Origin of the sequence: Nocardiopsis listeri NBRC 13360, from assembly GCF_001570765.1 — a bacterium.
Classification (GTDB): domain Bacteria; phylum Actinomycetota; class Actinomycetes; order Streptosporangiales; family Streptosporangiaceae; genus Nocardiopsis; species Nocardiopsis listeri.
In genome coordinates this window covers 1-56,710 of record NZ_BCSH01000020.1, presented here as the reverse complement: position 1 = coordinate 56,710, position 56,710 = coordinate 1, and the positions used below count along the sequence as shown (strand labels likewise).

Annotated in this window: 48 protein-coding genes and 4 pseudogenes (1 of these 52 cut by a window edge); 25 read left to right on the top strand and 27 right to left on the bottom strand. The window is 70.1% G+C overall.

Features of this window, described 5'->3' with window-relative positions; translation table 11 throughout:
• From NLI01S_RS07250 to NLI01S_RS07235, 4 genes are all read right to left on the bottom strand, one after another.
• Positions 1–1,056 carry the 5' portion of a tripartite tricarboxylate transporter permease gene (locus NLI01S_RS07250; protein WP_223809147.1) on the bottom strand. 531 nt of this gene lie to the left of the window's left edge, so only the first 1,056 of its 1,587 coding nucleotides appear in the window; its start codon is at positions 1,054–1,056; its stop codon lies off the left edge, out of view.
• Complete coding sequence (locus NLI01S_RS07245) at positions 1,053–1,556, bottom strand: tripartite tricarboxylate transporter TctB family protein (RefSeq protein WP_067601173.1); 504 nt, start codon at positions 1,554–1,556, stop codon at positions 1,053–1,055. Before NLI01S_RS07245 ends, NLI01S_RS07250 begins: the two co-directional genes overlap by 4 nt.
• 5 nt (positions 1,557–1,561) lie before the next feature.
• The gene (locus tag NLI01S_RS07240; RefSeq protein ID WP_067601170.1) at positions 1,562–2,533 is read right to left on the bottom strand and encodes a tripartite tricarboxylate transporter substrate binding protein; all 972 of its coding nucleotides are present in this window, start codon (positions 2,531–2,533) and stop codon (positions 1,562–1,564) included.
• Positions 2,534–2,623: 90 nt separating this feature from the next.
• Entirely contained in the window at positions 2,624–3,292 is a 669-nt protein-coding gene (locus NLI01S_RS07235) for a GntR family transcriptional regulator (RefSeq protein WP_067601167.1), read from the bottom strand.
• A gap of 457 nt (positions 3,293–3,749) precedes the next feature.
• On the opposite strand from NLI01S_RS07235, the gene NLI01S_RS07230 reads away from it, so the two are divergent.
• Both NLI01S_RS07230 and NLI01S_RS07225 read left to right on the top strand, forming a co-directional pair.
• A complete protein-coding gene (locus NLI01S_RS07230) occupies positions 3,750–5,408 on the top strand; it encodes an FAD-binding dehydrogenase (protein ID WP_067601164.1) in 1,659 nt (552 codons plus the stop codon).
• A gap of 171 nt (positions 5,409–5,579) precedes the next feature.
• On the top strand, positions 5,580–6,239 hold the full coding sequence (locus tag NLI01S_RS07225) for a Uma2 family endonuclease (RefSeq protein WP_190318385.1): 660 nt from the start codon (positions 5,580–5,582) through the stop codon (positions 6,237–6,239).
• A gap of 52 nt (positions 6,240–6,291) precedes the next feature.
• On the opposite strand, the gene NLI01S_RS07220 is transcribed toward NLI01S_RS07225, so the two are convergent.
• Positions 6,292–6,540: a hypothetical protein gene (locus NLI01S_RS07220; RefSeq protein WP_067601161.1), complete on the bottom strand. Its 249-nt coding sequence runs from the start codon at positions 6,538–6,540 to the stop codon at positions 6,292–6,294.
• 16 nt (positions 6,541–6,556) lie between these two features.
• Entirely contained in the window at positions 6,557–7,465 is a 909-nt protein-coding gene (locus NLI01S_RS07215) for an SPFH domain-containing protein (protein WP_067601159.1), read from the bottom strand.
• Between the two features lie 103 nt (positions 7,466–7,568).
• Here NLI01S_RS07215 and NLI01S_RS07210 point away from each other — a divergent pair, with 103 nt between their 5' ends.
• Both NLI01S_RS07210 and NLI01S_RS07205 read left to right on the top strand, forming a co-directional pair.
• Positions 7,569–8,066 carry a PH domain-containing protein gene (locus tag NLI01S_RS07210; protein ID WP_067601156.1) on the top strand — a complete coding sequence of 166 codons (498 nt, stop codon included), beginning with the start codon at positions 7,569–7,571 and terminating at the stop codon, positions 8,064–8,066.
• Positions 8,063–9,880 carry a PH domain-containing protein gene (locus NLI01S_RS07205; protein ID WP_067601153.1) on the top strand — a complete coding sequence of 606 codons (1,818 nt, stop codon included), beginning with the start codon at positions 8,063–8,065 and terminating at the stop codon, positions 9,878–9,880. Before NLI01S_RS07210 ends, NLI01S_RS07205 begins: the two co-directional genes overlap by 4 nt.
• Before the next feature lie 125 nt (positions 9,881–10,005).
• Here NLI01S_RS07205 and NLI01S_RS07200 read toward each other — a convergent pair whose 3' ends face one another.
• Positions 10,006–10,359 carry an STAS domain-containing protein gene (locus NLI01S_RS07200; protein ID WP_067601343.1) on the bottom strand — a complete coding sequence of 118 codons (354 nt, stop codon included), beginning with the start codon at positions 10,357–10,359 and terminating at the stop codon, positions 10,006–10,008.
• A gap of 461 nt (positions 10,360–10,820) precedes the next feature.
• Here NLI01S_RS07200 and NLI01S_RS07195 point away from each other — a divergent pair, with 461 nt between their 5' ends.
• Together NLI01S_RS07195 and NLI01S_RS07190 are read left to right on the top strand one after the other, a co-directional pair.
• Positions 10,821–11,357 (top strand): NUDIX hydrolase family protein, encoded by a 537-nt coding sequence (locus NLI01S_RS07195; RefSeq protein WP_067601151.1) that lies wholly within the window; start codon positions 10,821–10,823, stop codon positions 11,355–11,357.
• 189 nt (positions 11,358–11,546) lie between these two features.
• Positions 11,547–12,236: a nucleoside/nucleotide kinase family protein gene (locus NLI01S_RS07190; RefSeq protein ID WP_067601149.1), complete on the top strand. Its 690-nt coding sequence runs from the start codon at positions 11,547–11,549 to the stop codon at positions 12,234–12,236.
• Between the two features lie 12 nt (positions 12,237–12,248).
• On the opposite strand, the pseudogene NLI01S_RS07185 reads toward NLI01S_RS07190, so the two are convergent.
• Together NLI01S_RS07185 and NLI01S_RS26265 are read right to left on the bottom strand one after the other, a co-directional pair.
• Positions 12,249–13,160, bottom strand: a pseudogene (locus tag NLI01S_RS07185) (FAD-dependent oxidoreductase); the annotation flags it as partial.
• A gap of 12 nt (positions 13,161–13,172) precedes the next feature.
• Positions 13,173–13,478, bottom strand: coding sequence for a hypothetical protein (locus NLI01S_RS26265; RefSeq protein WP_223809146.1), 306 nt, complete (start codon positions 13,476–13,478; stop codon positions 13,173–13,175).
• A gap of 258 nt (positions 13,479–13,736) precedes the next feature.
• Here NLI01S_RS26265 and NLI01S_RS07180 point away from each other — a divergent pair, with 258 nt between their 5' ends.
• The 3 genes from NLI01S_RS07180 (at position 13,737) to NLI01S_RS07170 (ending at position 18,636) form a co-directional block, all read left to right on the top strand.
• The gene (locus tag NLI01S_RS07180; RefSeq protein ID WP_190318384.1) at positions 13,737–15,098 is read left to right on the top strand and encodes an MFS transporter; all 1,362 of its coding nucleotides are present in this window, start codon (positions 13,737–13,739) and stop codon (positions 15,096–15,098) included.
• Positions 15,099–15,272: 174 nt separating this feature from the next.
• Complete coding sequence (locus NLI01S_RS07175; RefSeq protein WP_067601147.1) at positions 15,273–16,625, top strand: FG-GAP repeat domain-containing protein; 1,353 nt, start codon at positions 15,273–15,275, stop codon at positions 16,623–16,625.
• Positions 16,626–16,863: 238 nt separating this feature from the next.
• Positions 16,864–18,636 (top strand): sensor histidine kinase, encoded by a 1,773-nt coding sequence (locus NLI01S_RS07170; RefSeq protein WP_067601146.1) that lies wholly within the window; start codon positions 16,864–16,866, stop codon positions 18,634–18,636.
• Between the two features lie 108 nt (positions 18,637–18,744).
• On the opposite strand, the gene NLI01S_RS07165 is transcribed toward NLI01S_RS07170, so the two are convergent.
• Positions 18,745–19,401, bottom strand: a complete 657-nt coding sequence (locus NLI01S_RS07165) for a response regulator (RefSeq protein WP_067601144.1) — start codon at positions 19,399–19,401, stop codon at positions 18,745–18,747.
• Positions 19,402–19,742: 341 nt separating this feature from the next.
• On the opposite strand from NLI01S_RS07165, the gene NLI01S_RS07160 reads away from it, so the two are divergent.
• Together NLI01S_RS07160 and NLI01S_RS07155 are read left to right on the top strand one after the other, a co-directional pair.
• Positions 19,743–20,312: a pyridoxamine 5'-phosphate oxidase family protein gene (locus tag NLI01S_RS07160; protein ID WP_067601142.1), complete on the top strand. Its 570-nt coding sequence runs from the start codon at positions 19,743–19,745 to the stop codon at positions 20,310–20,312.
• Between the two features lie 246 nt (positions 20,313–20,558).
• The gene (locus NLI01S_RS07155; RefSeq protein ID WP_190318383.1) at positions 20,559–22,817 is read left to right on the top strand and encodes a DUF6351 family protein; all 2,259 of its coding nucleotides are present in this window, start codon (positions 20,559–20,561) and stop codon (positions 22,815–22,817) included.
• A 55-nt stretch (positions 22,818–22,872) separates the two neighbouring features.
• On the opposite strand, the gene NLI01S_RS07150 is transcribed toward NLI01S_RS07155, so the two are convergent.
• The gene (locus tag NLI01S_RS07150) at positions 22,873–23,427 is read right to left on the bottom strand and encodes an ArsR/SmtB family transcription factor (RefSeq protein ID WP_067601139.1); all 555 of its coding nucleotides are present in this window, start codon (positions 23,425–23,427) and stop codon (positions 22,873–22,875) included.
• A gap of 75 nt (positions 23,428–23,502) precedes the next feature.
• On the opposite strand from NLI01S_RS07150, the gene NLI01S_RS07145 reads away from it, so the two are divergent.
• Complete coding sequence (locus NLI01S_RS07145; RefSeq protein ID WP_084392378.1) at positions 23,503–24,798, top strand: MFS transporter; 1,296 nt, start codon at positions 23,503–23,505, stop codon at positions 24,796–24,798.
• A 42-nt stretch (positions 24,799–24,840) separates the two neighbouring features.
• Positions 24,841–25,640, top strand: a pseudogene (locus NLI01S_RS26775) (phosphotransferase).
• A gap of 12 nt (positions 25,641–25,652) precedes the next feature.
• Here NLI01S_RS26775 and NLI01S_RS07135 read toward each other — a convergent pair.
• Positions 25,653–26,354, bottom strand: a complete 702-nt coding sequence (locus tag NLI01S_RS07135) for a class I SAM-dependent DNA methyltransferase (RefSeq protein WP_067601136.1) — start codon at positions 26,352–26,354, stop codon at positions 25,653–25,655.
• Between the two features lie 446 nt (positions 26,355–26,800).
• On the opposite strand from NLI01S_RS07135, the gene erm reads away from it, so the two are divergent.
• From erm to guaD, 3 genes are all read left to right on the top strand, one after another.
• Positions 26,801–27,580, top strand: a complete 780-nt coding sequence (gene erm, locus NLI01S_RS07130) for an ErmE/ErmH/ErmO/ErmR family 23S rRNA (adenine(2058)-N(6))-methyltransferase (RefSeq protein WP_067601133.1) — start codon at positions 26,801–26,803, stop codon at positions 27,578–27,580.
• 50 nt (positions 27,581–27,630) lie between these two features.
• Positions 27,631–28,218 carry a hypothetical protein gene (locus tag NLI01S_RS07125; protein WP_067601130.1) on the top strand — a complete coding sequence of 196 codons (588 nt, stop codon included), beginning with the start codon at positions 27,631–27,633 and terminating at the stop codon, positions 28,216–28,218.
• Positions 28,219–28,440: 222 nt separating this feature from the next.
• The gene (gene guaD, locus NLI01S_RS07120) at positions 28,441–29,742 is read left to right on the top strand and encodes a guanine deaminase (RefSeq protein WP_157090975.1); all 1,302 of its coding nucleotides are present in this window, start codon (positions 28,441–28,443) and stop codon (positions 29,740–29,742) included.
• A 13-nt stretch (positions 29,743–29,755) separates the two neighbouring features.
• On the opposite strand, the gene treZ is transcribed toward guaD, so the two are convergent.
• Positions 29,756–31,585 carry a malto-oligosyltrehalose trehalohydrolase gene (treZ, locus tag NLI01S_RS07115; RefSeq protein ID WP_067601124.1) on the bottom strand — a complete coding sequence of 610 codons (1,830 nt, stop codon included), beginning with the start codon at positions 31,583–31,585 and terminating at the stop codon, positions 29,756–29,758.
• 145 nt (positions 31,586–31,730) lie between these two features.
• On the opposite strand from treZ, the gene NLI01S_RS07110 reads away from it, so the two are divergent.
• Positions 31,731–32,312, top strand: a complete 582-nt coding sequence (locus tag NLI01S_RS07110; RefSeq protein ID WP_067601120.1) for an NADPH-dependent FMN reductase — start codon at positions 31,731–31,733, stop codon at positions 32,310–32,312.
• A gap of 10 nt (positions 32,313–32,322) precedes the next feature.
• On the opposite strand, the gene NLI01S_RS07105 is transcribed toward NLI01S_RS07110, so the two are convergent.
• Both NLI01S_RS07105 and treY read right to left on the bottom strand, forming a co-directional pair.
• The gene (locus NLI01S_RS07105) at positions 32,323–33,201 is read right to left on the bottom strand and encodes a putative RNA methyltransferase (protein ID WP_067601117.1); all 879 of its coding nucleotides are present in this window, start codon (positions 33,199–33,201) and stop codon (positions 32,323–32,325) included.
• Between the two features lie 8 nt (positions 33,202–33,209).
• The gene (treY, locus tag NLI01S_RS07100) at positions 33,210–35,588 is read right to left on the bottom strand and encodes a malto-oligosyltrehalose synthase (protein WP_371850603.1); all 2,379 of its coding nucleotides are present in this window, start codon (positions 35,586–35,588) and stop codon (positions 33,210–33,212) included.
• A gap of 319 nt (positions 35,589–35,907) precedes the next feature.
• Here treY and pstS point away from each other — a divergent pair, with 319 nt between their 5' ends.
• Entirely contained in the window at positions 35,908–37,059 is a 1,152-nt protein-coding gene (gene pstS / locus NLI01S_RS07095) for a phosphate ABC transporter substrate-binding protein PstS (RefSeq protein WP_067601114.1), read from the top strand.
• A 198-nt stretch (positions 37,060–37,257) separates the two neighbouring features.
• Here the strand turns inward: pstS and NLI01S_RS07090 are convergent, their stop codons facing one another.
• The 5 genes from NLI01S_RS07090 to NLI01S_RS07075 form a co-directional block, all read right to left on the bottom strand.
• Complete coding sequence (locus NLI01S_RS07090) at positions 37,258–38,946, bottom strand: glycosyltransferase (protein WP_067601111.1); 1,689 nt, start codon at positions 38,944–38,946, stop codon at positions 37,258–37,260.
• A 148-nt stretch (positions 38,947–39,094) separates the two neighbouring features.
• Entirely contained in the window at positions 39,095–39,262 is a 168-nt protein-coding gene (locus NLI01S_RS25965; protein WP_190318382.1) for a hypothetical protein, read from the bottom strand.
• Positions 39,263–39,340: 78 nt separating this feature from the next.
• Positions 39,341–40,342: a C40 family peptidase gene (locus NLI01S_RS07085; RefSeq protein WP_067601108.1), complete on the bottom strand. Its 1,002-nt coding sequence runs from the start codon at positions 40,340–40,342 to the stop codon at positions 39,341–39,343.
• Positions 40,343–40,840: 498 nt separating this feature from the next.
• Positions 40,841–42,739 (bottom strand): S9 family peptidase, encoded by a 1,899-nt coding sequence (locus NLI01S_RS07080; protein ID WP_067601105.1) that lies wholly within the window; start codon positions 42,737–42,739, stop codon positions 40,841–40,843.
• Positions 42,740–42,924: 185 nt separating this feature from the next.
• On the bottom strand, positions 42,925–43,383 hold the full coding sequence (locus NLI01S_RS07075; protein WP_067601102.1) for an Rv3235 family protein: 459 nt from the start codon (positions 43,381–43,383) through the stop codon (positions 42,925–42,927).
• Positions 43,384–43,537: 154 nt separating this feature from the next.
• On the opposite strand from NLI01S_RS07075, the gene NLI01S_RS07070 reads away from it, so the two are divergent.
• From NLI01S_RS07070 to NLI01S_RS07050, 5 genes are all read left to right on the top strand, one after another.
• The gene (locus NLI01S_RS07070; RefSeq protein WP_190318381.1) at positions 43,538–44,353 is read left to right on the top strand and encodes a glycerophosphodiester phosphodiesterase; all 816 of its coding nucleotides are present in this window, start codon (positions 43,538–43,540) and stop codon (positions 44,351–44,353) included.
• Between the two features lie 5 nt (positions 44,354–44,358).
• Positions 44,359–45,753 carry an MFS transporter gene (locus NLI01S_RS07065; protein ID WP_067601096.1) on the top strand — a complete coding sequence of 465 codons (1,395 nt, stop codon included), beginning with the start codon at positions 44,359–44,361 and terminating at the stop codon, positions 45,751–45,753.
• A gap of 90 nt (positions 45,754–45,843) precedes the next feature.
• Positions 45,844–48,918: a DEAD/DEAH box helicase gene (locus NLI01S_RS07060; RefSeq protein ID WP_067601332.1), complete on the top strand. Its 3,075-nt coding sequence runs from the start codon at positions 45,844–45,846 to the stop codon at positions 48,916–48,918.
• Complete coding sequence (locus tag NLI01S_RS07055) at positions 48,915–49,607, top strand: SWIM zinc finger family protein (RefSeq protein WP_067601093.1); 693 nt, start codon at positions 48,915–48,917, stop codon at positions 49,605–49,607. Before NLI01S_RS07060 ends, NLI01S_RS07055 begins: the two co-directional genes overlap by 4 nt.
• Before the next feature lie 107 nt (positions 49,608–49,714).
• Positions 49,715–50,551, top strand: coding sequence for an SAM-dependent methyltransferase (locus NLI01S_RS07050; protein WP_067601091.1), 837 nt, complete (start codon positions 49,715–49,717; stop codon positions 50,549–50,551).
• Between the two features lie 24 nt (positions 50,552–50,575).
• On the opposite strand, the gene NLI01S_RS07045 is transcribed toward NLI01S_RS07050, so the two are convergent.
• The 7 genes and pseudogenes from NLI01S_RS07045 to NLI01S_RS07020 form a co-directional block, all read right to left on the bottom strand.
• Positions 50,576–51,448 carry an isocitrate lyase/PEP mutase family protein gene (locus NLI01S_RS07045; protein ID WP_067601088.1) on the bottom strand — a complete coding sequence of 291 codons (873 nt, stop codon included), beginning with the start codon at positions 51,446–51,448 and terminating at the stop codon, positions 50,576–50,578.
• Complete coding sequence (locus NLI01S_RS07040; protein ID WP_190318380.1) at positions 51,420–51,689, bottom strand: carboxymuconolactone decarboxylase family protein; 270 nt, start codon at positions 51,687–51,689, stop codon at positions 51,420–51,422. Before NLI01S_RS07040 ends, NLI01S_RS07045 begins: the two co-directional genes overlap by 29 nt.
• 9 nt (positions 51,690–51,698) lie before the next feature.
• Positions 51,699–52,475, bottom strand: coding sequence for a 3-oxoadipate enol-lactonase (gene pcaD, locus NLI01S_RS07035; protein ID WP_067601083.1), 777 nt, complete (start codon positions 52,473–52,475; stop codon positions 51,699–51,701).
• A gap of 185 nt (positions 52,476–52,660) precedes the next feature.
• Positions 52,661–52,808, bottom strand: a pseudogene (locus tag NLI01S_RS26560) (dioxygenase family protein); the annotation flags it as partial.
• Positions 52,809–53,000 (bottom strand): annotated as a pseudogene (locus NLI01S_RS26555) (thiolase family protein); the annotation flags it as partial.
• Positions 53,001–53,060: 60 nt separating this feature from the next.
• A complete protein-coding gene (locus tag NLI01S_RS07025) occupies positions 53,061–53,822 on the bottom strand; it encodes a CoA-transferase subunit beta (protein WP_067601077.1) in 762 nt (253 codons plus the stop codon).
• A complete protein-coding gene (locus tag NLI01S_RS07020) occupies positions 53,819–54,664 on the bottom strand; it encodes a CoA transferase subunit A (protein ID WP_067601074.1) in 846 nt (281 codons plus the stop codon). Before NLI01S_RS07020 ends, NLI01S_RS07025 begins: the two co-directional genes overlap by 4 nt.
• A 183-nt stretch (positions 54,665–54,847) precedes the next feature.
• On the opposite strand from NLI01S_RS07020, the gene NLI01S_RS07015 reads away from it, so the two are divergent.
• A complete protein-coding gene (locus NLI01S_RS07015) occupies positions 54,848–55,651 on the top strand; it encodes an IclR family transcriptional regulator domain-containing protein (RefSeq protein ID WP_067601071.1) in 804 nt (267 codons plus the stop codon).
• Positions 55,652–55,834: 183 nt separating this feature from the next.
• The coding region (locus NLI01S_RS07010; protein WP_067601068.1) for an aldo/keto reductase at positions 55,835–56,710 on the top strand (876 nt) is incomplete at its 3' end.

The following is a 56,710-nucleotide window of genomic DNA, read 5'->3' as shown; positions in this document are numbered from 1 at the left end:
GTCGGGCTGGTTGGAGAACAGGGACGGGCCGGGTTGGATGCCCCAGACGACCATGGAGCCGATCATCACGGCCATCACGGAGTCGCCGGGCAGGCCCAGTGCCAGGGTCGTGGTGACCGAACCACCGAGTGTGGAGTTGGACGAGGTGTCCGCGGCGGTGATGCCCTCCAACGAGCCCTTGCCGAACTCCTCGGGTCGCTTGGACAGACGGCGCGCCTGGTCCCAGCCGAGGATGCCGGCGATGTCACCGCCGGTGGCGGGCACGATGCCGACCACGCCGCCCACACCGCTGCCGATGGCCAACGGCTTGAGCATGGTGCGCCAGTCCCGACGGGTGGGGAACCAGCGACCGAACTCCTTGATCGGTTCCACCCCCTTGCCCTTGCGGTGCACGAGGATCTGGTTCATCACCTCGGCGATGCCGAAGAGGCCGATGATCGCGGCGATGAAGGGGATGCCGTCGGACAGCTCGGACGCACCGAACGTGAACCTGGGTGTACCCGTGATGGGGTCCCGACCGACGGTGGCCAGGAGCAGACCGAAGCCGCCCGCGATGAGGCCCTTGACGATCCGCCCACCGGACACACCGATCATCATCGTCAGACCGAACACGACCAGCGCGAACATCTCGGCGGGGCCGAAGTTCAGGGCCAGCTTGGACAGCGGGATCGCGGCGACCATGAGCAGGACGATGCCGACGAGCGTCCCCCACGCCGAGGCGAACGCGGACGAGGTCAGCGCCAGTCCCGCCTTGCCCTGGCGGGCCATGGCGTAGCCGTCGAAGGTCGTGGCGATGGACGCCGGGGTGCCCGGGGTGTTGACGAGGATCGCCGGTACCCGGTCACCGAAGTTCGCCGACACGTAGATCGTCAGCAGGACCGCCAGCCCCGGAAGCGGGTCCAAAGAGAGCGTGAAACCGCTGGCCAGAGCGACGGCCATGGTGGCGGTCACACCGGGGAAGGCGCCGACGAGCATGCCCAGCAGGGCGCCCGCGGCGATGCACAGCAGGACCAGGGGGTCCAGGAGGGCGCTGAAGCCCTCGACGATCGGACTCATAGTGGCACTCTCAGGAGGACGCCGAACAGAAGGTAGAGAATCGCGGTCACGACGATCGGGAAGAGGAGCAGTGCCTTCCACCCGCGTCCGCCGCCCAACCAGGTCAGGGCGATGAACAGCAACGTCGTGGAGACACGGAAGTCGATGAAGTACCAAAGGACGCCGTAGCCCACGATCGAGGCCAGCATCGCGGTGAGCCGCCACGTCCCCTCGCGGGTGGCCTCCTCGGGCACGTCCTCCTCCACCGTGGTGGTCGGGCGCAACAGCGCCCCCACGGCCAGGCACACGCTCAGCACCAGGACGAGGACGGCCAGCAGCTCCGGCCACCATCTCGGGCTGAACTGGGTGAGGCGGGCCCCCTCCGGGACCTGGGAGGCCAAGGCGAAGGCGACCACGGCGAAGGCCGCGGCGGCCAGGGCGGGAAGCAGCTCCCGCAGTCCGCGTCCCGGACGCGCCGCGCTCGTGGCGGGCGCGTCCGGGTTCGTGGTCGTGTCACCCATGGGGCTCAGTCCTGGCCTTCGAGCAGCTCACCGAAGCGGGTGTACTCCGCGTCGACGAACTCGGCGAACTCGTCCGAGGGCACGTTGACCGGGATGTTGCCCGAGTCGGTGATGATCGTCTGGAACTCCTCGGAGGAGGCCCCCTCGGTGAACGCCTCCTCCAGCGTGGAGCGGACCCCGTCGGGCAGGCCGGCCGGCGCGCCGATGCCGCCCCAGCCACCGATCACGATGTCCACACCCTGCTCGGTGGCGGTCTGCACGTCGGGCAGCGACTCGGAGGGCTCGGCGTCGAAGACGGCCAGGACACGGAGCTGTTCGTCCGCGTGTGCCGGAGCGGTCTCGGAGATGCCGGCGACCACGGCGTCGACCTGACCACCGACGGCGGCCGTGACCGCGGGGGCACCACCGTCGAAGGGCACCGGCTGGAACTCGGTGTCGGTGACCCGGCCCAGCTCGGTGGTGGCGGCCTCCCAGATGGAACCGGCGCCCGAGTTGGACACCGAGATGGAACCGGGCTCGGAGCGAGCGGCCTCGACGAGGTCGTCCAGGGTCTCGTAGGGGCTGTCCTCGGGGACGGCGATGGTGGCGGGCACCGACACCATCTGACCGATGAGGTCGTAGTCGACCGGGTCGACCTTGTAGCCCTGGTAGCCGAGCATGACGCTCTCGACCGGCAGGTAGCCGATGGTGTAGCCGTCGGCGGACTGTCCGGCGAGGTTCTCCAGGCCCACGGACCCGGCGCCGCCGCTGCGGTTCTCCACGACGATGCCCTGCCCCAGGGCGTCCTCCATTTCGGAGGCCAGGGTGCGGGCCGCCAGGTCGGAGGCGCCTCCGGCGTCGTAGGGCACGACGAGGGTGAGTTCCTGGCTGGGGTAGTCCGAGGCGTCCTCGCTGACACCGCCCCGGTCGGCGCAGCCGGCGGTGAGAGCGGTGACCGCCAGTGCGGCCGCGGACAGGCGGAAGATGGTGGAACGCATGGTGTTCTCCGTTTTCGGTGGAACCGGCTCCGTGGAAGGGTCGCGGGACATGAGCCGAGGGTCTGTGGGACGAGGTCGCGTCCCGTGGGGTCAGTCGGACGTGGGCTGTGTGTAAGGGGCCCTGAGCCGGAGCCTGGCGTTGTCCAGGTGACCGCGGAGCTCGTCGAAGACGGCGTCGGGCTCACCGGTCTCGATCAGGTCGGCGAGGACCTCGTGGGCGCGCACGGAGGGGCCCAGGTCCTCGTAGCGCTCGTTGGAGGCCAGCAGGAGTACCTCGATGGTGGGCCGGTACTGCGCCCACACGTCGGCGAGGCGCCGGTGACCGGCGACGTCGTAGAAGACCGAGTGGAAGTGCACGTCGGCGGCGGTGAAGGCGTCGGGATCCCGCTCCTCTCGGGCCTTGCGCATCCGATCCAGAGGAGCGCGCAGGCCGTCGGTGAGCCTGCCCCTGTCCTTGTTCAGCCCGATCTCCAAGGCGAGCCGTTCGAGGGATCCGCGCAACGAGAAGAGTTCGTCGATGTCGTCCCCGCCCAGTCCCACGACGGTGGCGCTGCGGCGGTTGGTGTCGATGAGTCCCTCGGAGGCGAGGATCTTGAGGGCGTCGCGGATGGGTCCGCGGCTCAGGTCGAACTGCTCGGCCAGGTGGCCTTCGACCAGTGACGCACCGGGGGCGTAGCGCCCGGTGATGATCAGGCGCCGGAGTTCTCCGGCGACCTTCTCGCCGAGTGCCCGTTGCTTGATGGGCAGGATCTCCGACATGTCGTCCTCTCGGTTAACCGTTAACTGTTAATGGTTAACCAGATTGGATCACCGTGTGACGTGTGTCAACTGTTGACCCATAGTGGGTTTCGTGCGACTCATGTCCGATTTCACGGGACCCCTTGCCCCAGCGGGGATCCACGCGCCCCACCGGTCAAAAAATAGGTTCGACACCTGACCTCGATCGACCCCGAAGGGCGACGACCCGGACACACACGGCGAGGGTCAGGTGTCCGAAGGGTGAACGTAAGGGGTGCGCGGGACGTCCTCACTGCCGGGCGCGCCCTCGGGTGTTCACCCTTCTCACGGATTCACGCCGCGCGCTCACGCCCGGTGACGGCCGGTTTGTCACACCCTGACAAAGGATGTGGTGCGCGGCGCACATGCCCCTTGCCGTTGGACCCGGGCCGGTGCACAGTCTTGACCACCACGTACCAGGACCGGCGAGGAGTCACCCATGAGCACCGACCAGACCGACGCGATCGTCGTCGGGGCAGGGCTGGCCGGACTGGCCGCGGCCGCCGAACTGGCCGACGCGGGCAAGCGGGTGATCCTGCTGGACCAGGAACCCGAACAGTCCCTGGGCGGCCAGGCGTTCTGGTCCTTCGGCGGACTGTTCTTCGTGGACTCCCCCGAACAGCGCCGCATGGGCGTGAAGGACTCCAAGGAACTCGCGCTCCAGGACTGGATGGGCACCGCCGACTTCGACCGACCCGAGGACGCCTGGCCGCGCAAGTGGGCCGAGGCCTACGTCGACTTCGCCGCCGGGGAGAAGTACTCGTGGCTGCGTCAACAGGGTCTGAGGATCTTCCCGGTCGTGGGCTGGGCCGAGCGCGGCGGGTACCTGGCCAACGGGCACGGCAACTCGGTGCCCCGATTCCACATCACCTGGGGCACCGGCCCCGGCGTGGTCGCCCCCTTCGAACGCCGGGTACGCGCCGCAGCCGAGAAGGGACTGGTGGAGCTGCGGTTCCGCCACCGGGTGGACGAACTGGTCGTGACCAACGGGACGGTCACCGGGGTACGCGGCACGGTGCTGGCCCCCAGCGACGTCGAGCGGGGACGGGCCAGTAGCCGGGACGCCGTGGGCGAGTTCGAGGTGGGCGCCCAGGCGATCGTCGTCACCGCCGGCGGGATCGGCGCCAACCACGACCTGGTCCGACGGAACTGGCCCGAGCGCCTGGGCAAGGCCCCCGAGCACATGCTCTCGGGGGTGCCCGCCCACGTGGACGGGCGGATGCTCGGCATCACCGAGCAGGCCGGCGGCGAGATCATCAACCGCGACCGGATGTGGCACTACACCGAGGGCATCCAGAACTGGGACCCGATCTGGGACAAGCACGGCATCCGCATCCTGCCCGGCCCGTCGTCACTGTGGTTGGACGCGACCGGCAAGCGACTGCCCGCGCCCTACCTCCCCGGGTTCGACACCCTGGGGACCCTGGACCACATCATGAAGAGCGGCCACGAGTACACGTGGTTCGTCCTCTCCCAGAAGATCATCGAGAAGGAGTTCGGCCTGTCGGGTTCGGAGCAGAACCCGGACCTGACCGGCAAGGACCTCAAGCTGGTGCTGCAACGGGTCCTGCCGGGCGCCCCGGGGCCGGTGGAGGCGTTCAAGAAGCATGGCGCCGATTTCGTGGTCGCCGACAGGCTTCCCGAGCTGATCCGCAAGATGAAGGCGGTCGCCGGTGACGAGGTTCTCGACGCCGACACGGTGACGCGCGAGGTGGTGGCCCGCGACCGCGAGATGGTCAACACCTTCACCAAGGACCTACAGGTCATGGCGATCCACGGCGCCCGCAACTACCGGGGTGACAAGCTCGCCCGGGTGGCGACCCCGCACCAGATCCTGGACCCCAAGGCGGGCCCGTTGATCGCCGTGCGATTGCACATCCTCACCCGCAAGACCCTGGGCGGCCTGCACACCGACCTGGACGCCCGCGTGCTGCGCGCCGACGGCACCCCGCTGCCGGGGGTGTACGCGGCCGGCGAGGTCGCCGGGTTCGGGGGTGGCGGCGTGCACGGATACCGGTCCCTGGAGGGCACCTTCCTGGGCGGCTGCATCTTCTCCGGTCGCACGGCGGGAAGGGCCGTCGCGGCAGCGCTCGGCTAGAAACGCGACCGAGAAGGAGGGTGGGACCGGCACAGGCCGGTCCCACCCTCCTTCTTTTTGGTCGGCGCCAAGAGCCGAATGATGTGGGTTCTTGTTCGCGAATTTCGCCATTTCCGACTCACGCTCCCCAGAACTCCGCGACGCTGGTCTCCATGCGACCAAGGAGGCAAGATGAGTGTCATGGCTATCGGCAAGACGGACCCGGGACCGGCACCGCTCACCGTGGAGGATATGCGGAAGATTCCGGACGACGGGCGGCGCTACGAGCTGGTCGACGGGAGGCTTGACGTGTCCCCCGCCCCCGTCAGCTTCCACACACTGGCCACCGCACGTCTCACCGCCCACCTCAGCAACTGCGCGCCGTCTGGGCTCCTGATCATGGACGGTCCAGGGGTGATTCTCAATGCGGAACGCACGCGTTACCGAGTCCCGGACTTGGCCGTGATTCGTAGCGAGGATTTCCAGATGCCCTACACGACCACACCTCCGCTGCTGGCGGTGGAGGTGGTCTCACCCGAGAGCGTGTTCCGGGACCACCACACGAAACGGCAGGAGTACGCCGCCTTCGGCATTCCTTCGTACTGGGTCCTCACTCCCGATCCCGACAAGCCGAGCATCATCGAATTCCGGTTGAAGGACGGTGAGTACACGGAGGTGGCCCCGGTGTTCGGTGAGGACGTCCTGGAGACCGAACTGCCCTTCCCGGTACGGGTCGTACCGCAGTGGCTCCTGCGCTTGGACGGTGACTGGCGTCGGCACATCGGCGGACCGAAGGAGGCGGAGGATGCGAAGACTGCGCAGGAAACGCAGAAGCCGGAGAACGGCGTGTAACCCCCACCACGACGGCACGAAGCCGGGTGTCCCCCTCGGGCACCCGGCTTCGTCATGTCCGCTCCGGCCCCTCCTCGGGCTCCGCTTCGGGTTCATCGGAGGTGGCCTCGGGCTTTCGTGGTCTGCCACGACGCGGGATCTCCCGCACTTCCTTGGGCATGCGGCCCGCGTCGTCCAACGCACGGCGTAGCAGGAACTCGATCTGGGCGTTGGTGCTGCGCAACTCATGCCCGGCCCAGCGCGCGAGCGCGTCGTGGACGGCGGGGTCGAGCCGCAGCAGCACTTTCTTGCGCTCGGACAAGGCACCTCACCCGGATCTACTGGTACAGGGTCCCGGCGTTGACGATGGGGCTGGCGGGACGGTCGGAGCACAGCACCACGAGCAGGTTGCTGACCATGGCGGCCTTGCGTTCCTCGTCCAGGTCCACCACGTTCTCGTCGGCCAGACGTTCCAAGGCGCGGTCCACGAGGCTGACGGCGCCCTCGACGATCTCGGCGCGGGCGGCGATCATCGCACCGGCCTGCTGACGCTGGAGCATGGCCTGGGCGATCTCGGGGGCGTAGGCCAGGTGGGTGAACCGGGACTCCACGATCTTCACACCCGCGGCGTCCACGCGTTCGGCGACCTCCTTGGACAGCTGCTCGGTGATGGCGTCGGCGCTGTCGCGCAGGGAGGTGCCGTTGCCCTCTCCGTAGGAGTCGTAGGGGTACTTGCCGGCGATGTGGCGCACGGCCGCCTCGGTCTGGGTGGAGACGAACTGGACGAAGTCGTCGACCTCGAACGAGGCGCGAGCGGTGTCCTCGACCTGCCAGACCACGACGGCGGCGATCTCGATGGGGCTGCCGGAGGCGTCGTTGACCTTCATGACGGAGGTCTCGTGGTTGCGAATGCGGGTGGAGATCGCGTTGCGCACGGTGAGCGGGTTGACCCAACGCAGACCGTCGGTGCGGATGGTGCCGATGTAGCGGCCGAAGAACTGCACGACCTGGGCCTCGTTGGGGGCGACCATGGTCAGCCCGAAGGACAGGACCGCGCCGACCAGCGCCAGCACCACGCCGATCGCGATGAGGAACACGGGCAGGTCCAGCAGTGGCAGCAGGGCGATGCCGACGCCGCCCAGGACAAGGACCATCGCGACCACGAACATGGGGATCCCGCCGTACCCGAAGGCGGCACGTTCGCGGTACTGGGGTTCGGGTCTGGTGACGCCGGGGGTCTCACTCATTTCGGTCCCTTCCTTAGGTGATGACTCGAGCATAGCATTGTGATATCACTTTTAATGGCAAGTCCGCCCCGGCGGCCCCCTACCGAGAGGAGACGTCGACGCCATGAGCAACGACGCTCTGCGCCTGCGACCGCCCAACCACCGAGTGGACCGTCGAGCGGTGGGCTGGTGGTCGACCCAGGCCCTGTCCGTGACGGTCGGCCTCACCGTCATCCCCGTCGTGCCCGCGCTGATCTGGGAACCCGTGCGGTTCTGGTTCCTCGTCGTGGCCGGGATCGTGGGCGGGGTCGGGTTGCTGATCACCGTGGTGATGCCGCGGTGGCGCTACCGCGTGCACCGTTGGGAGGTCACCGACACCGCCGTGTACACCTCCAGCGGTTGGCTGTGGCAGGAGTGGCGGGTGGCGCCGATGTCGCGGATCCAGACCGTGGACACCGCGCGCGGGCCACTACAGAGAGCCTTCGGGTTGTCCAGCGTGACGGTGACGACGGCCTCCGCCGCCGGACCCATCGAGATCAGCGGACTCGACCACACCCTCGCCACCGAGGTGGCCGACCAGCTCACCGACAACACCGAAGCGGTCCCGGGGGACGCCACATGACCTCTCACGAGGATCACCGACCCGAAGAAACCGTCCCCGACGTCGCACGCCCCGAGACGGACCCGAACCCGGCGGACGGGCACGTACCGGAACCGAACCCGCCAGGGCGGGACTTCCCCGCCGAGACCGACGAACCGAGCGGCGACTGGCCGGGGCTGAGCCCCCTGTCGGTGTGGGCCGACACGGCGATCGTGGCGCTGTTCATGGTTCCCTCCGCCATCGTCGCCACCGTCGTCCTGGTCGTGGTCGACCAGCCCCTGTGGGCACTGCTGCCCTTGCCGGCCACCGGCGCTTTCATCGCCCTGATGACCTATCTGGACATGCTGCGGCTGCGCGCGGTGCGCTACCGGGTCACCGCCGACCGCATGGAGATGCGTTCGGGCATCATCGCCAAGGCCTACCGCTCCATCCCGCGTGAACGTGTGCGCAGCGTGGACGTGGCCGCCCCGATCCACGTGCGGATCTTCGGGCTGTGCACGGTGACCGTGGGCACCGGTGAGAAGGTGGGATCCGGCGCCGACCAGCTGAAACTGGAGTTCGTCACCGCCGAGCAGGGCGAGCGATTGCGACGTGAGCTGTTGCGGCGGGCCGGGACCGACGACGCCTCCCGGGCATCGACCGAGGGGGAGGACGGCTCGGTCGACGAGGACGGCGTCGAGCTGGCCCGACTGAACCCGCGCTGGTTCGCCTACGCGCCCGCCACCACCGCCACCTTCGGAATCGGGCTCGGTGTCATCGCCGCCCTCATCGGTGCCAACGCCCAGTCGGGCGGGCACGGTTGGGCGTGGATCTCCGAACGGGCGGGGCTGCCCGGTTCACAGCAGATGGCCGACTTCGTGATGTCCCGGCTGCTGCTCGTGATCCCCCTGTTCCTGGTGGGGCTCCTGCTGTCCGGTGTGGTCGTCCTGCTGTTGGCCGCGCTGGAGACCTGGTGGAACTACCGCCTGACCCGGGAACCCGACGGCACGGTTCGGTTGCGCCGGGGCCTGCTGACCAGCGTCTCCCTGTCGGTGGAGGGCCGCCGCCTGAACGGTGTGGTCCTGCACGAACCCTTCGTGCTGCGTTCGGTGCGCGGGGCGAGCGTTCAGGCGGTCGCGACCGGGTTGGAGAGTGGCGACGACAAGAAGACCAGCGCCAAGAGCAGGTTGTCCCCGGCCATGCCCCGCTCCCGTGCGCGCGCCCTGGGCGCGGCGTTGATGCGCCAGGAGCAGTCCCCGTTGGACGTTCCGTTGGCAACGCACCCCAGGGCCGCGTTGCGCCGTCGATTCACCCGGGCGACCTTCGTGACCTTGGCGGGGGTGGCGTTGGCCGGTGGTCTGGCGTGGCTGCACATGGTGGCCACCGAGAGTTGGTGGGAGGTGGCGCGCACGATCGAGGAGACCATCGTGCCGATCCCGCTGGTCGTCGAGAGCGTGGAGGCCACCCCCGGGTGGGGCTGGTTCGCGCTCGCGGTCGTGCTGGGCGTACTGGCGTTCTGGTACGCGGTGGGTTCCTACCGAGGGCTGGGGCACGGCCTGCACCCGAAGTACCTGGTACTGCGCAAGGGCATGGGGGTGCGAAACACCGTCACCCTGGAACGGTCGGCGGTGATCGGTTGGCGGATCACCCGCTCGCCCTTCCAGCGCAGGTTGGGGCTGGCCGACGTGGCGGCGACCACCGCCGCGGGTGAGGGCATGTACTCCGCCCTGGACGTGGGGCTGGGCCAGGGGTTGGCCTGGGCGGACGAAGCGGTTCCGGAACTGCTCGCGCCCTTCCTGGAACGTCCCGAGATCACCGGCGAGGCCGAGGGATCACGCCCCACGGTGCTTCCCTGACAGGACTGCGGTGTCCAACACCGGGGCCGAGTGTCCGAGCAAGGTAGGTGGAGCCCCGATGTGGGGCGCCCGGTTTCCCCACCGGCGCACCACATCGGGTCACTTCGTTCACCGGGCCGCACGGGTCAGGAGACGGGGTTGTCCCTGAAGGGCGGGCCGTCGGCGCGCAGCCCGCTGGTGTGGGTCAGCGCCATCTCCACGATCGGATAGACGTCGAACAGGCGCCGCATGCCCAGGGCCTCCAGGACCCGTTCGGCGATGGACGACGGTTCGGCCAGGACCATGTGCGCGCCCCGCGCCTGGAGGACTCGATGGACGGCGACCAGGGCGCGCACGCCGCTGGCGTCGAAGAACCCGAGCCCGGACATGTCCACGACCAGGCAGTCGCAACGGGAGTCCTGCACCGCGTCGAAGAGACGTTCACGCAGCCGGTCGGCGGTGGCCAGGTCCACTTCTCCGTGGACGCGCACCACCGTCACCCCCGTACAGGAGATACGTTCCCGGGCCGAGAACGGTACATCCTTCGCCACTCGGGCCACCTCTCACCGGACGTAACCTTTCCACTACGCAACCGCGTACGAGATCGTAACCTCTACAGAGAGGTTGCGGGAGGCTTTTGATGAGAAAAACCCCCGAAATCTCGCCGATGTGGCTCCGCGGATGGTTCGGTCTCACCTCACCGCGCGTTCTCCCGTCCCTCCCGGCCCGGGTCACGCTCCACAGAGCCCGCACAGATCTCTCTCGGACACTCCCGAAGACGGACCCGCACCGTGCTTTCTCGACTCCCGTGCGGTAAAAGCGGTACTTGGACGCCCATGTGACGGCCGGTGCTCCCGAACCCCTCGGGGCAAGGGAGGATGACCGCATCGAGGGACAAGACCAGAGCGAAGGGAGGGAGCGGCCCATCGACCGTCCCGAGCGGACGACGGCCGCGTACCCCATGACCGAAACCGCCGACACCCAGCCCGGTTGGTTCTCCTCCGAGGAGTTGGAGGATGTCCGTGGCCGCATGCCCGTGCTCTACGTCCAGGCGGTGCCCGTCCGAGTCGATGAGAGCGGCGAGGTGACACATGTGGGTCTGCTCATGCGGGCCGGCGCCGACGGAAGCTTCAACCGCTCGGTGGTCTCGGGCCGGGTGCTCTACCACGAACGGGTGCGCGACGCGCTCCTGCGCCACCTGGAGAAGGACCTGGGCCCGGTGGCCCTGCCCCGCATCCCCAGTTCCCCGCAGCCGTTCACGGTCGCCGAGTACTTCCCCACCCCCGGCATCACACCGTTCCACGACCCCCGCCAGCACGCGGTGGCCATGGCCTACGTCGTTCCGGTGAGCGGTGACTGCCAGCCCCGCCAGGACGCCCTGGACCTGGTGTGGTTCACCCCGGACGAGGCCACCGGGCCTCAGGTGCGCGAGGAGATGCAGGGTGGCCAGGGTGTCCTGGTGCGTCAGGCCCTGGCCTTCGTCGGGCACGCCCCCTGAGGCTTCGCGGGGCCGCCGAGCGCCGGCGGCCCCGCCCCTCCTCGGCCCCGTCGGGGACCGCCCGGTGCAGTGACTCATCGATCCATCGGTGCCCTTGGGCGACCTCTTCCACCCCGATCATCGAAGCGTGCCCGCCCGATCTGCGGGACGATCGGGTGTGGGGCCCCGGTTCGGCATAGGCTGGAGTCCATGCTCGACTCCCTCGTGGCCGACGTCCTCGCCATGGTTCCCCCCGACGACGGGGAGAACACCCGCCGTACCGTGCTCGGGTTGGCCGGTGCCCCGGCCGCCGGCAAGTCCACCCTGGCCCGTTACCTGGTGCACGCGGTGAACGAGACCCTGGGCGCGGACACCGCCGGCTACCTGCCCATGGACGGCTACCACCTGTCCAACGCCCAGCTCGAACGGTTGGGCAGGAGCGACCGCAAGGGCGCCCCCGACACCTTCGACGTCCACGGCTACCTGGCGATGCTGCGCCGGTTGCCGGTGGAGACCGACCACCCGGTCTACGTGCCCGACTACGACCGTCGACTGCACGAACCCGTCGCCGCGCGCCACGTGATCGAACCGCACACCCGTCTGGTGGTGACCGAGGGCAACTACCTGGCCTCCGACCACGCCCCCTGGGACCAGGTGCGGGGATTGATGGTCGAACTCTGGTACGTGGAGGCCACCGACCTGGTGCGCGAACGTCGACTGAACCGGCGACAGCGGGCGGGCGGCGCCGGAGCGAACGCCGCCCGGGAATGGGTGGAACGCAGCGATCGGCCCAACGGTGAACTGGTGAAGCGTTTCCGGGACAACTGCACCAGGGTGGTCCGGGTCAGCGGGGTGCCGCGGATCCGTTCGGGGAAGACCCTCCCGAACCGCCGCCGCTGACCCCGCGCCCCGTCAAGCGGTCAGGGCTCCGGCCCGCGCGTGGGGGCGTCGGGAACGGTGACCCGACCAGCGCGCCAGCCTCAGGTACAGGTCGGGGCGAGCCTGTCCGCCTCTCAGCCCGCCGTAGGCAGCGGCCACGATGAACTCCTTGTACAGGGCGGCGGGGCGGCCGGTGAGCACGAAGCGCGTGGGGGTGTCGTCGCCGCGCACGAACTGGACGAGTCCGTCGCCCCGGCCCAGACTCACGCACTGGAACAGGTAGCCGAGGCCCGGCCCTCGGTGGGTACGTCCGACGCCGGTGTCGCTCCCGTCGAGGGCGTCGGCGACCGTGTCGGCGGCGTTCCACCCCATGGGCAGGCCCATGGCGCAGGACATGCGCAGCTCCCGGCCGTCCACCGCACGGACGTGCGCGGCGTCGCCCACCACGAGGACCTCCGGGTGGGACACCGAGCGTTGGCCGGCGTCGACCAGGGCGCGCCCGCCGTCGTCGACGCTCGATCCGGCCGTCGCCAGGGGGCCACGGACACCGAACCCGGCGTTCCACACCACCACGTCGGCGTCCACGCGCCCACCGTCGTCCAGGTCGAGCCCGGCTGTGTCCACCCTGCTCACCTCGGTGTGTTCGCGCACGGCCACTCCAAGGCGGTCCAGGGACCGTCGCATGTGGTCGCGGCCTCGGTCACCGCCCCCGGCGCCGACCCGGCCGCGGGTGATGAGTTCGACCCGCAGGTCGGGGTGGCTCTCGGCGAATTCGGTGGCCACCTCCACACCGGTCAGGCCACCACCGACCACGGCCAGGGTGTGCGGCGGGTTCTCGCGGACGTGGTCGGCCAAGCGTCGTGCGGCGGTGACCGAGGCGACGTTGTGGGTGTGCTCGGCCACCCCGGGTACGGGCGCGGGCGCGGCGTCGCTGCCCAGGGCGTAGACGAGCGTGTCTTAGCGCAGCTCGCGCGGGCCCTCTTCGGTGTGGACCGCGACGGTGCGGGCGTCGACGTCCAGGTCCTGGACCCTGCCGAGGACCAGGTCGATCCCGGTGCCGTCGAGGGTTTCGGTGAGGGGATGGATCCCCACGTTCTGCCCGGCGGCGATCTGGTGCAGGCGGACGCGTTCGACGAAGTCGGGGGCGGTGTTGACCAGGGTGACGCGCAGGTCGAGGGAGCGTTCGCGGGAGTGGTGGGCGGCGCGGCCGGCGGCGGCGAGTCCGGAGTAGCCGGCGCCGAGCACCAGGAGTTCGTGTGCCATGGGGATCCTCCTCGGCTTGGGGAGCTGCTTTCCATCCACATGACGAGACGGGGAGCGGTGGGCGTGACATCATGCCGAGTGGCCCTGATCACCCAGGACGCCAAAAGCCCGAGGTGGCGGGGATCGTCGCGTTCAGGCCGCACGCCCCGAAGTGGACACCGACCCCCACGTGTCCACATGGCGAGACAAATGTTCCACATAGTGTCCACGGGGACTAATATCCAGCCATCAACCCGCACTGACCTGGAAAGAAGTCACATGACGGACGTCTCCGCAGGGAAACCGTCGCCGCAGCGGCCACCGGCCGAGTCGGCGCAACCCCCGACCAACCCCAAGCGGAAGGTCCTCACGGCGAGCCTCGTGGGCACGTCCATCGAGTTCTACGACTTCTACGTCTACGCGACCGCCGCGGTCCTGGTCTTCCCCTACCTGTTCTTCCCCGAGGGCGACATGATGGCGGCCCGCCTACAGTCGCTGGCGACCTTCGCCATCGCCTTCGTGGCCCGCCCCATCGGCTCCTGGCTCTTCGGTCACTTCGGCGACCGCGTCGGCCGCAAGACCACCCTCGTGGCGTCCCTGCTGACCATGGGCATCGCCACCGTGGCGATCGGTCTACTGCCCACCTACGCGCAGATCGGTGTGGCCGCGCCCCTGCTGCTGGCGCTGTGCCGGTTCGGTCAGGGGCTGGGACTGGGCGGCGAGTGGGGCGGCGCGGCGCTGTTGGCCACCGAGAACGCTCCCGCCGGCAAACGCGGCTTCTACGGCACGTTCCCGCAGATGGGCGCGCCGATCGGGTTCTTCCTGGCCAACGGGGTCTTCCTCATCCTGAGCCAGACCATGAGCGACGAGACGTTCCTGGCCTACGGCTGGCGGATCCCCTTCCTGATCTCCACCGTGTTGATCGTCATCGGCCTGTGGGTGCGCCTGACCCTGCACGAGACCCCGGCCTTCGCCAAGATCGTCGCCTCCGGTGAGCGCGTCAAGACCCCCATCGTCGAGGTGTTCCGCAGCAACTGGCCGGCCGTCGTCATCGGAACGCTGATCATGCTGGCGACCTACGTGTTGTTCTACCTGATGACGGTGTTCTCGCTGGGCTTCGGCACCGACCCGGTCACCGGCCTGGGATACGAGCGTTCGCAGTTCCTGGTGTTCCTGCTCATCGGTGTGGTGTTCTTCGGGATCTTCACCCCGATCTCGGGGCTGCTGGCCGACCGCTTCGGCCGCAAGCCCACCCTGGTCACGGTCACCATCGCCATCATCGTGTTCGGTTTCGCCATGGGCCCGCTGCTGGGCAGCGGCAGCACCTTCGGCGTGATGGCCTTCCTGGTCATCGGCCTGTCCCTGATGGGTCTGACCTTCGGTCCCATGGCCGCGGTCCTGCCCGAGCTGTTCCCGACCAAGGTGCGCTACACCGGCGCCTCGGCCGCCTACAACCTGGCCAGCCTGCTGGGCGCCTCCTTCGCGCCCTACATCGCGACCTGGCTGGCCGGCACCTTCGGTCTGGCCTGGGTCGGCGGTTACCTGGTCCTGGTCGGGTGCATCACCCTGGGCGCCCTGCTGGTCGGCAGGGAGACCAGTGAGGCCGATCTGGACGAGATCTCCGCGAAGGTCACTCGTTAGGCCCCACTCTCACCTCCCCCGAAGCGGGTCGGACGGCATCGCCGCCCGGCCCGCTTCTTCGTCGCTCCGGGCCGATTCGACCCCGAACCCGCGTCCACAAGTACTGTTCCGTCAACGGTTGTCGACGCCCGGGCGTCGAACCCACGAATCCGTCCACACCGCCGGAAGAGCCCCATGAAGCACCGAACCCCCCTCCTGCCACCGTTCCTGGTCGTCCTGATGTTCACCGCCGTCGGTTGCGGCAACACCACCACCGACCTGTCCGACGCCGTCCCCACCAGGAACGAGAACGAACCCCCCGTCATCGACGACACCAACGGCCTCCCCGTCCTGCCCGTCCACGGATACCGGGGTGGTGAGTTCACCGGCGAACCGTACGTCGGGGTGCTGCCCGGTGGTGAGGGCGGCCTCGACCCCGACCGCTCCGTGGTCCTGACCCGATCCGACCTGGAGCTGTCCGGGGAACAGGAACACCTGATGGTCATGGACGCCGGCGACCTGGACGGCGATGGTCACACCGACCTCATCGTCGACGCCCAGGACGGCGGATACATCGTGTGGGGCGGTCCGCAGGGCCCCGTCGGTCCGGCCGTCCCCCTGCCCTGGCTCTCGGTGGACCACCCAGATGGCATGGGCGCGATCTCCCTGGCGGTGGGCGACATGAACGGGGACGGCGACACCGACGTCGCGGTCCTGGACAGCCTCATGGGCACCCCCACCTACGAATGGGAGAGCACCTTCCACCACGGCCCCTTCGACCGTGAGGGCACTCCAGCCGCCACCGAGGACCTGCCGCTGCCCGACGACGCGGACGACGCGACGGTCAGGGCGTTCGACGCCGACGGCGACGCCTACGAGGACCTACTGCTGGTCCGCGGAGCCGACGAGTCGCCCGTATCCCACGTGGTGCTGCGTTCGGGCCCGGAGGGACCCGCCCAGGAGATCGTGGGCGACACCGCGCCCGGTCACGAACACGTGGCCGGCGACGTCGACGGCGATGGCTCGACCGACCTGCTCGTCGGGGTGAGCGGCATCCCCAACAACGAACCCGGGCACGACGACGAGCTGCACCCCGGATACGTGGACACCTACCTCGCCGGCGAGGGCTACCTGGACGCCGAACCGGTGCGCGTCGATCGTGACACCGAGGGTGTGCCCGGCGCGGCCGAGGACGGCGACGGGTTCGGCAACGGCCTGTTGGTGGGCGACGTCGACGGCGACGGTATCGATGACGTGGTCGCCATGACCGGACCGTACTTCGACCGCTCCACGGCCACCCTGCTCCTGGGCGGGGCCGAGGGGCTGACCGGCGAGGGCGGGGTCACCGTGCCGGTGCCCTCCTCCGACTTGGGAAACATGCACCACCACGCGTTGGCCGACTACAACGGCGACGGGCACGCCGATCTGGTACTGAGCACCGCCGAGCGGTCCATCTATCGAGAGGCCGACGCGTACGCGGTGTTCCTGGGCGGGCCCGACGGGTTCGCCGACGAACCGGACACGGTCTTCACCAACGAGGGACTCTAGGGCGAACTCGGTGACCCGCCCACCGAGAGCGCCGCGACCACCGTGAACGATGGTCCTAAGGCCCCTTTCCGAGAGGGCCTTCGGCACTTGTGTCGGGCGGAGTGGCAGCTCGGGAAAGTGGCTGGTCAGGACAGGTGACTTGACACACGTCGCAGTTCGTGGGGGCGAGTCGAACCCGCACAGAACGCCCATAGACTCGGTTATGGAACCTTGGACAGCGGCCGGAAAAGAGTCCCCCATGAGCGAGACGGTCGGCGATCACTTCGATCCTCACGAACACGACCGGCTGTCCCTGCCCCAGGTTCGGCTGGACGACCTGCTCGACGAGGTCCGGTCCCGGTTGACCGAGATCTCCCGCAAGCAGGAGCGCATCCACACCCTCCTGGAAGCGGTCATCTCCATCGGCGAGGGTCTCGAACTGGATCCCCTCCTGCTGCGGATCACCGAGACGGCCACCCGACTGGTCAACGCCCGCTACGGTGCGCTGGGGGTGATCGGGCCCGACGGGAACATGAGTCGGTTCATCCCGGTGGGCCTGGAACCCCACGAGATCTCCTGCATCGACCACTGGCCCAGGGGCGAGGGCATCCTCGGGTTGCTCATCAAGGAACCCGAGCCGTTGCGACTCAAAGAAGTGAGCGACCACCCCGAGTCGCGAGGGTTCCCCGAGGGCCACCCGCCGATGCACACCTTCCTGGGGGTGCCGATCCGCATCCGCGACAAGGTGTTCGGCAACCTCTACATGACCGACAAGCACGACGGTACGGAGTTCACCGGCGACGACGAACTCCTGATGCGCGCCCTGGCGACGGCCGCTGGCACCGCGATCGAGAACGCCCAGTTGTTCGCTCAGACGCAGAGCCGTGAGACCTGGTTGGACGCCTCCGGGCAGATCACCACCCGGTTGCTGTCCGGGGCCGCACCCGAGGAGGTACTGCGCCTGGTGGCGCGTCGAGCCCGGGTGATGGCGCACTCCGACATCGCGATCATCGCCATGCCCGGTGAGGACCCCCAGACCCTCACGGTGCGGGTGTGGGACGGTCCCGAGGACCAGTGCGAGTCCCTGGCGGCGGGTGCGCGTGGGGCGACCCTGACCCGGGCCGAGGACACCCTGCTGGGCCGGGTCTACCTGAGCGGCACCCCGCTACAGACGGACGTGTCCGAGTTCGAGCACCTCGGGGTCGGCTTCCTCACCCGGATGGGGGTCGGTCCCGTACTGGTGCTGCCGTTCGGTCCGCCCGACGGGGCCCGTGGCGTGCTGGTGCTGGCCCGGGACCGCGGCCGGGAGGACTTCCAGAGCAGCTGGTTGAACATGTTGTCGTCGTTCGCGAACCAGGCGGCGGTCGCCCTGGAGTTGGCCGAGGCCCGCCTGGACTCGGAACGATTGAGCGTGCTGGAGGATCGGGACCGGATCGCCCGCGACCTGCACGACACCGTCATCCAGCGGCTGTACGCCACCGCCATCACGTTGATGGGCACGGTGCGACGGATCGACGACGCGACCTCCTCCAAGCGGGTGCAGGGCGCGGTGGACGACCTGGACGACACCATCCGGCAGATCCGGTCGACCATCTTCGCCCTTCAGAGTTCGGGTGAGGACGACTCCTCGTGGTTGCGTTCGCGGGTGCTGGAGTTGGTCAACACCTCCGCTGAGACGTTGGGGTTCGCGCCCAGACTGCTCACCCAGGGCCCGGTGGACAACGCCGTGGACGAGCGGGTGGGCGAGCACCTGGTGCCGGTGCTGCGTGAGCTGCTGTCCAACGTGGCCCGGCACTCGGGGGCGACCACGGTGGACGTGGAGCTGTCGGTGGACAACGGTGAGGTCGTGTTGCGGGTGTCCGACAACGGCCGTGGTGTCCCCGAGGGAGTGGCGCGCAGCGGGTTGCGCAACCTGGCCTCGCGCGCCGAGGAGCTGGGCGGTGCGATGGCGGTGGCCTCCGGCCCCGGCGAGGGAACGGTGGTGGAGTGGTCCGCGCCCGTCCAGCGTGAGGAACAGACCTTGGAGGGTTGATCGGATCCGAGGCGTGTCGACCCCCGATGCCTCGACAGCCCCTGAGAGCGCGCAAGGAGCCGGGCCGCCCGTAGGGGACGGCCCGGCTCCTTGTTCGTTCCGCGTGGGTCAGGCGCTCTGGTCCATGGACAGACGCACCGCGTAGGCCGCCGCCTGGGTACGGCGGGCCATGCCGAGCTTGGCCAGGACGCGGGACACGTAGTTCTTCACGGTCTTCTCCGCCAGGTACATCCTGGCACCGATCTCCCGGTTGGTGAGTCCCTCACCGATGAGCTCCAGGACACGGCGTTCCTGTTCGGTGAGCTCGCTGAGCGGGTCCTTGCGGCCGGCCTCGTCACGCAATCGCTTGAGCATGCGCGCGGTCGACTCCGGGTCCAGCAGGGACCGCCCCTGTGCGACCGTGCGGACGGCGCCGACGAGGTCGGTTCCGTGGATCTGTTTGAGGATGTAGCCGGCGGCGCCCGCCATGACCGCCCCGTAGAGGGCCTCATCGTCGGAGTAGGAGGTGAGCATGAGCATGTGGGTGTCGGGGAGCATCGACCGGATCTCCCGGCAGACGGTGACACCGTCCCCGTCGGGGAGTCGAACGTCGAGTACGACCACGTCGGGTCGGAGCGCGGGCACCCTTGCCAGGGCCTGCGCGGCGGTGCCGGCCTCGCCGACCACCTCGATGCCCTCCTCGTCGTCGAGGAGTGACCCCACGCCTCTCCGGACGATCTCGTGGTCGTCGACCAGGAACACCCGGATCGATCTGTCGCCGCCCATCAGGTGCGCACCTCCATAGCACTGGTGACCTGAGGCGGCAGCGCCGCCTTGGGTTGTGGGCCTTCGCCGCCCGTTGTGGCGCACCGTCGGGCGGTTCCGAGCCGTGTGTTCGCCCTCGGTCCGAAGGCTCGGACCAGGTGTTACCACCCTATCCGGGTGTGTTCGCCACCAGAGGGGGCGAACGTCCCTTCCCGTTTGAGTCCTGTGTCCCGACGGGTAATGCGCGAACGAGGACCTTCGCCGTGGATCAGGGGGATCCCGGCCCCTTTTCCGGTGTTCGTGGACGAACGACGATGAAGAGGGCGGGTATACGGAAGGCACCTGATTTCGGGGGGCTCGTGATGGTGGGAACAAGCGATGCCGGCGCGGCCGAGGACGGGCGGGGTTCGGTCACGGGGCCCGGATCGCCACCGGAACAGCGCACGGCGTCGGAGGGGTTCGCGGGCACCGAACGTCTGCGGGAGGGCGAGCGGCGGTCGTTGGGCGCGGACCTGTCCACCGGCGGTCAGGGCTCGTTCACCGTCCTGGAGCGTCAGGCCTGTCTGAACCTGTTGGCCACGCGGGACATCGGGCGAGTGGCCTTCACCATCGACGGGGACGCCGCACCGACGGTGCTGCCCATCAACTATTCGCTGATCAACGACACGATCGTGTTCCGCTCGACGTTGGCCGGCACCATCATGCGTTACGCGCGGGGGTACGCGGCCTTCCAGGTCGACCACCTCGACGAGGAACGTCGTGAGGGGTGGAGCGTGCTGTGTTCGGGGCGTTGCCGTTGGGTTCGTGACGATGGGGAGCTGGAACGCATTCCGCAGGGCCGTATGCCGCAGCCATGGGCGGCCGGTCCGCGGGACCAGGTCCTGAAGATCGTCCCGGCCCGGATCAGCGGGCGGGAGATCCACCGGTCCTGATCCTGCGAACACGCGCGTGGGCCGGGTGTCCGGATCCGGACGGATCCGAACACCCGGTCTTTTTGTTCGCTCCGCCGCCTTTGCGGGTATCGATGGCGGCATGGGAATGCAAAGCCGGTTCCTGACGCGGTGCGTCCCCCGTCCTCGGGGGCGCGGTGCGGAGAGCATGCCGGCATGTGCCATCGACCGGTTCGTTCCTCTTCGGCCCCCGACCCTCGCCGCCCCTCCGTGTCCGGGAAGGCCGTGATGAGGTCGACCTGGCGGCGTTTGGCCCTGGGCGCGGGTGCGGCCGGTGTCGCGACGTTGTTCTCCGTCTCGGGCGCCGTGGTGCCCGAACACGCCACCGCGCTGAACACTCCCCCTTCGGCGGCGCCGTTGGAGCCCCCTTCGCGGACCGCCGAGGACGGGCTCGCCGTCGAGGTGCTGTCCTCTCGGCCCGACACCGTCATGGGCGATACGGCGCTGGTCCGGGTGACGCCGCCCCGCCCCTACCAACCCCACCAGGTGCGGCTGGAATCGGGTGGCGAGGACGTCACCGATGCGCTGCGGCGGGTGCGTCTACCCGGGGTGGGCCCGGTGCTGGAGGGGACGGTCTCGAACCTGTCCGAGGGGACCAACTCACTGGTGGCCTCGATCGAGGCCGCGGAGGAGGAGACGACCCGGGAGGGCGGCTCCGCGCCCGAACCGGTGGAGCTGATCGTGACCGCCCACCCGTCGTCGGGGCCGGTGTTCTCCGGGCCGCACCAGGAACCGTTCGTGTGTCGGACCGAGGACTTCGACCTGGCCTGGGGCGGGACGCTGGGCGCCGCCCTGGACGAGGACTGCTCGGCCACCACCCGCGTGGGGTACGTGTACCGATCCACCGACGAGGAGTTCAAGGCGTTGTCGGACCGGGACCGGCTGCCCACCGACGTGGCCACCACGACCACCTCCACCGGGGCGGAGGTGCCCTACACCGTGCGGGTGGAGACCGGAACCGCCAACCGTTCGGTGTACGAGACGGCCCTGCTGCACGATCCCCGCGACCCCGAACCCGACCCGTGGACCTCCCCCGAGGGTTGGAACCGGCGCCTGGTGTACAAGTTCGGCGGTGGCTGCCCGGGCGGTTGGTACACGCAGGGCGACCACACCGCCGGGGTGGTGGACCACGGCATGCTCGCCCAGGGGTACGCGGTGGCCTCGGCGTCCTTGAACGTGTTCGGCAACAACTGCAACGACCTCCTCGCCGCCGAGACCATGGCGGCCACCAAGGAACGTTTCACCCTCGCCTACGGCTCCCCCGACCACACCCTGGGCTGGGGGTCCTCCGGGGGTTCGTACCAGGCCCACCAGATCGCCGACAACCAGCCCGGGCTGCTGGACGGGATCCTGGTCTCGCAGAGCTACCCGGACGTGGGTTTGGCGACCACTCCGGCGGCGACCGACGCCCTGTTGCTGCGTTCCTACGCCGAAAGGCACCCCGAGGCGCTCACTCCCGAGCAGGTGGGCGAGGTCTCCGGGTTCGGTGGCCCCGAGGGCGTGACGGCGATGGCCGGCGCGGCGTCGCGGATCGATCCGCGGGGCGTGTGCCCGGACGCACTGCCCGAATCCGAGCGCTACCACCCCGAGGACAACCCCGACGGGGCGCGCTGCGACCTGTACTCGCACACCGTCAACGTCTACGGGACCGATCCCGGCACCGGGCTGCCCCGGCGGCCGTTGGACAACGTCGGTGTCCAGTACGGTCTGTCTGCGCTGATGGCCGGGGACATCGACGTGGACGCGTTCTTGCACCTGAACGAGCACATCGGTGGACTCGACGCGGACGGCCAGGTGGTGGCCGAACGTACCGAGGGCGACCCGGAGGCCATCGCGGCGGCCTACGACAGCGGCCGGTTGTTGCACGGGGGCGGCGGGCTGGCCGACGTCCCCGTGGTGGACCACCGCCCCTACCAGGACGACACACCGGGCGGTGACATCCACATGCGCTACCACTCCTTCTCCACCCGGGAGCGGTTGGTCCAGGCCAACGGCACCGACGCCAACCACGTGATGCTGGTCGAGCCCTACCGGTCGGGGGTCTTCGACTCATCGAGCCCGGTCGCCGGGCGCGCACTGAGGGAGCTGGACTCCTGGGTGAGCGCGGCCGCCGACGACGCGCGGGTGCGCCCGCGCTCCACCCCGATCGAGCGGGTGGAGCGCACCCGCCCGGACTGGTTGACCGATTCCTGTTGGATCGGGGGCGAGCGTGTGGTCGCGCCCCAACTGCCCCTGCCGGCCGGTCAGGGCGACCGGTGCGCGGACGCCTTCCCCGTGCACGGTTCGCCGCGGACGGTGGCGGGCGGCCCGCTCGCCTCGGACGTGGTCAAGTGCCGGCTCACCCCCTTCGACGAGAGTGAGCATCCGGTGGAGTTCGACGACGAACAGGCCGAACGAGCCCGGGAGGTCTTCGCGGAAGGGGTGTGCGACTGGTCGCGTCCGGGGGTGGATCAGCGACCGCCGAAGGGGCCCTGGCAGTTCTTCTGAGCGTGGCCACGAGACCGTGCCCGGAGCCGACGAGGCCGAACGGTTGACCGCGGGGTCAGTCCGCGGGGCGGTGTAGGACGAAGATGCCGCCGTAGGCGGGCTGGTCGAGGCGTTCCTCGTCGGTGGCCACGTATTCGTCCAGAATGGCCAGGATTCGCCGGTCCAGTTCCTGGAGTTGATCCTCGCTCAGGTGCAGGACGAAACGGGCGTAGGTGCGCAGCGACTCGGGTCCGGCCTGGGCGAGTTCGTCTTGGAAGGCCTGGACCGGCGCGGCCCGCGCGATCGGTTCCTCGTCCGCGAGCGGACCGTCCAGCCACCAGGTCACGGCGGTGGCACGGTAGGGCTTCTCCAGGGCTCCCCCACTGCCGGTGCGGACCGGGGCGGCCGTCAGGAGCCCCGCCTCCAGCAACTGCCGGACGTGGTAGAGGACCGTGCCGGGTGAGGTCTCCAGGCGGTCGGCGAGCTCCTTGTTGGTGAGTTCGCGCAATCGGCACTCGCGGAGGATGCGCAGGCGCAGGGGGTGCCCGAGGGCCTTGGCCTCCTGGGCGGTGGCGGGGCGGCGCTTGCCCGGCTCGAACGCGGCGGGCGGGGCCGGCTCCGACTCACTCATGTGGGCAACGCTATCGGGTCGATAGATTGAAGCCAATCGATTGAGGTTTATCAATCGATCTGTCATCGTCGATCCATGGCCGAGAACGACGGGCACACGCCCTCCACCCCTCCGTCCGGCACCACCACGACCGCCCCTGGACCACTGGGCGCCCCCTACTGGCGGCTATGGACCTCCTCAGGACTGTCCAACCTCGCCGACGGCGCCCTCAAGGCCGCCCTGCCCCTGGTGGGCCTGCGCCTGACCGACTCACCCCTACTGTTCGCCGGAGTGGCCACCGCGCTGAGCCTGCCCTGGTTGCTCTTCGCGTTACCCTCCGGTGCCCTGGCCGACCGGCTAGACCGCCGAGTGGCCATGGTCGGCGCCAACGTCGTGCGCGCCGCCCTCCTCGTGCTGCTGGTGCTCTCCCTGTCCCTGGGGTTCGGTTCGATCTGGCTGCTGTACGCGTTCGCCTTCGCCATCGGGGTCACCGAGACCCTCTACGACACCTCCGCCCAGTCGATCCTTCCGCAGATCGTCCCCCGGAGCAGTCTGTCCCGGGCCAACGGCCGCCTGTACGCGGCGGAACTGACCGGGCAGGAGTTCATCGGCCCGCCACTCGGCAGCGCCCTGGTTGCGGTCGGTGTCGCCTTGGCCTTCCTCACCCCGGCGGCGCTGTGGGCCGCCGCCGTGGGCATGTTGCTGCTGGTCAAGGGCCGATTCCGGGTGAAGAGGACCGGGCCGGCCACCACTATGCGCGCCGAGATCGCCGAAGGGGTGCGGTTCCTCTGGGGCGATCGACTGCTGCGCCGGTTCGCCCTCATGGTCGGGGCGTCCAACTTCGCCACCCAGGCGGCCTTCGCGGTGTTCGTGCTCTACGCGGTGGGCCCCGGTTCGTACCTGGGGTTGCACGAGGCCGCGTTCGGCCTGCTGCTGATCTCCACCGCCGTGGGCAGCCTGATCGGGTCCTTCCTGGTCGAGTGGGCCGAACGGTGGTGCGGGCGCACCTGGGCGCTACGCCTCTCCGTCGTCGGGTTCGCCCTGCTGCTCGGGGTACCCGGGCTGAGCACGAACCTGTGGGTGGTGACGGCGGGCCTGTGCGCGGGCGGTGTCGCCATCATGACCTGGAACGTGATCGTGGTGTCGCTGCGCCAGCGGTTGACCCCCGACCACCTTCTCGGCCGGGTGAACAGCGTCTTCCGGCTGCTGGCCTGGGGCACCATGCCACTGGGCGCGGCCACCGGCGGGGTACTCGCCTCCCTCATGGGGCTCAGGCCGATGTACCTGCTGCTGGGCGGGTCGATGTTGCTGCTGTTACTACCGTTGATCCGGCTGAGCGACACGCGCTTCGACGCCGCCGAAGCCGAGGCCCTCGCCCGGGAAGCCCGCTGAATTCGATGGACCATGGGCGCTCGCCCGGCCAGGATGGGGCGCATGAGTTCCACCGAACCCGCCCCGGACGACGTCGAGGTGTTGGAGGGCGGCAACGTCGCCGAGAGCGTGCTGCGCGTGGGCGCCACGGTACGCAAACCGTGGCTGCCCTCATCCCCCGCCGTCACCGAACTCCTGCGCCACCTGGACCGGCACGGCTATCCGGCCGCACCCGCCACGTACGGGCGGCACCCCGAGGGTTCCCAGTGCCTGGAGTACGTGCCCGGGACCCTGGCCGACCGGATGCCGCCGATGTCCTTGGCCGGGCTGCGTCGGGTGGGCGCGCTGATCCGGCGCCTGCACGACCTGACCACCGCCTTCACCCGCGAGGCGAACCCGTGTGGGGATCGGTCTTCCCGCCGGAGGAGGGCGAGGTCATCTGCCACTACGACCTGGCCCCCTGGAACCTGGTCGTCGGTGGGCGAGGCACCGAAGACGCGGAACCACGCTGGTGCTTCATCGACTGGGACGGCGCCGCCCCCGGCACCCGGATGGGCGACCTGGGCTACGCGGCGCACGGGTTCGCTCCCCTGCACGCCGGCGGTGATCCCGAGGTCGACGGCCGGCGGCTGTGGGCGCTGGCCGACGGCTACGGCTGCGACCTCCAACAGCGCGCGGCGCTGCCCTGGGCCGCGCTGCGCAGGGTGCGCGGCATGTTCGAGTTGTTGGAGGAGGGCGCGCGGACCGGGGCACAACCCTGGGCGCGGTTGCACGCCGAGGGCCACGCCGACCACTGGGGACCGGCCGCCGACCACATCGAACGCCACGCGGACCTATGGGCGCGGATGCTCACCGTACCCTGACCAGGCCTTCCCTCAATCGGGGCGGGTCCAGACGAAGGCGGCCGAGATGGGGTGCCCGCGAAACCTCTCCCACTTGGGTTTGGCCACCACCCAGCCCTCGTCCACCACGGCTTCCTCCAGCGCCGCCAATCGCCACCCGGCGGCCAGTGCGGCGCCTACGTGGTCGCCGACGTGGTGGACGTACGTGGTGATGGCGACGTCCTCACCGGAGGCGTCGGTGAAGTGGGTGGGCATGCCGGAGACCATCATGAACTGCGGATGGTAGGCGACCAGGACGAAGTGCCCGCCGGGTCGGGTGAGTCGCCACGCCTCGGCGTAGAGCGGGTCGAGCCCGGGCAGGTGCTCGTCGATGAGCGAGGCGATGGTCAGGTCGTAGGAGCCGCCGGGCAGTCCGGTGGCGCGCACGTCGCCTCGGACGAGGGTGGCGTGGGCGCCACGCTTCTCGGCCAGCGCGAGCATCCCGGCGCTCAGGTCCACACCGTCCACGCGTGGAATCCCCCGTTCTCGGAGCCAGCCCCCGGTGCGCCCGGTCCCGCACCCCAGGTCGGCGGCGCGGTCGACCGTGCTCCAGTCGGGGGCGGTGAGCCCGTCGAGCAGGTCCAGGTCCATCGCGTCCAGGACGGAGTCCTCGTAGGTGGTGGACCAGCCGTCGTATCCGGTGGCCACGTCCACGGTGCGGTAGTGGCGGGTGTCGAAGGTGGAGAAGTCGGCCATGGCGGTGAGTATCCCGTGTTCGGTCCGGGTGGGCCACCCGTTTTCTCCAGGGTAGGGTCCTCGCGGAAAATGCGTTGCCCGTACCGATGGCCCTCCCCTACCGTGAGCGGCATGGCAGCATTCCACGCGATCTTCCAGGGTCCGCAGGCCTGGCCCGCGGTCGCCTACGCACGACTCCGGTCCGCTCGGTCGGACCGGTAGCCGAACCCCTCTGAGCGCACCGCCGTTCCCGCGTCCTCATCGGCGCGACGTCGGCGGTGCCGGGTTCGTTCCTCGTCGCACCCGCGTCTTCGCCGGTCCGGTCTCAGCCGACGCCCCTTTTCCTTTTCGGGCGCTCGGCCGGCGGACCCTGTCCTTTTTCTGACGCGCCCTGGCCGGGCGCGGGTCCCGTCGTGCCGTTCGCGCCCTCGTCGGCCACCCCCGGTGGCGGAACGGACCACGCACTCATGGCACGCGCCAGGAACAACGACCGTCGACGTCTGTCCCAGAACTTCCTCGCCGATCCGGCGACCGCCCGTTGGGTGGTGCGCACCGCACGGGTCGAGCCCGAGGACCTGGTGGTGGAGGTGGGGCCGGGCGACGGCGCCCTCACCCGCTTCCTCGTCCGGGACGCGCGGTGGGTGATCGCCCACGAACTCGACCCGCGTCTGGCCGACAGGTTGGCCGAACGCTACCGGGAGCGCGCACCCGGGTTGCGGGTGGTGCGCGGGGACTTCACCTTCTCGCGTCCGCCGCGCACCCCCTTCGTGGTGGTGGGCAACATCCCGTACTCGCGGACCTCCGACATCGTCCGTTGGTGTCTGGGGGCCCGCCACCTGACCTCGGCCACGCTCGTCACCCAGTTGGAGTACGCCCGCAAACGCACCGGCGCCTACGGGCGGTGGAGCAAGGTGACCGTGCGCAGCTGGCCGGAGTGGTCGTGGACTCTGGCCGGGCGGATCGACCGGTGCCGGTTCCGTCCGGTTCCCCGGGTGGACTCGGGTGTGCTGGTGCTGCGCGCCCGGGAGGAACCGTTGTTGCCCCGGGAGTCCCTGGACGAGTACCGGTGTCTGGTGGAACTCGGTTTCGGTGGGGTGGGCGGTTCGCTTTCGGCGTCCCTGCGCCGCGCGTACCCGACGCGGAAGGTGGCGCGGGCACTGGACGCGGCGCGGGTCGCGACCGGCGCACCGGTGGGGTCGGTGACGCCCGGACAGTGGGTGACGTTGACGCGTGTTCTGACCGATTGAGGCCCCGGTCGGGCAGGGGGTCGCGCGCCGAGCTCACCTAACGTGGGCTTATGCGACGAATCACGCCTTACGCACTGTTGTTGCCGTTGGTCCTCGCCGCTACCGCGTGCGCCTCCCCCGAGGAGGTGGCCGTGGAGGACCCGGTGGAGACCTCCGCCACGAGCGAGGAGACCGCCGGGTCCGACCCGACCGAGGAGGCCGACGAGGGGGCGGGCGGCGCCCCGGGCACTTCGGACCAGAGCGGTGCTCCCGATGACGGGGACACGCTCGATTTCGGGGAACCGGCCGCATTCTCGCACCCGGTGGGCGCCTACGAGGAGGAGTTCCAGGATGGCGTCGAGGAGGACGTGGTCTACACCGTGGACGACGTCACCACCGACGGCGCCGGGAACGCCGACTTCACCCTGACCGTGGAGGTGCCCGAACTGGGCCGGGTGTTCGGTCTGGGCAACATGTCGGTGGAGTGCTTCTTCGACGAGGCCGACACCCCCGCCACGAGCGACGATCCGGTCGTCGAGGCCGAGGCGGGCGCCCACTCCATGGACATGCGGTGCGAAGCGCCGCAGAGCGCGCGGAACCTGACAGTGGTGATGACCAACGCCGAGGACGAGGCCGCCTGGACCGGCCCGTTGGAGTGACCGCTCCCGCTGGACCGGGACCACACCCCACCATCGCCGTCGCCGACAGGTGCGCCGCCGTGCTCGAGGACGGGCGCCCGGATACGCTCGCGGAAGGTGGAGTCCACCACCTTCCGTGAGCACCGTCCGCCCACCAGCAAGGACGTGACCCCTTGTTCCCCGCATCGCCTTCCACCTCGGGTGAGGTCCTGGCCGTACGCGGCGACCTCCTCTACTTCACCGGTGACCCCTTTCCGTCTTCCGGTGCGGGAATGCCTCGTCCACCAGGTCGACGGGGTGATCGTCGTCGAGGACGGGCTGATCCGGGATGTCGGACCGGCCGCCGACGTCCTGCCCCGGCTCCCCGAGGGCACACGGGTGGACCACCATCCGGGCTGTCTGGTCGGTCCCGGCTTCATCGACTCCCACGCGCACTACGCGCAGACCGACATGATCGCCACCCACGGCGGCCGGCTCATCGACTGGCTGCGCGACCACGTCTACGCCGCCGAGGAGCGGATGGCCGAGCCCGCTCACGCCACCGCGATGGCCCGCCGGTTCCTCTCGGAGCTGCTGCGCAACGGCACCACCACGGCGCTGACCTTCGCGACCGTGCACCGCCACTCGGTGGACGCCCTGTTCGGTGCGGCCTCCACCCTCGATATGCGGGTGATCGCCGGCAAGGTCCTCATGGACCGCAACGCGCCCGAGGCCCTGCGCGACACGGTCGAGAGCGGCTACCGGGACTCCCGGGACCTGATCGGCGCCTGGCACGGGAAGGGGCGGAACATGTACGCGATCACCCCGCGCTTCGCCCCCACCAGCGGTGACGAACAGCTGGCGGCCGCCGGTGAGCTGTGGCGCGAGTTCCCCGACGTGCACGTGCACAGTCATCTGTCCGAGAACCGGGACGAGGTGGCGTGGGTGCGCGAGCTGTTCCCCGAGCGTTCCGGTTACCTGGACGTGTACCACCATCATGGCCTGACCGGGCGACGCGCCGTGTACGCGCACGGTGTGCACCTGGGCGAGGACGAACTTCGGCTCTGCCACGACACCGGTACCGCCATCGCGCACTGTCCCACCTCCAACAACTTCCTGGGCAGTGGTCTGTTCCCGCTGCACGAGGCGCTGGACCCCGAGCGTCCCGTGCGTGTGGGGCTCGGCACCGACGTGGGAGCGGGGACCACGTTCTCGCTGCCCGCCACCATGGGTGAGGCCTACAAGGTGGCGCAGCTGCGCGGCCACAGCCTGGATCCCCTGCGTTCGCTGTACCTGGCCACCTTGGGCGGCGCCGTCGCTCTGGACATCGACCACTACGTCGGCACCCTCACCCCAGGTCACGAGGCCGACCTGGTGGTGCTCGACCCGCACGCCACCCCACTGCTGTCCCGGCGTGCGAACACGGCCGAGTCGATCTCCGAGCTGGTCTTCGCGCTGTCGATCCTGGGCGATGACCGGGTGGTGCGCCGCACCTACGTAGCGGGCCGCCCTGTCGGTCCCGACGACGTTTCGGCGTTCGGCTTCGCCCCGGCCGGGAGGAGCTGAGTCCGGGGAAGGATCACACTCCTAGGACGGCGAAGGTCTCCCCCGGCACGTCGACGCGGGTGCCCTCGATCCGGGGGTCTCCGGTGGCCAGCAACGGCGCCCCGGGTGGGGCGTCCAACTCGACCACGGCTGTGTCGGCGGACAGGTTGCACACCAGCCGCAGGCGACCACGGTGCAGGACGAGCACCCGACCGTCCTCGCTCGCGGTGACCTCGAAGCGGTCCAGGCGCGGGTCGCACAGTTCGGGTGCGGCGCGGCGCAGGGCGATGAGCGCCCGGTAGGTCTCCAGGACCCACGCCCCGGGTTCGCGCTCGGGCTCGGACCAGTCCAGGACGGCGCCCTCGCGGGTGGTCGGGTCCATGGGGTCGGGGATGTCCTCCTCGGCCCAGCCCAAGGCGGCGAACTCACGGCGGCGCCCGGCTCGTACCCCCTCGATCAGGGCCGGGTCGGTGAAGGAGGCGAAGAACGGCCAGGGGGTGGTGGCGCCCCATTCCTCGCCCATGAAGATCATCGGTGTGTAGGGCGAGCACAGCACCAGCGCGGCGCCGCAGGTCAGCAGGCCCGGGGAGAGGTGTTCGCCCTTGCGGTCGCCACGGGCGCGGTTGCCGATCTGGTCGTGGGTGGACAGGTAGCCCAGGAACCGGTTGCCCGGGACGCGGTGGGTGTCGACCGGCGCGCCGTGGCTTCGTCCTCGGAACGAAGAGGGACCACCGTCGTGCCGGAACACGTGCCGCAGCACGTCGGCGAGGACCCGGGGGCCGGCGAAGTCGGCGTAGTAACCGTGGGTCTCTCCTGTCAGCGCCACGTGCAGGGCGTGGTGCAGGTCGTCGGACCACTGGGCGCTCATGCCCAGGCCGCCGGCCTCGCGGGGCAGGACGGTGCGCGGGTCGTTGCGGTCGGACTCGGCGATCAGGGACAAGGGGCGGCTCAGGCCGGCGGCCAGGGCGTCGACGGCGTCGGAGAGTTCGACCAGGATCGGCACGGCGCGGTCGTCACGCATGGCGTGCACGGCGTCCAGGCGCAGCCCGTCCAGGTGGTAGTGGCGCAGCCAGTCCAGGGCGCCCTGGACGACCAGGTCGCGGACGGGGTCGGAGTGGGGGCCGTCCAGGTTGAGGGAGGGCCCCCAGGCGTTCTCGCCGAGGAAGTAGGGGCCGAAGCGCGGCAGGTAGGCGCCGGAGGGGCCCAGGTGGTTGTAGACCACGTCGAGCAGCACGGCGAGGCCGCGCCGGTGGCAGGCGTCGACGAACCCCTTGAGGGCGTCGGGTCCACCGTAGGGCTGGTGGACCGCGGACCACAGAACCCCGTCGTAGCCCCAGCCGTGGGTGCCGTCGAAGGCGTTGAGCGGCATGAGTTCGACGTGGGTGACACCGAGCTCCACCAGGTGGTCGAGGCGGTCGACGGCACTGGTGAGAGTGCCGTCAGGGGTGAAGGTGCCCACGTGGAGTTCGTAGATCACGGCCCCGGCGAGGGGGCGACCGGTCCAGGCTTCGTCGGTCCAGACATGGGCATCGTGGTCGTAGACCCGACTGGGGGCGTGGACGCCCTCGGGTTGCCACAGCGAGCGCGGGTCCGGCAGGGCCCGTTCGTCCTCGTCCAGCAGGTAGGCGTAGTCGGAGCCGGAACCGGCCCCGGCGACCACGGCGTGCCACCATCCGTGGTCGTCGCGGTCCATGGGGTGGTCGATGCCGTCGACGCGCACGCGCACCCGGTGGGCTTCGGGGGCCCAGACCGAGAAGTCTCCGTGGACGCCGCGTCCGGGGGTGGCGGGGTGGTTCGGTTCGTTCACGCAGGGTGACCTACCCAGGGACGATGAGCGTCGAACCGCCCCACGCGACGCCCTCATCGGACGGTTCGGTGCGTGAGTCCGAGCGGAATCCGGTGGAGCGCAGCGGTTCCTCCTTCGGGGGTGAGGACGGGCCCGATTCTGGCAGGGACCGGTTCCCGGAAACTGGGATGCCCGTACCGGGGCCACGTGAGACGGTGTGACGATGGACGAACGTCTGGTGTTGGGGATCTGCGGGAGCCTTCGGCGGGGTTCGCTCAACGCGGCCCTGTTGAGACTGGTGCCACGGGTGGGTACGGCCGTCACCGTGGTCGGCGAGGATCTGGCCGGTCGGCTGCCGTTGTTCAATCCCGACGTCGAGAACGACGAGGGTTCCTGGCCGGATTCGGTGCGCGAGTTGCGGGACCTGGCCGCGCGTGCCCAGGGTCTGGTGATCGCCACGCCCGAGTACGCACACGGCCCCGCCGGGGTGACCAAGAACGCCATCGACTGGTTGGTGGGCTCGGGTGGGCTGGTGGGCAAGCCGACCCTGTTGGTGAGCGCCTCCCCCGGTCAGGCCGGCGGTATGCGGGCCCACGCGCCGTTGATGCCGACGTTGACCCTGTTGGGCGCGGTGTTGGTCGACTGCGTGGTCGTCTCCCGGGCCGGGTCGCGCGTGGACGAACGAGGCGAGTACGACGACCCGGCGGTGGTGGAGCGGATGCGGTTGGCCGTGGCCGAACTGGAGGACGCGCTGTCCTACGCCGAGGGCAGGCGAGCGGGTCTGCCCTTGGGCGGGCTCATCTGACCGGTCCGACTCAGGCGCTCTGGGACAGAGGTCGGTAGGTGCCCATGCGGACGGAGGCGGTGACGCGCACCGGGTCGGGCAGGGCGGCCACGCGTTCGGCCAGCTCCTCGGGGGTGACGTGGCGGGCGCTGGGGCCCATTCCCACGACGGTGAGCACGTCCGGGTGCGGAAGGTCCATCTCGAAACGGACCGGTCGCGCCTGGACCGGCGTAAAGTGGGTGTGCAGGCTCTGGGCCAGGCGTTCGTCCTTGCGGGGATCCACCTCCAACAGCCCTAGGTCCGAACGCAGTTCGACCAGGTGGTCGGGTTCGGGGGTGACCACCAGCAGCGTCCCGGTGGGCGCCAGGACACGGTGGAATTCGGCGGCGTTGCGGGGGGCGAACACGTTCAGCAGGACGTCGGTGCTCCCGTCGGCCAGGGGCAGGACGCGCCAGGAGTCGGCGGTGACCGCCCCGGCGCGGGGGTGCGCCTTGGCGGCCTTGCGGGCGGCGAACTTGGACACGTCGGTGGTCAGCCCCACCGCCGTGGGCAGGGCCTCCAGGACCTGGGCGAGGTAGTGGCCGGTGCCACCGCCCACGTCCACGATCAGCGGGTCCACGCCGACGCCCGCCACGGCCTCGGCCAGGGCCCGCCCGATGGGGTCGTAGTGTCCGGCCGCCTGGAAGCGCAGCCGGTCGGCGACCATCTCCTTGCCGTCCCCCGTTCCGGGCGGGGTGGCGCCGGTGAGCAGCCCGGCGTAACCCTCGCGGGCGACGTTGAAGCCGTGCCGCGTGGGGCAGGTGAGCCCGCGAGGGTCCTGGGCGAGGACCTGCCCGCAGACGGGGCAGGCCAGGGCGTCCACCACGCGCCGTGGCATGCGCAGACGGGGACCGGTTCGAGTGTTCGTCATGATCGCGGTCAGCCTACCGGCGTTCGACCTCTGGCCAGCACCGCGACCGGGTATCGGTCCAGGACCTCGGCGAGGTGGGCGGTGGTGAGGCCGTCCACGCGGTCGGGCACGATGGGGCGGCCGGTCAGCAGGTCGACCCAGTCCCCCGGCCCCGAGGGCAAGGGCAGCACGGTGTCGGCCCAACCACCGGCGTCGGCCAGGGTCAGCGGCAGGCGGGTGGCGACCACCGCCAGCGCCGGGCCGCGGGAGCCGCGGGTGGTGCGGGCGAAGGCCAACGCGTGGTCGGCGGCCGGCCCCTCCGCGCTCAACGGCAGGTAGCCGGTGGGTCGCAGGTCACGGCGGGCCCTCAGACAGGTGCGGACCAAGTGGAGTTTGGCCGCGCCGTCGGCGTCCACGCGCGGACGCCACCCCGCCTCGATCCGGGCCAGTGGTTCGGCGCGCGCCTCGTGGTCGACCGGGCGCCGGTTGTCGGGATCGACCAGGGACAGGTCCCACAGTTCGGTGCCCTGGTAGACGTCGGGCACGCCGGGACCGAGCAGTTGGACGGCCTTTTGACCCAGGGAGTTGCTCCATCCCGGCGCCGTGATGGACTCGGCGAACGCCCGCACCTCGGCGTACAGATCGGTGTCGGCGCGCAGCCGGTCGGGCCAGGAACGGATCCGGTCCTCGAACTCGGGGTCCTGGTCGGTCCAGGAGGTGCCCAGGCGCGCCTCGCGGGCGGCCTTGAGCAGGTAGGCGGTCAGTCGCTCGTCGTCGATGGGCCAGGCGCCGAGGAGGGTCTGCCAGCCCAGCAGGTCCAGGGCGGGTTCGGGCAGGGGCGCGCGCGGACTCCACCGCCGCAGGGCGTCGGCGAAGTCGCCGGGGATCTCCGAGAGCACGGCCAGGCGGGCGCGCACGTCCTCGGAACGTTTGGTGTCGTGGGTGGACAGGGTGGTCATGGTGTGCGGTTCGGTGGCCTCTCGGCGCAGTTGCTCGGTGTGCAGGTCGGCCACGCTCGTCCCGAAGGCGGCCGGGTCGCCGCCGACCTCGTTGAGGGCCACGAACCGGGTGCCTCGGTAGAAGGCGGTGTTCTCGGTTCCCATGGCCACGACCATGCCGCTGGTCTGTTGGACGCGGCGGGCGAGCTCACCATGGGGATCGGAGCGCACGGTGCGGTCGATGCCCTTCAGAACCGGTTGCAGGTCGGGGCGGCGGTCGGCGGCGGCGCGTACGGCGCGCGCCCAGTCGTCCTCGCCTTCGGGCAGGTAGGAGCGGTAGACGTCGAAGGAGACCAGGAGTTCGGCCACCGCCTCCTCCGCTCGGCGGGGGTCGGTGCCTTCCGGAGGGACCAGGGCGGCGATGCGGCGCACCTCGGTGTGCAGGAGTTCTCCGGCCGCGTGGCCCCGGGCCCGGATGTCGATCTCGGCGACGTCGGTGGCCACCCCGTGGTCGCGCGCCAAGGTGGTCAGGATCGGTTCGGCTCCGGGGTCGACGAACGCCCCGCACACCTGGCGCAGGGCGTCGTAGCCGGTGGTTCCGGCGACCGGCCAGGAAGCGGGGAGGCTCTCCCCCGGGGCAAGGATCTTCTCCACCACGATCCAGCCGTCGAAGTGTTCGGCCAGGCGGCGCAGGTATCCGCCGGGGTCGCTGAGCCCGTCGACGTGGTCCACGCGCAGTCCGTCGACCAGGCCTTCGCGGCCCCAGCGCAGGATCTCGGCGTGGGTGGCGTCGAAGACCCCGGGGTCCTCCACCCGCACCGCGGCGAGGTGGTCGACGTCGAAGAAGCGCCGGTAGTTGAGTTCGCCGTCGCCGCGCCGCCAGGACACCAGCCGGTAGTGCTGGCGCAGGTGGACGTCGGCCACGTCATCGCCATGGGTGTGGGTGCCTTCGGCCAGGGGGAAGCGTTTGTCGAAGTAGACCAGGTGGCCGTCGGCGATGGTGAGTTCGCCCAGGGCGGCGCGTCCGTCGTCACCGTCGTCGCCCAGGACCGGGATCAGGACGGGACCGGAGTCGAAGTCGATGTCGAAGCATCGGGCGTAGACGGAATCGCGCCCGTTGGCGAGCACGTCCCACCACCACGGGTTCGCGTCGGGTCGGGCGACCGACATGTGGTTGGGGACGATGTCGACGACCACCGTCAGCCCCAGGGCGTGGGCCCTCTCGGCGAACGCCTCCAGCGCGGCCGATCCGCCCAGGGCCTCGGAGACCCGTGTGGGGTCGACCACGTCGTACCCGTGGTCGGATCCGGGGGTGGCGGCCAGCAGGGGTGAGAGGTAGACGGCGTCCACTCCCATCCGGTGCAGGTGGTCGAGCGATCCGATGGCCTCGTCCAGGGTCAGATCGGGGCCCAACTGCAGACGGTAGGTGGACGCGGGTGTGCCGTGGGACGTTCTGTCAGCGCTCATCATCCGATTCCGTGCCCCGGTCGTCGGCGTGTCATGCACACGGTTCCGGCCCTGGTGACGGGCCCGGACGGAACCCGCTTCCCGAGCACCTCCCGCTACCTTTCACCGGTCGAAAACCCCTAGTTCACCTCTTGTACACCTATAGTCTCCCGGGTCGCCACGGATACGTCCGGTTCCACACACACCCGCGTTGGGGAAGGCGGTCCGATCATGGTTGAATTCATCGGCGGTGTTCCATTACCAGCGACAACGCGCCGGATATCGGCGGCCGACGGTGAAGACGACGAGGACCACCGCCACCGACGAAGGGGATAGAAGCAGCGTGCTCCCGCCCAACAAGCGCACCCGCGCCCAGGACCGTCCCGGACGCCGGGCCAACGTCTACCGGGGCGCCGCCTCGGCCGTACTGGCCGGGTTGATGCTGGCGACCACCGCCTGCGGCGGCGACAACGCCGTCGAGGGTGCGGGGCCGGCGGTCCCCGACGACCTGGAGTGCTTCTCCGGCAGCCTGAACGGCGCCGGTTCCAGTGCCCAGGAGAACGCGATGACCACCTGGATCGCGGGTTTCCAGTCGGCCTGCGAGGACGCGCGCATCTACTACGACTCGATCGGTTCGGGTGGTGGGCGCAACCAGTTCATCGATGGCGCGGTGGACTTCGCCGGCACGGACGCGGCCATGGACCCCGACGAGAACACCGATGCCCTGGCGCGTTGCGGTGACTCCGACACCATCAACCTGCCCGCCTACGTGGTGGCCATCGCGGTGGTGTTCAACGTCGAGGGCATGGATTCGCTCAATCTGAGCCCGGACGTCCTGGCGAAGATCTTCAACCAGGACATCACGCACTGGAACGACCCGGAGATCGCCGAGGACAACCCGGACGCGGACCTGCCCGACCTGGCCATCACCCAGGTGAGCCGGGCCGACGACTCCGGCACCACGGAGAACTTCACCGAGTATCTGTCCGAGGCCGCTCCCGACTCCTGGCCGCACGAGCCCGGTGGCCAGTGGCCGCTGGCCCCACGCGAGTCCGCGCAGGGCAACAGCGGTATCGCCGACACCGTCTCGCGTGCCGAGGGCGCCATCGGGTACGTGGAGATGTCGCACCTGCACGGCCTGTCCGCCGCGAACATCGGTGTGGGCGACGAGTTCGTGGAGATCACTCCCGACGCGGCCGCCCAGGTCGTGGCCGACTCCCCTCGCCGCGAGGAGAACACCAGCGAGTACGACCTGGCGTTGGACCTGGACTACGGCACCACCGAGCCGGGGAGCTACCCGCTGGTCCTGGTCAGCTATGAGACCGCCTGCCTGGACTACCCGGACGAGGGTGCGGCCGAGCGGGTCAAGGCGTTTCTGAACTACGTGGTCAGCCCCGAGGGTCAGGAGGCGGCCTCCGCCGAGACCGACTCCACGCCGGTCAACGACAACCTGCGGGAGAGCCTGCTGGCCTCGATCGAGGCGATCAACTCCTGATCTCGGGGCACCCGTCCGCCACCTGCGGGGACCTTCGATAGGTATGGGAATCGCGGGCGCGTCACCACGGTGGCGCGCCCCTTTCACGTTCGTGATCCGATACCTTGTGCGCAGACCGCATTGCGCAGAGTCACAGATGGCGCGAAGTGACGGTATACGAAGGAGTCCGTCCCCGTTCGGGTGGGTGTCTTCCCCCATCTACCCGGCCGTGGGCGGACCTCCCGGGTCGGCGGACTCCTCGTCCTCGGGCATATCCCGACCACAGGCACGGCAGGCCCGATGCCACAGCGCCCGGATCCTTCGGCCCAGGCCGCGCGGCCGCACCGTGCCGTGCGGGGACCTCCCCCGCGGGTGACGGTCCTCGGCCGCCCCGTCCCCGACCTGTTCCTCCTCCGGGCCGCCCGCGACACCCGGGTCCTCCTCGTATCGGACCTCGGACGCCGGCACGGGCATCGGCGGCACCGAACGGTGCAGGGTCAGATCGGTCAGGGTGCCCTCGCCGCCGTGGATGCGGTAGCGCCCGTGCAGTTGGGCGACCACGTCGGTCAGTTCCTCGTCCTCTCGCCGCACCCGCATGGCCCGGGCCAGGGCACGGGTGCGCCACAACCGCACCCCCGCGTCCCGTGTGGGCGAGGAGGCCTGGAAGAGCTCGATGAGACCGGACCGGGAACGTTCGGCGCCGGCCAGCAACCGTGACAGGGTCAGCTCGCCCAACCCCCAGGCCACCGGCAGCTGGAGCAGGAACGGGGAGGGGAAGCCGGTGCGCGGGGCCACCGAGGCGAAGGTGATACGGGGTTCGCGCAGGTAGTTGGCCTGGATCAGGCGCAGGTCCAGACCCTGGTGTTCGAGGGTCGGCTCACGCACTCCCGCCCAGTCGGCGACCAGGGTGACCACCAGGTCGGCCTCTGTGCCACCCAGCAACCGGTCGATGCAGCCTCGAACCAGGTCGTAGGAGGCACCGGAGACATCGACCACGGCGTGCACCAGCGGGATACGGCGCCGTTCTACGGGCACCCGCTCGCGGTAGGCGTGCGGGTGCGGCATGAGCTCGGCCAGGACCTCGGTGCGGAAGCGCTCGGAGGGCAGGCGGGTGCGGGCGGTGACGGCCGGGCCCACGTGCCAGGCGGTGGCGGCGGGTTCGGGCACCATGACCGCGCCCGCCTGCCACAGGCGGTAGCCGAACTCGGTGTCCTGGCCCAGGTCGAGGTCGGGGTCCACACCACCGGCGGCCTCGTAGAGACTGCGTCGCAGAGCGGCCGCGGCACCGATGTGGGCGTGGAAGCCGAGGTGGTCGGCATCGCGCAGCCGGTCGCTGTGGTCCAGGAGTCGCTCGACCCACGCGTGGCGTCGGTCGTCGGTCAAGATCCGCTCCGGCCCACCCGAACGCAGGGCGTCCAGGAGGGATCCGACGCTGTCGGGTTCGGTGTCGCTGAAGCGGACTCGGCCCAGGGTGACGCACTCGGCGTGGGCGTGCAGCCAGCGGGCCTGCGCCTCGACGAAGTCGCGGGTGGCGACCATGTCGGCGTCCATCCACACGAGGATGTCGCCGGTGCTGGCGTGGGCCCCGTAGGCGCGGGCGTATCCGGCGCCCCAGCCGTGGTCGGGGGCGGGCACGATCCGGCAGCGGCGGGGACGGTGTTCGGGCAGGCGCAGGGGTGGTGAGGAGTGGTCGTCCACGACCACGACGTCCAGGAGGTGGTCGGGGTAGGTCTGAACGGACAGGGAGGCCAGGGCGAGGTCGAGTCGGTCCTGGCCACCGCGGGCGGGGATGACCACGCTCACCGTGAGTTCCGGTGTCCAGCGGCCTGTGGTGGGGGGTGTCAGCGCGTTCCAGTCGTTGCGGAAGACCCGGGCTCTGACACGTTCCACCCGGCCGCGGTGCGACACCCCGTCGACATGAGACCCTACGTGCTTATTCAGTGACACAGAGTCACTATAGCGATGATTCCTCACCGAGTGTGAGCGTCACGCTCGCCCGCTGTGTCGGTTTCTCGCCGTTTCCTCCGCCGCCCGGGAGAGGGGCGCACGGACGGGCTCAGCGACGGGAATCGGTCTGGAGCATCTTGATGCCCAGGAAGACCACACCGATGACCAGCGCGATCATCAACAACCACACCAGTAGTCCCACCAGTACCGACAGGATCCAGAAAACTCCGATCACCACCACCACACCCGCGGCGATCTGGAGGATGAGTCGTCCCATGCGGGGAAGAATACGCGACCCGTCGGAGCGGGGACACCCCGGCTCACCTCCCCACGCGGTGATGAGCCGGGACCCCCACTAGCCCGGCCGGACGGCGCCGGTGAAGACGCTGTCCCAGTAGGAGGCCAGGTCGATCTCCTCCAGCGGTTTGGACGGGTTGGAGCCGTGGACCATCATGCCGTTGCCGGAGTAGATGCCCACGTGGCTCGGTGCGGAGGCGCTGTAGAAGAACAGCAGATCGCCCGGTTGGAGCTGGTCGCGCGAGACCGAGGTGCCCGCGTTGACCTGGTCGTAGGTGGTGCGCGGCAGGCTCACGCCGGCCTGGGCCCAGGCGGCCTGGGTCAGCCCGGAGCAGTCGTAGCCGTCAGGTCCGGTGCCACCCCACACGTAGGGCTTGCCGATCTGGGCGCGGGCGAAGTCGAGGACGGCCTGCACGTCACTGGAGACCGCGGCCGTACCACCGGAGGAACCGGCGTCGGCGGTGGAGGCCTGCGACGCGGTCGGGTCGACCCCGCCCAGCCGTTCCAGGACCTCGGCCTGCTCGTCCAGGGCACTCTCGCCCTGGGTCATGGCCTCCTCTGCCGCGGTGAGGGCCTCGGCGGCCTCCTCCTCCGTGGCCTGGGCGGCGTTGTACAGCTCCTCGGAGTGGTCGACGTCGACCACGTAGTCGGACAGCATCTCCCGCTGGCCGGCGGAGATGAAGTCGACGTCGGCGATGTTCTGTAGCGCGCTGTCGGCGTCGCCACCGAAGAAGATGCCGAAGCCGCCGCCCGAGTCGTTGGTGTAGGAACTCTGCACGATGCGGGAGATGCGCTCGGAGCGGTCATCGAGGGCCTCTTGCGCCTCTTCGAGCTGCTCCTGCAGCTCCTCCAGCTCCTCCTCGGCGGCCGCGTGGTCCTCTTCGGCGGTGTTGTAGGCCTCGTTGAGGACCGACAGCTCTTCCTGGAGCTCTTCGTAACGCTCCCGGGCCTGCGACTCGGAGGGATCGGCCAGCGCCACACCGCTGGAGAGCACCACGGCGCCCAGCGCGACGAAGCCGACCGTGGTGAGACGGCGGGTGGGTTCGGGGTTGCGAGTCAAAACACCGACTGCCTTTCTCCCACACCCGTTTACCGACACAGGGCAGCCCGAAGGCACGCCGAGGTCGGCGTGGGGCTGCGAGTGAGGGGATCCGGCGGGCGGCGAAGAAGGGCCGCGAGGGGTCGCCGAGCGTGGTGACGGCCTCTGCTCCTGGGAAAAGGGCGGCTGTTGAGCGAGCTGAGCAGAGTGCAACGGCAGGCCGGAACACTGTCACCGGGCGGCGACGATTCGGGGCGAACCGACCTGAGGGAACACTAATTCATCCCCCGGGGTGGACGCGACCTTTTCGTGACCTTCCATTGGGACACCCACTGACCTGCGAGCGAGTGCCACTTGTCCGGGAATCCCCCAGCGAACGAGGATGAGGGCGCATTGTTCCCGAAGGATCGGGGTCAAAACCAGACCAAGCCCCCGCTTTACCGTGACGCGACTCACGCCGAACAGGGGAAGGGGGCCGAACACACGTGCGTGTCCGGCCCCCGACCCGAGGGGCGACCCCTACAGGTGGGTCCTCCACCAGTCCAGGACCGCCTCGAAGCGGGCCACCCTGTGGCTGGGCAGACCCGAACGCGACAGTTCGTGCCCCTCCCCCGGGAAGAGCAGCATCTGCGCCTCGTGCCCGCGCTTCCGGAGCGAGACGAACAACCGCTGGGCCTGTTCCAGCGGGCAGCGCCAGTCCTGTTCGGAGTGGATGATCAGGAACGGCTTGTCGATCTGATCGGCGTAGGTGAGCGGGCTCTCCTTGGGCCAGGAGTCCGGCGGCCCGTACAGCGGCTCGGGGAAGAACGCCCCGATGTCGGACGCACCCTGGAAGCTGTCGATGGCGTTGACGGCGCGCTCGCTGATCGCCGCCCGGAACCGCTCTCCGTGGTGCGCGGCCATCCACGTGGTCATGAACCCACCGTGCGAGCCCCCGTGCACGCCGACCCGAGAACCGTCCAGCCGCTCGTCCTCCAGCGCCGCGTCAAGGAAGGCCAGCAGGTCGGTGGCCGTCACCGACCCCACCGAACCGATGATCGCCCGCCCGTGTTCCTGTCCGTAACCGGACGAACCCCGCGGGTTGCAGTAGACGACCGCGTACCCGGCCTCGGTGTACACCTGCGTCTCGTCGAAGAGCTGCCACCCGTACTGGGCGAAGGGCCCGCCGTGGATCATCAGGATCACCGGGTGCGGGCCCTCGCCCCGGGGCGTGGACACCCAGCCGTGCACCGGGTGACCGTCGGGGGCGTGCGCGAGCAGTTCGGTTACCGGGAGCGGCTCCACACCCTCGAAGAACGAGGTCAGGGCGCGGGTTCCACCTTCCTCGACCACGTACAGCTCACCGCTGTCGTGTTCGCCCGCGGCCACCGCGACGGTGACCCCGCCGGCGTGGTCGAAGCCCTGTACCTCCACGCGACCGCCCAGCAGGGTGGTGCGCTCCCCCTCCGGGGTGACCCGGTACAGCTCCAAGGCCCCGCGGTTCTCCCCCGCCACCAGCACGCCCCCGTCCGTGGCCAGGGTTCCCAGGCCGTTGATACGCGGGCCTTCGGTGTCGGTCAGGCGCCGAGGCTCGCGGGAGCCGTCCAGTGGCATCGACCACAGACCATCGACCCGGCCCACGAAGTCGGTGCCTTCGTCGCCGAGTTCGTGGGCGACGAAGTACACCGTGGTGCCGTCCGAGGACAGGCCCACCGACGCCACTCCCAAGTCGCCTCGGGTGACACGGCGGAGTTCGGCGCCCTTCTCCGGCGCGCAGGCCCACACGTCCTCGTACAGGTCGTGCTCCCTGTTCTCGTGCAGGGACGCGTCGAAGACCAGCTCGGTACCGTCGGGCGTCCAGAGGGGACGGCCGTGGTCGGCTTCGGCGTCGGTCACCTGAACCGGTTCGCCCACCTCACCGCTGGGATCGATCGGGGCGCTGACGAAGATCTGCTGTCGCCGGTCGACGAGGAAGCCCAGATTGTCGACCCGGTACTTGAGGGTGCCGATCCGGCGCGGCGCCTCCTTGTCGGGGGTGCCGTCGACGTAGCGCCCCTCCTCGGGGATCCGGGCGGTGTAGGCCAGCCGGGTGGAGTCGGGGCTCCAGGAGAGGCCACCGGCGCCGAGCGGGTGGTCGGTGATCTTCCAGGCCTCGCCGCCATCGGCGGGCAGGACGTGGATCTGTGCCCTCTTGTTCTCGTCCGGGCGCAGGAAGGCGATCCAACGACCGTTCGGGGAGTAGCGGGGCGCACGGTCGCGGAGCCCGCGGGTGAGCCGACGCGGTCGCTCCGAACCGTCTGTGGCCACGCTCCACAGGGAACCGAGGTATGCGTCCTCCTCCAGGTCCGGGTGGACCAGGGCGAAGACGGCGCGGGAGCCGTCGGGTGCCAGGGACGGTGCGCTGATGCCGTGCAGGTGTGCGATGTCAGCGGGTTTCATTCGATGAGTGGCGGGCGCGGGGTGCCGCCCGCCGCCTCCTTCCCTTGGGTACTGGGAACCCGTCGGCCGGGCCGGCCCCCGGTCCGGGGGACGTTTCCCTGGGGACCTTATCCGCGCCCAGCATGGAAAATCCATGACTATTCCGGCTTTCCGGACGGATTCGGCGTGTGCTCCTCCCCGCACCGTCAGCGGCGTCGGTCGGTCTCCAACCTCGTGCAGACCCACCGCCCCTCCTCCTTGCGCAGCCGGAAGGCGAACACCCGCGCGCGGTCGCCACAGTCGATCACCGCGCTGGCCTCCATTCCGTCCACTCCCAGCCGCTGGTGGAAGACCCTGGTCAGACGCGGTGTCATCACACAGACGACGCTGCCCCGCAACCGGCGCAACTCCTCGCGCACCGGCACGGTCAGGTGCGCGCGCAGCACCTCGGGCGCACGGCGCCCCACGAGCACCTCGGCCATGTGCTGGGCGAGCCGGTGCACGTCGGTCGGTGTGCGGTGGCCCTCCAACAGCGGCGCGCCGCAACGACCCACCGACATGCGCCGCAGCGGAGTGCGCGCGGGGGTGCGCACCGGAGCCCACGGCGAGCGCCGACCCTCGCAGGAGACACGGTGGCAACGGTGGGTCCCACAGGAGTGCGACATGAACGGTTCCCTTCCTCGGGGGGACGAACTACCTACACCCCTTCAAGGAGCGGCCGAACCCGTGCCCGTGCCACCTGGCATTCCGGCTTTTCCCGTTCGGGCACCACCCGACCACCTCGAACGCCTCCGACACCACACCGGCATACTGGACGACGTGACACACGCCTACCTTTCCTCCCCAGTCCCCGTGGCCCTCGCGCACCGAGGCGGGTGGCTCACCGACGACCAGGGAGTGCGCCGCACCGAACTGGAGAACACGGCGGTGGCCTTCCAACACGCCGTCGACCTCGGCTACACGTACCTGGAGACGGACGTGCACGCCACCCGAGACGGTGTGCTCACGGCCTTCCACGACGACACCCTGGACCGCACCACGGACCGCACCGGCGCCATCTCCGCACTGCCCTACGCCGAGGTGGCCCGCGCCCGGGTGGCCGGCAAGGAACCCGTTCCCCTCCTTGAGGACCTGCTCGGCACCTGGCCCCAGGCCCGCTTCAACATCGACCTGAAGTCGGACGGCGCCGTCCTGCCCCTGCTGGAGGTGCTGCGCCGCACCAACGCCTGGGATCGGGTGTGCGTGGGCTCCTTCGACCAGGACCGCCTGGACCGGGCCCGACGGTTGTACGGTCCTCGCGTGGCCACCTCCTGCGGCCCCGTGGACGTGGCCCGCCTGCGCGTGGCCTCCCTGTCGATGCTGCTGCGTCCCATCGCCGGGCGCACCCCGGTGTGCGCCCAGATCCCGCTGGAGCGCAACGGGCTCCCGTTGCTGAGTCGGGACGTCATCCGCACCGCGCACCGGATCGGCATGCAGGTGCACGTGTGGACCATCAACGAACCCCAGGTGATGGAACGCCTCCTGGACGCCGGTGTCGACGGCATCGTCACCGACAACACCTCCGCCCTGCGCGACCTGCTCATCCGACGGGGCCGCTGGAACCAGGACACGCGCCCCACCCCGAAGAACGGATAGCCCCCATGTCCACCACCCCCGAGCGGGTCGAAGGTCAGGACCCTTCACCCGACCCCGCCCAGCGCAAACGCGAACAACGCGGCTGGTACATGTACGACTGGGCCAACTCGGTGTTCATGACCTCGGTGGTCACCGTCCTCATCGGCCCCTACCTGAGCGACCTGGCCTGTGCGTCGGCCGGGGCCCCTGGCGCCGAGGCGTGCCGGGACGGCTCCCTGGCCCTCACCCCGCTGGGCCTGGACTTCCTGAGCGTGCACCCCAACGCGCTGTACCCGGCGTTGACCACCGTGGCGATCCTGCTACAGATCATCCTGCTGCCGTTGGTGGGCGCCCTGGCCGACCACACCAGGCACAAGAAGAGCTGGCTGCTGTGGCTGGCCATCGCCGGATCGGCCTGCACCACCGGGCTGTACTTCGCCACCGACGGCTACCTGCTCGCCTCGATCCTGTTCCTGGGCGCCAACCTGCTGTTCGGGTTGTCGATCGTGGTCTACAACGCGTTCCTGCCGGAGATCGCCACGGCCGACGAACGCGACAGGGTCTCCGCCTTCGGTTGGGGCCTGGGTTACCTGGGCGGCGCCCTGCTGTTGGCGGTGCACCTGGTGCTGGTGCTGACCTCCGACGACGTCGGTATGGCGGCCCGCGTCGCCTTCGTCACGGTCGGCCTGTGGTGGGCCGGGTTCACCGTGGTGGCGATCAAACCTCTGCGCGACCGCTACGGGGCGCTGGCCGCGCGCGGGGACGGACGCGCCAAGGTCGGTGAGTCACTGCGCCAGTTCGGGCGGACCGTGCGCGACATGCGCAAGTATCCCAATACCGTGCTTTTTCTCTTCGCCTTCATCTTCTTCAACGACGGCGTACAGGCCGCGATCCGCTACGCGGCGCCCTTCGCCACCCAGGACCTGGGACTGAGCCAGGACGTGCTGATCGTCACGATCCTCATCATCCAGTTCGTGGCCTTCGCCGGGGCGTTCGCCACCGCACGGATCGCCGACCACATCGGCCCCAAGAAGACCGTGCTGGGCAGCCTGGTGGTCTGGGGCCTGCTGGTGGGTCTGGGCTACGTGATGCCGGCCGGCAACGTGCCCCTGTTCATCGCGCTGGGCGTGGGCATCGGCCTGGTGCTGGGCTGCACCCAGTCCCTGGCCCGTTCGATGTTCTCCCAGCTCATCCCCAAGGGTCGAGAGGCGGAGTACTTCAGCCTCTTCCAGATCTCCGACAAGGGATCCACGTTCTTGGGGTCGCTGGTGGTCACCATCGCGGTCGCCATGACCGGCGGCTACCGGGTGGCGATCCTGTCGCTGCTGGCGTTCTTCGTGCTCGGCGGATTCCTGCTGTGGCGCGTGCGTATGCGCGAGGGCATCCTGGCCGTGGGCAACACCGTGCCCGCCAGGCTCTGAGGGCCGGCGACCCCACCCGAACACGCCGAACGTCGCCGGTCCCCGCCATACTGGGGCCGGCGACGTTCGGCGTGTTCAACGGGGGGTGTGGTGCGGGTTCTGCACGGGATGTGGTCCAGGGACACACTGTTGGTGTGGGCCGAGGGCGCGGTGGTGAGCGGCCCGGCGCCGGGCGCGCACCCCTTCGCCGAGGACGTGGCCGGGCTGCGCGCGCTGCTCGCCGAGGCCGGGGCCCCAGCGGAGAGCTTCGTACCGGACGAGCCGTCCCTGATCCTGCCCGAGGCCGATGGTATGCCCCTATGCTCCCTCTCCCCCGACCCGGGAGAACGAACGTCGGGACCGGCCACCGGGTTCGGGACCTGGCGGGTCCCCGCCCTGGCCTTGGACACGGCCGGAGCCGACCTCTTCCTCGGTTCCCTGCGCACGCGACCGGCCGACGCCGACACACCCCGGATCGGGCCCGCCCTGACCCACCTGTGCGGCGTGCACGCCTTCGCCGAACACCTGGTCCACACCGGATGCGTACTGCCCGACCTGGTCGGCACCCCACCGCGTGCTCGTTGGCGTCCCGCACCGCTGGACACCGCCGAGGAACACCTGTCCGCCCTCACCGAAGCACTGCCACCGGCGGCCATCGCCCACCTGAACGGTCCCGAACGCGCCGAGGCCGCCCGCTCCTGCGTGCTGGCGCCCCTGGAACTGCTCACCGACGCCGTGGCCCGCCGGCTGACCCGGCCCCCCGAACACGTCCACGGGGACGGGCTCCCCTCCCCCGCCGCACGGCTGGCCACCGCCCTGACCACCGAACGCACCCGCCTGGACGACGACGCCGCAGACGCCCTGCGCGGTCCCCTGCGCGAGTGGCGGGACCGGGTGCGCGGCGGTGGCCGCGCCCGACTGGTGTTCGTACTGCGCGAACCCGAACCCGAGGGGCCGCGGAACGGCCCCCGTCCCTGGACCCTGGAGTTCTGGGTCCGCTCCACTACCGATCCAGGTCTGCGGCTGCCCCTGGAACAGGTCTGGCTCGGCGAGGGCGCCGCGTGGCTGCCCCGGGACGTGGCCACCACCGCCCTGGCCGACCTGCGCCGCGCCGCCCGCCATCTGCCCGCCCTGCGCCGGGCCCTGACCGACCTGGCCCCGGACCGACTGTTCATGGACACCGCCGCGGCCCAGGTCTTCGTGGGCGACGGGGCCCGACGGCTGACCGAGGCCGGGTTCTCCGTGGTACTGCCCGAATGGAGCCGGCGCGACGGCCTGGCCCTACGGATGACCGTCGCCGAGGAACCCGAGCGGCGCCGTCGCGGCGGGGTGAGCCCCATGGACCTGGTGGACGTGTCCTTCGAGGCGCTACTGACCGGCCCCGAGGACACCACCGCGCTGAGCGAGGACGAACTCACCGAGCTGGCCGAACTGGCCCGGCTCAAGCGCTCACTGGTACGCGTGCGCGGCCGGTGGATGGAGATGGACCCCGAGCGGGTCGCCTCGGCGCTGGAGCTGATGCGGCGCGGCGCACGGCGACCGATGGGCCGGGAAGAGGCACTGAGGACCGCCATCGGGGCCGCGCCCGTCCCGCTGCCGGTGGCGGACGTGGTGGCCGACGGTCCCCTGGGCGCCCTCCTGAACGGTGGCGCCAAGGCCGAGCCGCGCCCCATGGGCACCCCCGTCGGGTTCAAGGGGGCGCTGCGCCCCTACCAGGACCGCGGTGCCGCCTGGCTGCGGTTCCTGGGCGAACTGGGCCTGGGCGCGGTGCTCGCCGACGACATGGGGTTGGGCAAGACCGTGCAGTTGTTGGCGTTGCTCACCGACGAACGCGCCGACGGGCCCGCGCCCGGCCCCACCCTGTTGGTCTGCCCGGTGTCGCTGGTCGGCAACTGGCGACGCGAGGCGGAGAGGTTCGCCCCCGACCTAAGGGTGCACGTCCAGCACGGACCGCAGCGGCCCACGGGCAACGCCATGGCGCGCATCGTCGGCAATTGCGACCTGGTGGTCACCACCTACGGAGTGGTGGCGCGCGACGCCGACGAGCTGGCGGGCATGCCCTGGCACCGGGTGGTGTGCGACGAGGCGCAGGCGTTGAAGAACCACGGCACCCGGCAGGCGCGAGCGGTGCGTTCACTGCCGGCCGCGACCCGTATCGCGCTCACCGGAACCCCGGTGGAGAACAACCTGGGCGAACTGTGGTCGGTGATGGAGTTCGCCAACCCCGGGCTGTTGGGCACGGCCGCCGACTTCCAACGCACGGTGGCCGACCGCGCCGAGGCCGAGGTGGACGGTGGCGCGGCGCCCGTCGACGGTCCCGGCGGCTCGGGCGGCTCGGGCGGCGACGGTGGTGGAGGCACCGACCTGGTGCGCCGACTGACCGGCCCGTTCGTGCTGCGCCGGTTGAAGACCGACCGGTCGATCATCGCCGACCTGCCCGAGAAGCATCAGATGCGCACCTGGTGCACGCTCACCCCCGAGCAGGCCTCGCTGTACAAGGCCGTGGTGGACGAGATGGGCGAACGCCTGGCCGAGGCCGACGACAAGGAACGCAAGGGGCTGGTGTTGGCGACGATGTCGCGGCTCAAGCAGATCTGCAACCACCCGGCGCAGTTCCTGGGCGACGGGTCGGCCCTGGCGGGACGTTCGGGCAAGTTGGAGCGCCTGGAGGCGATCCTGGGCGAGGCCGTGGCCGAGGGCGACAAGGCGCTGTGCTTCACCCAGTACGCGCGTTGGGGGGAGCGTTTGGCGCCCTACCTGCGTTCCCGATTGGGGGTTCCGGTGCTGTGGCTGCACGGGGGCACCTCCCGGGCCGACCGCGAGCACATGACCGAGCACTTCCAGACGCTGCGGGGACCGGCCGTGTTCCTGCTCTCCCTCAAGGCCGCCGGAACCGGGCTGAACCTGACCGCCGCCAACCACGTGGTGCACGTGGACCGCTGGTGGAACCCGGCGGTGGAGAACCAGGCCACCGACAGGGCGTTCCGCATCGGTCAGCGTCGCGACGTACAGGTGCGCAAGATGGTGTGCGTGGGCACCGTGGAGGAACGTGTGGACGAGATGATCGAACGCAAGAGCGCGCTGGCCGACGCCGCCGTGACCACCGGCGAGGAATGGCTGGGCGGATTGTCGGTACAGGACCTGCGCGAGGTGGTGCGCCTGGCGCCCGAGGCGGTGGCCGGATGAGCTGGTCGACTCTGGTGGGTGAGGCCTTGGAGGGTTCGGGGGGCGCCGAGACCGTCACCGGGTTGCGGGTACGCCCCGGCGAGACGTTGGCCCGGGTGGGCGCTCACCATGTGAGCCTGATCCGCGCCGTGTGGCCCGAGCGGGAGTGGGCCCGGGTCGGGGCCGCGTTGGCCTCCCAACCGGTGTTCCACGCCCGGGTGCTGGCCGGCGAACTGCCCGAGGAGGCGGCGCGGGTGTTCGCGCTGTTGGGGTTGGACCTGGTCCCGGCGGGGTGGAGGGACCTGGTCACGACCTGTTCGTGCGAGCACTGGCGTGGACGGTGCGTCCACCTGCGTGCGGTGGCCGCGGCACTGGGCGAACAGGCCGACGCGGACCCGTTCGTGCTGACCCGATGGGCGGGCCTGGACCGAAGGTCGTTGATCGCGCTGGTCCGGGACCTCTCCACGGGTGAGAGGGAACTTCCGAGCGACGAGAACGACGGGGAGGACTCTTCCCATTCGAGAGAAGAAGGCTACGGTGACGTTTTGGCCGCGGGGGCGATAACCACGGATCGGTTTTCGCCCGACTCCTTTTGGAACCCGATACCACAACCCCCTGTTCCCACCCTCCCCTCAGGCACCGGGGACCGCGTCAGAGCCGCCGCACCGGGGCTTGTCGCCGACGAACTCCCCCAATTCGAGACGCCCTGAACGGTCCGCCCGTTTTTCTTTCACCGAACGCCGGTAAGTCCGACGAAACACGGTTACCATTCACCTGGAGACGAACTCGAACGACTAGCCCTGATTGGTATTCTCATATGGCCGATCGCTTCCCCCCGCACATCGACATGGACACCCCCAGCATCGCACGAATGTACGACTACCTGCTGGGCGGAAAGGACAACTTCGCCTCCGACCGCAAGGCATGCGAAGAACTCGCCGCGGGCATCCCCGAACTCGTCTCCTTCGCCAACGACAACCGGGCCTTCCTGGGCCGGGCCGTGGACTACGTGAGCTCGCTCGGCATCGATCAGTTCCTCGACCTGGGTGCCGGCCTGCCCACCACCGACAACACCCATCAGGTCGCCCAACGGGCCAACCCCCGGGCGCGGGTCCTGTACATCGACCACGACCCGATCGTGCTCGCCCACGGGCGCGCCCTGCTCGGTGACACCGACACCACCGCGTTCCTGCTGTCCGACATCCGCGACACCGACCGCGTCCTGCGCTCACCCGAGGCAGTCAAACTCATCGACCCCGACCGGCCTGTCTGCGTCATGATGGTGTCCCTGCTGCACTGCCTTCCCGACGACAACGACCCCTTCGGGATGGTACGAGAGTTGGTGGAACGGCTCGCCCCCGGATCGGCGATCATCTTCTCCCACATCGTCTCCGACGACCCCGAGGCCGCCGCCTGGATGACCGACAAGATCCTGTCCTTCGGCACCCCCTGGGGCCGGGTGCGCAGCCCCCAGGAGGCCGCCGCCGTGTTCGAGGGGTTGGAGGTGGTCAGCGCCTGGACCGACGGTCGCGAGGAGGAACCGCGCCAAGTGGACTGCTCCACCTGGCGCAACCCCGACCGCGACCCCCTCTCCCGGCCCGCCGATCCCGGCGTCAAACGCTGGGAGCTCTCCGGGGTCGCCTTCAAGCCCTGACCGGTTCGGCCGGACGTGGTGCCCTCAGGGCGGTGGCGGCGTGGACGGGGTGGAATCATCCGCCCCCAACCACCGGTGCACCTCCCCCGCCGGCAGGGCCTGCGTCAATCCGTCCAACCGGCCGTGTTCGGCGATCTCGCGGGCCGCTCGCAGGGCGTGGGTGAGAGCGGTCCGCGACAGACCCGATCCCAGACTGACCCGACGCGCACCCAACGCGCCCAGTTCGGCCACCGTCATCCGGGCGGCCGCGCCGGCCGCCAACACGTTCACCGGCACCCGCACCGCCGCGCACACCGCACCGATCGCCTCGGCGTCCGGCAGTCCCGGGGCGAAGACCACGTCCGCCCCCGCGCGTTCGAAGGCCCGTAGTCGGGCGATGGTGTCCTCCAGGTCGGGACGCCCGTGCAGGAAGTTCTCCGCCCTGGCGGTCAACGTGAAACGGAACGGCAGCGCACGGGCCGCCTCGACCGCGGCCTCGACGCGCTCCACGGCCTGACCCAAGGGCCGGATCGGAGTGGCGACGACACCGGTGGCGTCCTCCACCGAACCACCGACCACCCCGGTGCCACCCGCACGGGTGATGGTGCGGGCGACCTCGGCCGGAGTGTCACCGAACCCGCCCTCCAGATCGGCCGAGACCGGCAGGGGTGTGGCGGCCGCGATCGCCGCCGCGTTACCCAGGGTCTGCCCCAGACCCACCGCGCCGGTGCCGTCGTACCGGCCCAGCGCGTGCGCCAGTCCGGCGCTGGTGGTGCCCAGGGCGGCGAACCCAGCGGCCTCCAAGAGCCGAGCCGAACCGGCGTCCCAGGCGTTGGCCAGCACGAACACGTCCGGCCCTTGATGGAGTGCGTAAAAACGCTCGCCCCGCTCACGCAGGGCCTGATGGGTGTTGTCCATGCTTCCTTGTACCGTCCCTGTACGACACACGCATCCCCGCCGGTTCGCCCCAGTGCCCCTTCACGACCAGGGCGGTCGGCACCATGCGGCTGCGGGTGCGCCGGTCCAGCCCCGGGCGGGTCCAGATCTCACCCCAGGCGTACCGGGTGATCAGGTCCTGGAAGGGTTCGGCGAACTCGCTCTTGCGCGATTCGGCCCGATCCACGTGGGTGTCACCGAGCACGCCCCGACGCACCCGCATACCGGCGGCCTACCGATCCGCGGCGGTCAGGTGTTCGGTGATGAGCGTGTTCACCCGGCCGGCTCGTTCCCAGGAAAGCAGGTGCGCGGCCCCCTCCAACACCACGGAGCGGGCTCCGGGGATGCGTTCGGCCAGTAGCGCGCCGTGCTCTTCGGGCGGAGTGGAGGGGTCCTGGGCCCCGGAGACCACCAGGGTGGGGGTCCGGACACGGTGCAGGTCCTCCCGGGTGTCGTGGCCTTCGATGGCCCCGCAACAACCCGCGTACCCCTGGTCGGGGGTGGCCACGATCTGGTCGCGCAGCACACGGACCTCATCGGGGCGCTCCTCGACGAAGCCGGGGGTGAACCAACGTTCCACCACGGTGTCGGCCAAGGCGGCGGTGCCCTTCTCCCGCACCGTGGCGGCGCGGTCACGCCAGTTCCGCGCCGGACCCATGTGGGGCGAGGTGGCCAGCAGGACGAGGCGGTCGACCCGCTCGGGGGCGTTGATCGCCAACCACTGGCCGACCATCCCACCGATGGACAACCCCGCGTAGTGGGCACGTTCGATGCCGAGCCGGTCCAGCAGGGCCACCACGTCCCCGCCCAGGTCGGCCATGCTGTAGGGACCCTCCGGAGCGGGCGATCCCCCATGGCCGCGATGGTCGATCCGGATCACCCGGAAGTTCGTGGACAGGGCCTGGGCCTGCGGCTCCCACATGTCCAGGGTGGTGCCGAGGGAACCTCCCAGGACCAGGGGCGGGGCGTCCGCCGGGCCGCTCACGGCGTGGTGGAGTTCAACACTCATGGATTTCCTTCTTCGCTGTCGATACGACCCGGCCGGCCGATCCCATCCGGACCGGTCCTACCCGTGACCCGGTCGGTGAACACGGGGGCGGCGCCCAGGTAGGCGGACGGGTCGAGCAGGGCACGACGACACCGAAGGTGGTGGGCAAGGCCTGTTGGAGGAGGGTGCGCCCCGGCATGGGCGTGGTGCGGATAACGGCCACCGGCGTTGGCCTGCCAGACCTCCACGAGGGTGCGCGGGACGGGCCTGCCACCGGCTGTCACGTACCTGACCGTGCACGATGATGCGCTGACCTTGGGGTTCGTCGTCGTGTTGGCGGGTCAGGTCGTGGTCGTCGTCCTTACCCGCGCCATTGGCGTTGCCGAGCAGGACCTCGTCGATGGTGGCGGGGTCCAGGTGGGGTGCGCGCTCGACCAGGGCACGGACCACGTGGGCGGCCAGGTCGTCGGGGCGGGTGCCCGAGAGGGCGCCGCCGTACCGGCCGAAGGGGGTACGGACGGTGTCGGGAACGTGGACGTCGGTCACCGGTGTCTCCTGAGGTGTGGGACGCACGTTTCCCTAACAGCGTTAGGTAGACGTACCGGGTCAGATATGGGCCGCACCGGTCAGGGAGCGCAGAACCGACAGTTCGGCACCGGTGGGCTCGGGGGTGCGCCGTGGATCCTCGGCGACCCGCAGGTCCCAACCCGTGGCCTCTCGCACGTGGGCGACCTCCACCCCCGGGTGCACGCCCACCAGGGTGAGCTCGCGGGTGATGGGGTCGGGTTCGAGTACGCCCAGGTCGGTGATGACCCGCACCGGACCGGCGCCGGTGAGCCCCAGCCGCTCCCGATCACCGGGGCCCGCACCGTGTCCGACCGAGGTGACGAAGTCGACCTTGTCGACGAAGGCCCGCCGGTCGTGTCGCATGATCACGATGACCTCGCGGCAGGAGGCGGCGATCTCGGGGGCACCGCCCGCCCCTGGCAGACGCACCTCGGGGTCGGCGTAGTCGCCGATGACGGTGGTGTTGATGTTGGCGTAGCGGTCGACCTGGGCGGCGCCGAGGAAACCGACGTCGATCCGCCCGGCCTGGAGCCAGTAGTTGAACACCTCGGGCACCGACACGACCGTATCGGCGGTCTCGGCGAGGATCCCGTCACCGATGGACAGCGGCAGGTGGCCCGGGGAGGCGCCCAGGGTCCCCGACTCATAGATCATCCACAGGCCGGGGGCATGGGTACGGCTCGCCACGTTGGCGGCGGTGCTGGGCAGGCCGATGCCGACGAAACAGGACATGCCATCACTCAACGAGCGCGCGGCGGCCACCGTCATGATCTCGTCGGAGGTCCAGGGCAGGGTGCTCATGCGCCTTTTCCCACGGGGTCGGATGTCGATGGGGGCTCCGATCCGGTGGACCCGGTGAGTTCGGCCAGCCAGGCACCGAAGGCCTCACGGTCGCGCCCCACGGCGTCCCAGTCCTTGTAGGCGGAGTTGTCGCGCTCGTAGTAACCGTGGGCATAGGAGGGGGCGGCGCCTCCGGGGGCCACACTGACCGCGTCCACGACCCGTGCGGGCAGGACCACCTGGCCGGGTACGGGTTCGAGCTCGTCGACGACCTCCTCCACGGTGACCAGGACCCGGACGGCGGCCATGGCGGCCTCCTTCTGGATCCCGGTGATGCCCCACAGCTGTACGTTGCCGGCGGCGTCGGCGCGCTGAGCGTGGATGACGGTCACGTCGGGGTTGAGCGCGGGGACGGCGGCCAGTTCCTGCCCCGTGAAGGGGCAGACGATGGTCTTGACGTGGGGGTTGTTGCCGATCAGACCGGTGCCGCTGTAGCCGCGCAGCACGGCGAAGGGGAGCCCGGAGGCGCCCGCGACGTAGCGGTTGGCCATCCCGGCGTGGCTGTGCTCCTCGATCTCCAACGGCACAGGCCAGGAACGGGTGACGGCGTCCCGGAAACGGTGGAGCGAACCGACCCCGGGGTTGCCGCCCCAGGAGAAGACGAGCTTGCGCGCACAACCGGCGCCAACGAGCTGGTCGTAGACGATGTCGGGCGTCATCCGCACCAGGGTGAGGTCGCGCAGACCCTGACGGATGATCTCGTGCCCTGCGGCCACGGGGATGAGGTGGGTGAAGCCTTCCAGGGCGACGGTGTCGCCGTCGTGGACGAGCCGCCCGACCGCCTCGTCCAGGGGCACGGCCATAGCCACCCTCCCGTTCTCATGGCGAATGTATGTTCACAGTGCGAACACCTTGGATGCGACAGTAGCGCCGGTCACAGAACGGGTCAAGGGATTCAACATGTGTTCGGCATGAGAACATCGTCCCTGGGCCGAGCAGCGCCCGACGGCGGAACGCACCCGCCCCCCCCCGACCTGGAAGGCTCCATGACCACCGAAGACGCGCCTCAACGCGGAGCCCACTTCGTCCAGTCCCTGGAACGGGGACTGACCGTCATTCGCGCTTTCTCCGCCCAACGACCCTCCATGACCCTCAGCGAGGTCGCCCGCGCCACCGACCTCACCCGCGCGGCCGCCCGACGCTTCCTACTCACCCTGGTGGACCTGGGCTACGTGCGCACCGACGGGCGCATGTTCTGCCTCACCCCGCGCGTGTTGGAACTGGGCTACGCCTACGTCGCCTCCGCCGGCCTGCCCGACGTCGCCCAACCCCACCTGGAGGACCTCTCCCAGCACGTGCGCGAGTCCGCCTCCGTATCGGTGATGGAGGGTGACGACGTCCTCTACGTGGCCCGCGTGGCCACCTCCCGGATCATGGCCGTGGCCATCACCGTGGGCACCCGCTTCCCCGCCGCGGCCACATCCATGGGCCGTGTCCTACTGGCCGGGCTCGGCGAAGCCGCCCTCACCGGCTACCTGGACCGGGTCGAACTCCCACCCTTGACCCGCTTCACCATCACCGATACCGCACGGCTGCGCTCGGAGATCATCAAGGTGCGCGAACAGGGCTACGCCATCGTCGACCAGGAACTGGAGGAAGGTCTGCGCTCCCTGGCCGCGCCCATCCGCGACACCGACGGCAAAGTCATCGCCGCCGCCAACGTCTCCGCCCACGCCGGCCGTTCCTCCATCGACGACGTGCGCCGCGACCTGCTGCCCGCCCTGTTGGAGACCACCGCCCGCATCGAGGCCGACCTGGCCGCCGTGGCCCGCCGCGACGCCACCCGCTGAAGGCCTCGCCCGCCCCCTGACCTGGCACCCGTACATAGGGATCGGGCCTTGCGGAGTCCGAGTCCAGGCTGGGATCCTGCCCCGAACCCGGCGGCGACACGAGCACGCGAAACCGAGCCGCGCCGCCGGTGAACTGACACCATGGCAGGAATTCGGCCCTGGCGCCGCTTCGGAAGGGACACCGTGACCGACGCACACACCACCACCCCCATCGCACGGCAGGCGGGCACACTCACGTTGGGCGGTGACCTGCACGTCCATCGCTTGGGGTTCGGGGCGATGCGTATCGTCGGCGAGGGGGTGTGGGGCCCGCCCCGCGACCGCGACGAGGCTCTGGCGGTGCTGCGCCGCGTCGTCGAACTGGGCATCGACTTCATCGACACCGCCGACTCCTACGGCCCCCAGATCAGCGAGCAGCTCATCAAGGAGGCCCTGTACCCCTACCCCGAGGACCTGGTCATCGGCACCAAGGCCGGGTTCGCCCGCACCGGTCCTTCCGAGTGGCACAAGCTGGGCCGCCCCGCCTACCTCAAACAGCAGGTGGAACTGAGCCTGCGCAGCCTGGGTCTGGAACGCATCGATCTGCTGCAACTGCACCGGATCGACCCCGAGGTGCCACTGGCCGACCAGCTCGGCGCCCTGGTGGAGCTGCGCGAAGAGGGCAAGATCCGCCACATCGGGCTGAGCGAGGTGAGTGTGGACGAGCTCTCGGCGGCCCGCGCCATCACCCCGATCGTCTCGGTGCAGAACCAGTACGCTCCCTCCTTCCGCCAGTCCGAGGACGTGCTCGAACAGTGTGAGAAGGACGGGATCGCGTTCCTGCCCTGGGCGCCGGTCGGGCGCGGGGAGATGGCCGCGCCGGACTCCCCGCTCGCCTCCATCGCCGCCGAACACGGCATCAGCCCGGTTCAGCTGGCGCTGTCCTGGCTGTTGCACCGCTCCCCCGTGATGCTGCCCATCCCCGGCACTTCGAGGGTGGTGCACCTGGAGGAGAACACTGCCGCGGCCGCGGTACGGCTCTCCGAGGAAGAGGTCGAGCGGATCAGCCGCTTCCTGTCC

What these genes read in the sequence shown, in the direction of transcription:
- NLI01S_RS07110 (WP_067601120.1), top strand. Translation starts at nt 31,731, where the DNA reads ATGGACGAACGTCTGGTGTTGGGGATCTGCGGGAGCCTTCGGCGGGGT.
- NLI01S_RS07240 (WP_067601170.1), bottom strand. Translation starts at nt 2,533, where the DNA reads ATGCGTTCCACCATCTTCCGCCTGTCCGCGGCCGCACTGGCGGTCACC.
- NLI01S_RS07245 (WP_067601173.1), bottom strand. Translation starts at nt 1,556, where the DNA reads ATGGGTGACACGACCACGAACCCGGACGCGCCCGCCACGAGCGCGGCG.
- NLI01S_RS07075 (WP_067601102.1), bottom strand. Translation starts at nt 43,383, where the DNA reads ATGTCGCACTCCTGTGGGACCCACCGTTGCCACCGTGTCTCCTGCGAG.
- NLI01S_RS07170 (WP_067601146.1), top strand. Translation starts at nt 16,864, where the DNA reads ATGAGCGAGACGGTCGGCGATCACTTCGATCCTCACGAACACGACCGG.
- NLI01S_RS07045 (WP_067601088.1), bottom strand. Translation starts at nt 51,448, where the DNA reads ATGGACAACACCCATCAGGCCCTGCGTGAGCGGGGCGAGCGTTTTTAC.
- erm (WP_067601133.1), top strand. Translation starts at nt 26,801, where the DNA reads ATGGCACGCGCCAGGAACAACGACCGTCGACGTCTGTCCCAGAACTTC.
- NLI01S_RS07225 (WP_190318385.1), top strand. Translation starts at nt 5,580, where the DNA reads ATGAGTGTCATGGCTATCGGCAAGACGGACCCGGGACCGGCACCGCTC.
- NLI01S_RS07145 (WP_084392378.1), top strand. Translation starts at nt 23,503, where the DNA reads ATGGCCGAGAACGACGGGCACACGCCCTCCACCCCTCCGTCCGGCACC.
- NLI01S_RS07175 (WP_067601147.1), top strand. Translation starts at nt 15,273, where the DNA reads ATGAAGCACCGAACCCCCCTCCTGCCACCGTTCCTGGTCGTCCTGATG.
- NLI01S_RS07205 (WP_067601153.1), top strand. Translation starts at nt 8,063, where the DNA reads ATGACCTCTCACGAGGATCACCGACCCGAAGAAACCGTCCCCGACGTC.
- NLI01S_RS07210 (WP_067601156.1), top strand. Translation starts at nt 7,569, where the DNA reads ATGAGCAACGACGCTCTGCGCCTGCGACCGCCCAACCACCGAGTGGAC.
- NLI01S_RS07180 (WP_190318384.1), top strand. Translation starts at nt 13,737, where the DNA reads ATGACGGACGTCTCCGCAGGGAAACCGTCGCCGCAGCGGCCACCGGCC.
- NLI01S_RS07190 (WP_067601149.1), top strand. Translation starts at nt 11,547, where the DNA reads ATGCTCGACTCCCTCGTGGCCGACGTCCTCGCCATGGTTCCCCCCGAC.
- NLI01S_RS25965 (WP_190318382.1), bottom strand. Translation starts at nt 39,262, where the DNA reads ATGGGACGACTCATCCTCCAGATCGCCGCGGGTGTGGTGGTGGTGATC.
- NLI01S_RS07195 (WP_067601151.1), top strand. Translation starts at nt 10,821, where the DNA reads ATGACCGAAACCGCCGACACCCAGCCCGGTTGGTTCTCCTCCGAGGAG.
- NLI01S_RS07055 (WP_067601093.1), top strand. Translation starts at nt 48,915, where the DNA reads ATGAGCTGGTCGACTCTGGTGGGTGAGGCCTTGGAGGGTTCGGGGGGC.
- NLI01S_RS07080 (WP_067601105.1), bottom strand. Translation starts at nt 42,739, where the DNA reads ATGAAACCCGCTGACATCGCACACCTGCACGGCATCAGCGCACCGTCC.
- NLI01S_RS07050 (WP_067601091.1), top strand. Translation starts at nt 49,715, where the DNA reads ATGGCCGATCGCTTCCCCCCGCACATCGACATGGACACCCCCAGCATC.
- treZ (WP_067601124.1), bottom strand. Translation starts at nt 31,585, where the DNA reads ATGAGGGCGTCGCGTGGGGCGGTTCGACGCTCATCGTCCCTGGGTAGG.
- NLI01S_RS07065 (WP_067601096.1), top strand. Translation starts at nt 44,359, where the DNA reads ATGTCCACCACCCCCGAGCGGGTCGAAGGTCAGGACCCTTCACCCGAC.
- NLI01S_RS07015 (WP_067601071.1), top strand. Translation starts at nt 54,848, where the DNA reads ATGACCACCGAAGACGCGCCTCAACGCGGAGCCCACTTCGTCCAGTCC.
- NLI01S_RS07105 (WP_067601117.1), bottom strand. Translation starts at nt 33,201, where the DNA reads ATGACGAACACTCGAACCGGTCCCCGTCTGCGCATGCCACGGCGCGTG.
- NLI01S_RS07125 (WP_067601130.1), top strand. Translation starts at nt 27,631, where the DNA reads ATGCGACGAATCACGCCTTACGCACTGTTGTTGCCGTTGGTCCTCGCC.
- NLI01S_RS07230 (WP_067601164.1), top strand. Translation starts at nt 3,750, where the DNA reads ATGAGCACCGACCAGACCGACGCGATCGTCGTCGGGGCAGGGCTGGCC.
- NLI01S_RS07020 (WP_067601074.1), bottom strand. Translation starts at nt 54,664, where the DNA reads ATGGCCGTGCCCCTGGACGAGGCGGTCGGGCGGCTCGTCCACGACGGC.
- NLI01S_RS07235 (WP_067601167.1), bottom strand. Translation starts at nt 3,292, where the DNA reads ATGTCGGAGATCCTGCCCATCAAGCAACGGGCACTCGGCGAGAAGGTC.
- treY (WP_371850603.1), bottom strand. Translation starts at nt 35,588, where the DNA reads ATGATGAGCGCTGACAGAACGTCCCACGGCACACCCGCGTCCACCTAC.
- NLI01S_RS07135 (WP_067601136.1), bottom strand. Translation starts at nt 26,354, where the DNA reads ATGGCCGACTTCTCCACCTTCGACACCCGCCACTACCGCACCGTGGAC.
- NLI01S_RS07160 (WP_067601142.1), top strand. Translation starts at nt 19,743, where the DNA reads ATGGTGGGAACAAGCGATGCCGGCGCGGCCGAGGACGGGCGGGGTTCG.
- NLI01S_RS07165 (WP_067601144.1), bottom strand. Translation starts at nt 19,401, where the DNA reads ATGGGCGGCGACAGATCGATCCGGGTGTTCCTGGTCGACGACCACGAG.
- pcaD (WP_067601083.1), bottom strand. Translation starts at nt 52,475, where the DNA reads ATGAGTGTTGAACTCCACCACGCCGTGAGCGGCCCGGCGGACGCCCCG.
- NLI01S_RS07025 (WP_067601077.1), bottom strand. Translation starts at nt 53,822, where the DNA reads ATGAGCACCCTGCCCTGGACCTCCGACGAGATCATGACGGTGGCCGCC.
- NLI01S_RS07040 (WP_190318380.1), bottom strand. Translation starts at nt 51,689, where the DNA reads ATGCGGGTGCGTCGGGGCGTGCTCGGTGACACCCACGTGGATCGGGCC.
- NLI01S_RS07215 (WP_067601159.1), bottom strand. Translation starts at nt 7,465, where the DNA reads ATGAGTGAGACCCCCGGCGTCACCAGACCCGAACCCCAGTACCGCGAA.
- NLI01S_RS26265 (WP_223809146.1), bottom strand. Translation starts at nt 13,478, where the DNA reads ATGGCACACGAACTCCTGGTGCTCGGCGCCGGCTACTCCGGACTCGCC.
- NLI01S_RS07155 (WP_190318383.1), top strand. Translation starts at nt 20,559, where the DNA reads ATGAGGTCGACCTGGCGGCGTTTGGCCCTGGGCGCGGGTGCGGCCGGT.
- NLI01S_RS07150 (WP_067601139.1), bottom strand. Translation starts at nt 23,427, where the DNA reads ATGAGTGAGTCGGAGCCGGCCCCGCCCGCCGCGTTCGAGCCGGGCAAG.